Below are 57,671 nucleotides of genomic sequence, written 5' to 3'. Positions count from 1 at the left end.
GCTGGTCAAACTGGTGAATCGCATTATCATGGACGCCTATAAAATGGGGGTTTCAGATATCCATATTGAACCCTTGCCCGGAAAGGGAAAAACCAGTGTCCGCTTCCGCAAGGACGGTGCACTGATGCCTTACATCGAAATTCCCGCCAGTTACCGCAATCCGTTAGTGACACGTCTCAAGATCATGTGTGATCTGGATATCTCAGAAAAACGTAAACCGCAGGATGGCAAGATTAAGTTCCGGAAATTTGCGCCGCTCGATATTGAGCTGCGGGTTGCAACCATTCCTTCAGCCGGTGGCGTGGAAGATGTCGTGATGCGTATTTTGGCGGCGGGTGAGCCGATTCCACTGGAAAAAATGGGATTTACTCCTGCCAATCTGGAGCAATTGAAATCAATTATCAGTAAACCCTACGGATTATTTTTTGTTTGCGGGCCGACTGGTTCTGGTAAAACAACAACACTACATTCCATTCTCAAATATCTGAACCGGCCGGAAACCAAAATCTGGACGGCGGAAGATCCGGTTGAAATCACGCAAAAAGGATTGCGTCAGGTACAAATCAACACCAAGGCCGGTCTGACCTTTGCCACCATCATGAAATCTTTTCTGCGAGCAGATCCGGATATCATCATGGTAGGCGAGATGCGTGATAAGGAAACGACCGGGATCGGTATCGAAGCCTCGCTTACCGGGCATCTGGTATTTGCCACGTTACATACCAACAGTGCGCCGGAATCCATCATCCGCTTGCTGGATATGGGGATGGATCCATTCAATTTTTCAGATGCATTACTGGGGATTCTGGCGCAACGTCTGGCCAGGCGGTTGTGTAAATGCAAAAAAGCACACGCGGCCAGCCGGGAGGAAATTCGTGCGTTACTGACAGAGTATTGTGAGGAACTGAAAAACATTGAGCACTTCAAGGCTGATCCTGATGCAGCCTATCGTGAAATTGAAGCCCGCTGGATCCAACAATATGGGGATGAAAAAGGGCAGATTACGTTGTATCAGCCGGCCGGTTGTGAGCATTGCACGGGAACCGGTTATGCGGGCCGGGTCGGTTTGCACGAGCTACTGACAGCTACTGATGCACTCAAAAAAAATGTACAGGAACACGCGCGTGTTGCTGAAATGCTGGCTACCGCGCTGGGTGACGGCATGCGTACCCTGAAACAGGACGGGATAGAAAAAGTGCTGCAGGGAATTACCGATATTCATCAGGTACGTGCGGTATGTATCAAATAAAGGATATCTCTAATATCCTGCCAGATGTTTATAAAAACATCTGATCGGTTGTATGGTTGAATACCAGCATGGTTTTCCTTTAATTCCTTCTTTTGCTCTAAACAGGTTCTGTTAGCCTTTCTGTTACTAAATGAATGCTTCGGCAAGGTTTTTCTAAATCCCGGTTGGCGCTCTTCTTAGGTGGCTTTCCGGATTTTTCCGGGTGATTACAACGATTGCGGTACCGTTTCAGGAGGATAATTGTGCAGATTTCGGATGAGAAAAAGGTATTGCAGCTGGTCAAATCTTCGACTACAGGCAAAAAAAGAACCAGGGCTGAAGGAAAGAGCCAGAAACTTGTAACCGGTGCAGATGAGTATAGTCAACAGGTTGAACAATACGCTCGTCGAATCCGGGAAACCAGTGATGTAAACGAGATTATCGATATTCTGGATACAGTGCTGGGTGAAACCAAGAGTCTGCGTTACAGCAACGAAATATATAGCGCACAAGAACAGGTGCGGCTTGCTGAGAATCAGATCGAATCACTTAAGCTGGAGCTTGAACAGCTGCGGGAGCTCATCCATTACGATCCAATGACGGGGACATTCAACCGGCGCGGTCTGGATGCTGTTTATTTACGGGAGGCAGCACGTGCCGACCGGAATGAAAATACATTATGTGCAGTTATGATTGATCTGGATAATTTCAAGTGTATTAATGATGCCTATGGCCACCAGTTCGGTGATGATGTCCTGATTCATCTGGTAAAGCTGGCAAAAAAATCGCTACGACCAAGTGATGTGGTCGCCCGCTACGGTGGTGAAGAGTTTGTCATATTGCTGCCGGATACCACCCTGGAATCAGCGGTTTGGGTGATGCAGCGCCTGCAGAATAGTTTCTCCAAAAAAACGCTTCCAGACATGGATGGCAGTTCTGTTCCAATTGCTTTCAGTGGCGGTATTGCTTTTCGGCAGCTTCGCGAAAGCCAGAAATCCTTACTAAAACGAGCGGATGAAGCGCTTTGTCAGGCCAAGAAATCCGGTAAAAATCGCATCATGATTGCCTCTTAATAGCAGATATTTAATGGAAAATGCTTTTTTGGGCAAGCAACCAATTCTGGATCGCAATCAGAAGTTGATCGCTTATGAGCTCCTGTTTCGGACAGCAATGGATATTAACCAGGCAGAAGTTTCAGATGGTTTTCATGCTTCGGCCAACGTGGTGGTGAACGCATACGGTTACCTGGGTATCCAGCAGGTTCTTGGTAATCTGCGCGGGTTTATCAATATCGATCATGGATTGCTTCTGGATGATGTGGTTTTGTTGTTACCCAGTAAACATGTAGTTCTGGAGCTGCTGGAGACTATCCCGGCGACCCCTGAAGTGGTACAGCGTTGCGCCGAATTGAAACGGATGGGGTACAACCTTGCGTTGGATGACGTGACTTGTATTGATGATAGAACCGAAGCATTGCTCCCGTTTGCCAATGTAATTAAGGTCGATGTATTAGCATTGACGGATGCAGAAATTAGTCAATTGATCCAGAAACTGAAAGCATGGCCGGTTATCCTGCTGGCAGAGAAGGTGAATAGTCCGGAGCGGGCGAGGATATGTATGGATTTGGGATTTGAGATGTTCCAGGGCTACTTCTTTGCCAAACCTATCATTGTTTCAGGTAGCAAGATCAAATCCAGCAGATTATTTCTGTTGCGTTTGTTGTCGTTAGTGATGCACGGTGCCGAGATTGATGAGATTGAGCGGTTATTCAAGCACAAACCAGGCCTGAGCTATAGTCTTTTACGTGTGGTTAATTCTGTGGCAGCAGCATTACCTCATAAAATCGGCTCTATACGACAGGCTTTGATAGTGATGGGCTATCGTCCTTTACAAAGATGGATTCAGTTACTGCTCTATGCTGCTGATCCTGCCGGAAAATTAACCAATAACAATGCATTGATGCAAACAGCTGCCATTCGCGGAAGGTTGATGGAGCTGATTGCTACCATTGATCGCCCGCATGATAAGAATTACCAAGATCGAGCTTTCATGACTGGAATAATGTCTTTACTGGATACATTGTTCAGTATGGATATTCAACAGATAGTGAATAAACTGGAAATGCCAGATGAAGTTATTCGTGCGCTGTTGCATCGTGAAGGACGACTTGGCTGCAAATTGAGACTGATTGAAGCCAGAGAAAAAAGGGATATGAAACAAGTAGAGAGCATTATGACTGGGCTTGAATTCCTGGATCAAACCAGCTTGGCAAAAGCAGAGCTTGATGCCCTGGATTGGGCCAATCATATACATTAGTCGCTTCGCATGAGAAACTCGAGGTAGTTTAACCCCTGTATCACGGGGTTGTAGAGCCGAGCCACGTCGGCCACAGCGTCACGTGTGTCTGGCGGTTGAGTCGCCAGAGCGATGCACCGCTCTGGCGCATCTGCTGCAAGGCATCGGCATCGTCACTGGCTCCCGGCAGTGAAGCTCGTGAAGAGTTGGTCTTACTTGCTGTGAGCCTTCCTCGGTTTGAACGTGAAGCCCAGGAAGGCGAAGCTCATATGCGGATGCTGTTCGGCGCGGTTGTTGTCCTTGCAGTAAACGACCTTTGATTTCTCAGAATGCATCGTCAACCGTGATGTGATGGATCACATTACATTACATTACATATTCTGCCTGCTTCCAGCTACGGTAGTGAATCGCCGCGTCATCTGCGTAGCAGGCGAACGGACAGTTGGGGTTGGTGCGCTGCATCCACGTGCCGAAGGCGTAGTGCATCAACAGGTTCACCAGGATGGGACTGACCTCCGCCTTGCGCAGTGCCGCGTTCGTGTGGGACGCGTACATCGCCGTCGGTTCCGAACGGCAGAGCTGGCGCAGGCTGGCAATCTCATAAAGTGTATCTTCCATGAGCGTTTGCTTCCTTGGTCAGGGCTTGTTGCTCTGATCGAACTGTACTACTCAACAAGTGGGTGTCGTGGCGAGCAACCACTGCCACTGAAAAGTAGGTTGTACGTGCATATTGCCCAAATTGTCTACAACTACTCTGATCCAGGAATGCTGTGCAAAAAATTGCTCTCGTCGCGTAACCTTCTTCTTGTTGGCTTGTTCAAGATCACTGAAACTTATCTGGCTGCATGAGGATGACAATAGAAAAAAGATGAATAACAAATTTTACTAAAGGATTCGTGCAGAGATTCCTTAACCGAGTCTCTACTTTTACTTCCATTGTCAAAAAAACTGGGTTAGAATCTTTTTCAGCTTTATGGATTTACAGAAGTAATAGTAGGCACATAAGGTGAGCAGTGCCGGGTGTCTGAACTAATAAAGTCATCATCAGTTTCCCGAGCAAATGGGAGTTTATCTGAGAAGAGATAAAAGTATTTAATTTAATTAGGAGGATAAGGCCATGGGATACAGTGATGTAGCAGTAAGCCAGAGAGAAGCAGAAAAAAATGAACAAGCATGGAAAGTAATTTTAATCGCTTTGGTAGCTTTTATTGCGATTGGTGCAACAATCTGGTTTGGTGGACTTGGCGGTAAATACTAATTTTATAGCACTTAGTGCACCATATTAGGCATCCTGAATTTCAAGAATTCAGGATGCCTAATTTTTTTCAGCTATTAAGCCGGGTTATTATCTGATCGGTAGAGTAGGTGGTACTTCCTCCGTTTTATAGACTTCTTTTATTTCCCACCATTTTTTGTGGATCAACCCACGCATCAAATTGTTCTGCGGTGACATAGCCGAGCTTGATTGCCGCTTCTTTCAACGTTAGTGCCTCATGATGGGCTTTTTTAGCAATTTCGGATGCCTTGTCGTAGCCGATGTAGGGATTAAGCACAGTAACCAGCATCAGTGAATTTTGTAAATGTTGCTGAATACGTGTTGTATTGGCGGTAATGCCCGCGGCGCAATGCGTATTGAAGCTTTTTATGCCATCTGCCAGCAGGCGTGCGCTTTGCAGAAAATTATGGATAATCAGCGGTTTCATAGCGTTGAGTTCAAAATTTCCCATGGCACCACCGAGGTTGATCGCAACATCATTGCCCATGACCTGGCACGCCAGCATGACCACGGCCTCTGCCTGAGTGGGGTTGATTTTGCCGGGCATAATCGAACTACCAGGTTCATTCTCCGGGATAAAAATCTCGCCGATGCCACAACGCGGGCCAGATGCCAGCCAGCGGATATCATTAGCGATCTTGATTAGCGCAGCGGCTAGCGTTTTTAGCACGCCATGCGCATGAACGAATGCATCATGTGCGGCCAGCGCTTCGAATTTATTAGGGGCAGTGATAAAAGGATAGCCGGTGAGGTGTGCAATTTCTGCTGCGACGCGCTGCGCAAATTCCGGATGGGTATTAAGACCTGTTCCCACGGCAGTTCCGCCCAACGCCAGTTCAAGCAAGTGTGGCAGGGCGGATTCAAGATGAGCAAGACCGTGGTCGAGCTGTGATACATAACCTGAAAATTCCTGCCCCAGCGTCAATGGGGTGGCATCCTGCAAATGGGTGCGGCCAATCTTGACAATATCTGAGAACTCGGTTGCCTTGGATGCTAATGTATTATGCAATGCTTCCAGTGCAGGAATCAGTCGGCTGCGGATGGCTCCTACTGCAGCAACGTGCATGGCAGTGGGAAACACATCATTGGAAGATTGTCCTCGGTTGACATGATCATTGGGGTGCACCTTGCGATCTTTGCCGCGCGTACCACCCAGAATTTCCGAGGCACGGTTGGCTAGCACCTCGTTCATGTTCATGTTGGTTTGCGTACCGGAACCGGTTTGCCAGATGACCAGTGGAAACTCGTTGGCATGCTTGCCTGCCAGCACTTCATCAGCAGCGGCGATGATTGCCCGAGCGATGTTTTCCTCCAGCAATCCCAGCTCCTGATTGACACTGGCAGCTGCGCGTTTGACCACTGCCAGCGCATGAATCAGTGCTGGTGGCATGCGTTCTCCGGAAATGGTGAAATTGGTGAGTGATCGCTGGGTCTGTGCGCCCCAAAGTGCGTTGACAGGTACTTGCACCGTACCCATTGCATCATGTTCTTCGCGATACGAATCCATTATGGCTATTTCCCGAGAGAGATTGACGAGTTGTATGAAAGAAAGCGATTAGCTACGGGTATTGAACTGTTCATCGAAGGATTCCAGAAATACCGGAGGCTGAGGGTGCCAGCCTTTCTTGCGATGTTCTGCAACGACATTGGTAAAAATTCCGCCACGGACGTAAAATTTTGAGGTCAGCCGAATAAAGCGGGGTTTCATGGCAATAACCAGATCATCCAGAATCTGGTTGGTGACTGCTTCATGAAAAGTACCCTCATTGCGATACGACCAGATATAGAGCTTGAGACTCTTGAGTTCGATACATTTTTTATCCGGAATGTAATCCAGCGTTAGTCGCGCAAAATCTGGTTGCCCGGTTTTTGGGCACAAGCAGGTAAACTCCGGTATTTCCATGTGAATCCGGTAATCGCGTGTCTGAATAGGGTTTTCAAAGGTTTCCAGTTGCTTTGAAGGCTGTGTGGTCATAGTTTCCTCAGTTCTCCCGATTTTCGGTTCTTCTTTATGACAGGTAAATCATTTAAAATAACCAGGCAACCTGAAATTATAACCTCTTGCCTTCCAAATTGCGCCTGACCGAAATAAAACTAGCTGGTTTTAAAACATTTGTTGATCCTACAGTCGTACCTGTACCGGGAAACCTGGTCGGGATCGTCGGGCCGAATGGCTGCGGCAAATCCAATGTCATTGATGCTGTACGCTGGGTATTGGGTGAATCGCGTGCTTCGGCATTGCGAGGAGAATCATTGCAGGATGTGATTTTCAGTGGATCGGTTACGCGCAAACCGGTTGGGCGCGCTAGTGTGGAGTTGGTCTTCGATAACGGCGCAGGCAAGGCAGCAGGCCAGTGGAAAGCCTACAACGAGATCGCTATCCGACGTGTGCTCCAGCGCGATGGTGAATCCTCCTATTACATTAATAATATCCGTGTACGCCGGCGAGATATTACCGATATGTTTCTGGGGACGGGCGTTAGCGGGCGGGGCTACGCCATTATTGAACAGGGGATGATCTCCCGTATTATCGAAGCCAGGCCGCTGGAATTGCGCGCGTTTCTTGAAGAGGCGGCCGGTATCACTCGTTACCACGAAAAGCGCCATGAAACCGGATTGCGTCTGACGGATGCACGTGGCAACCTCCAGCGCGTAGACGATGTGTTGCAGGAACTGGACAAGCAACAGCAGCATCTTGAGACACAAGCCGAATATGCGACACGTTACCAGGATTTACATAAGCAATTGGCTGCTGCACAACAGGCGTTCTGGACCTTGCGCAAGCAGCAGGCAACGGAATCTCGGCATGCGGCGCAGGAAGAGATTGAACGCCTGACGCAGGAAATGGAAATTATCCGCTCCAGTTTGCAGGAAACAGCTGAGAAACAGGATGAGCTGCGCGTACATCACCGGATCGTGAATGATCGTCAGCATCAGGCCCAGGGAGCACTGTATGCTGCTGAAGGCGAAATTGCACGCATCGAACAAAGTATCCAACATATTCGTATAAACAGAGAGCAACTCGATCGTCAAATTGCCGAGGCAGAGCTGCAATTGCAAAACCATGAGCAGCAACTGGATAAAGCGAATGAAAGCCTGATGTCCTGGCAGAACAAGCTGACACAGGCTGAGGATGATCATCTTTCCTGCAGAGAAGAACATGCACGAGAAGCCGGAGAGTTGCCACAAATAGAATCGGCCGCGCAATCAGATCAGGTACAGCTGGCCGAATTGCGGGAAAAACTGGCATTGGCCAGACAGAATGAAAAATTGCAGCAGAACCAACAGGCGTATGCCGAAAAAACATTGCAGCAGTTGATAATGCGCCATGAGCGTTTGCTGGAAGAGCAGTTGAGCCAGCCGGAGATTGATCCGGTGCAACTGGATGAATTGCAGATGGAATCTGCAGAGTTGGCTGCCCTGTTGGAGCAGCGCCAATGTTTGCTTGGTGAACAGGAAACACAAATACATAGCATGCAACAGGAACGTGATGCTATTCGACAAGTTATCCAATCGTTACAACGTGACCTTGCCCAGGCCAATGCCCGCCGTGATGTTTTGCAGCATCTGCAAAACCAGATCGAAGATAACCAGGAATTGAATGCGTGGATGACCAGGAACCAGCTGGATGTACTGCCAAGGCTGTGGTTACAGATTTCCGTTGAATCCGATTGGGAAACGGCGCTGGAAGCGGTGCTGCGCGAGCGTATCCAGGCAGTGGCTGTAGATCGGCTGGAGCAGGTGCTGGATTGGGAGGTTGGCCAAGGAAAACGGCCATCGGCAAAATGGTCGGTATGCGAACTGGTAGAACCGGATCAGTCAGCCGGTAGCCACAATCTAATAAGGCCGGATCGGTCAACCTGGAAACCACTCAGTATATTGCTGAATTGTCATAGTCCGGCTGTACAAGCGGTGTTGGAGAACTGGCTGCATGGCATATTTGTAATTGACGACCTGAAATCTGGCTTGGCAATCAGGAAACAGCTGGCAGCTGGCGAGATGTTGGTAACAGCGGAAGGGCACAGTATTACCGGGCACGGAGTGAGTTATTTCGCACCGGATTCGGCAGTACACGGCATCCTGCAACGCCAGCGTGAAATTGCGCAGATCAGCGAGGAATGTGAGCAAATCGAACACTCTGTTTTATCCAAACAGCAGACGCTGGCCGAGGTGGAGCAGAATTATCAGCATATTGTGGCCGAGATCGTACAAACCCGCAAGGCGATCGAGACAACCAGAACACAACAACACAGTTGGCAGATACAGATTGTGCAGTTGATGCAGAAAACTGAGCGCGTGGCGCAACAGCAGGCCCAACTTGAAACTGAGTTGGCTGACTTGGCAGTACAGATTGAGGAAGAATTATTCCAGAAGCATCAGGCAGAAATGGAGCTGACTGCCTGTGAAGCAGAAAGAGTGGTGTTGGAAGCGCAAGCAAGTCAGGCGGAATCCACCAGTCAGCTATCCGGGCAGGCGCTGGTATCGCAGCGGTCACTGGTACAGCGTTTATTGGACAAATTGCGTGAAGCTGCTTTCAGCGAGCAGAACTGCCAGAGCAAGGTGGCTGATTGCGAGCAGCGTATCGACATGATTATCCGGAACAAGGTTATGTTAACTGAAAACATGCAAAAGTTGCAGCATACCCGCGCTGATCTGGATGAATCGTCGTTGGCAGCAGATGCGGCGCATTGGCAGATACAACGCCATCAGCACGAACAGGCGTTGATGGCAGTTCGACATGAGCTGGAAAATACAAACAATACATTACGGGAGATGGAACAGGCCCGAATGCAGGCTGAGCAACAGCTGCATAAGTGCGGCGAGGCGGTGGGGCAAGCGCGACTGCGTGAGCAGGAAGCGGGGATGACTGAAGCCCAGTTTGCAGGCAAGCTGGCAGAATCCGGTGAAATTACGTCGGAAATGTTGCAGCAATCCATAAATGAATCGCCGGCTAGGTTGCAAACGCGCATCAATCGACTGGGTGGGGAGATCGCTGCCCTCGGTCCGGTTAATCTGGCAGCGTTGCAGGAGCTGGACGCATTGAAATCACGCCGGATGCATCTTGAAGAACAATCGCTGGATTTACGGGAGGCCATTGACACACTGGAGCAGGCGATTCGGCAGATAGACCGTGAAACTCGGCAGCGTTTGGAGGAGACCTTTAATCAGGTCAATCACAATCTTGGCGAATTGTTTGCTTCCATTTTCGGGGGAGGGTCTGCGGAACTGGTGCTGAGCGGTGAAGATATTCTGGATGCGGGCGTACAGCTGAATGCGCATCCGCCGGGCAAGCGCAACAGCTCCATTCAACTGCTTTCTGGTGGTGAAAAAGCCTTGACAGCGTTGGCGCTGGTGTTTGCGCTGTTCAAACTGAATCCTGCACCATTCTGCCTGCTAGATGAAGTGGATGCCCCGCTGGACGACAGCAACGCGGGGCGTTTTTGCGAGCTGGTCAGGCGTATGTCCGATGAAACTCAATTCCTCTTCATCAGCCATAACAAGATCGCCATGCAGATGGCGCAGCAGCTGATCGGTGTCACCATGCGCGAGCAGGGCGTTTCGCGGGTGGTGACAGTGGATATCGGCAAGGTGATGGCAGATGTGGTGGATTCTGGATCAGAGGAGCCTGCATAAATCTCGTGCTGCTTGCTGCGAAGGAAACCTGATCAGGTTTGGTGCTATGTCTGCAAGGAGGTATGCAGATTATGAATTTTCTTTATTAGGCTGATTGTCGGTGGAATTTTGTTTGGCGATTGAATCCTGGTCATATATTGCTTCGAATATTAATAATTTCTGATTATCTTTTCGCGAGTCAGCCAAACGTCTTCCTCCATAAGAATTATCACGCTCAGATAATTTTCTTCGATCATTCTGCGGGTTTCGCTCTATAAAAGGGCGTAACTGAATATGGCAGCGTTCATTTATATGTTTTTGTGCCGATGCAATGAAGCTTCCAATTTCATTTTTCATCGTTTTGGTATCCGTATCCAGCAATCGTATGTTGACAATTACTGCATATTTTTCTGTGTCGTTGGCAGAGGTTTTATTTTTGATTACATGTATCAATGAATCCAGGCTGGGCCGTAATTCTTGCGAAATCATGTGGACTATATTTTTAGCTTCCTCTGCTGTGTAGCTACCCAGGAAAAAGCCACGACTTTCGGTCGGAATCAGGCCCCGGAAAGTATGCAAATAGCGTAAAGCGGTAATCAGATGCCATGGGTAAAGTGTCAGATAGAAATACCCGAAAAAAAGTGCCAGGAAAGCCAGAAGCATTACCTGTTCGTGGATACCCAGATACAGGCCGGCCAACCCTGTCAGGCCAAACAGTAGTTGCACAGAAGTAATGGTAAATACTGCGTCGTTAACACGATACCCAACATCGAGAAGGATATGGTGAAAATGGTTGCGGTCGGGTTTGAATGGCGACTTGTGCTGCCAAATCCGGCGCAACATGATACTGATGGTATCCATCAGAGGAACAGAAAATAGCCAGAGGGCCGTTACCGGCGTCATGGCACGGCTGCTGCCTTGCGAGAGGTCTATCAGAAGCCAGGTAATCAGAAGTCCCAGCAGCATACTGCCGTTATCGCCCAGAAATACTTTGGCACGAGGTTGTAGAGGGCGACGTAAGTTGAAAAACAGGAACCCCACAACGCCACCGATGAGTGCAATGATAATAATGAGGCTGGATTGGTGGCCGGTAGCGAGAGCAACTATGCCCAGCAGCAGCAAGCTTGTTAGTGACACGGATCCAGATAAACCATCAATTCCATCTATCATGTTGAAAGCATTGATACTTCCAATGATGGCAAAAATGGTGAAAGTTGCTGCAATGCCAGGTAATGCGAGTATCTCGCCAAATGGTAAGTTGCCAATATCAATCAATATCACTTCACTTACCAGTACGATAATTAATGCTGACAGGGCTTGTATGACCAGGCGTGTTTTGAAATGAAGATAAATAATGTCATCGATCAGGCCCATGATAAAGATGATGCTGGAGCTGATCCCTAGTCCTAGCCATTTCACGGATTGTTCCGGATAGAGGTAGCCAAGGAGAGGAAGGGCAGCGAGAAGAGAAACAAAGATTCCTGTGCCCCCCACAAACGGTGTGAGATGTTTGTGTTGTTTATGCTCTCCTGGGCGATCCAGAATGCCGCTGATATGTGCCAGAGGAATTGCCAGTCGGATGGTAAGGCCAGCCAGTATCGTGCTGATAATAAATAGTGCGAGCTGCTTCGGGAGATCGAATTCTGTCATTTCTTGCTGCGATAATCATATTGGTAGCTATACTGTGTATATCTGTGGCGTGATGAAGTTTCGGGAATGCCATTGAATATCACACCCTTCAGATTTACGCCTGCCAGTACAAGTTTCTTTACACTTTGTTCGAGCTCACGCATCGGATGGGTTCCAGCCCTAACCACCATCAATGTCACGCTTGCCAGGCGACCGATAATGGCCGCGTCGGTAGCGGCCAGGATGGGAGGTGAATCGATGATGATCAAATCATACTGCTTGTTGACAGTTTCCAGAATTTGCTCGAATCGCTCGTGTAGTAATAGCTCGGATGGGTTAGGCGGTATTGCTCCGGTTGGAATGAAGTGGAAATTTGCCTGGGGCACAGATCTGGTCGCATCCTTCAGATCGATCGATTGACTGATTAATTCGGACAGGCCTTTCTCTCTTCCTGTGCGCATGGACTTGTTGATGTCACCCCTGCGCAGATCTCCATCGATCAACAAAATATTTTTGCCGGCATCTGCCATGACGGCAGCAAGATTCATCGAAATGAATGTCTTTCCGGCTTCTGGACTCGGGCCGGTGATCATGAGGATGTTGTTACGCGCCTCCAGAAATGCAAAGTGTAAGGTTGTTCGCAAACTGCGCAGGCTCTCTATGGCAAGATCTTCTCTGTTTTCCAGTGCCAGGATGATTGGAGGATGATTGCCTGCTACAGGTTTGCCTTTTAGTTTTTTCTCGATCAGCTTCTGGTGTCTACTGCGCTGAACCGTGGCATAAACTGGAATATTCAGGGATTTTTCAATGATGTCAGGATTTTCTACCCCGCGGCTGAGTGATCGGCGAATAAAGGCGAATATAACTCCCAACATTAATCCTGCCATGAGCGCAATACCCATGATCAGGGTTTTTTTGGGTTTGATCGGTAGATCGGGCGGTATAGCGTAATCAACAATTCTTACATTACCCACCGTACCTGCTTTGGCTACTCGTATCGTCTGAGCGTGATTCAACAAGGTGGTGTAGAGCTCGGCATTGACTTCCACATCCCGAGATAATCTGAGAATGATTTGCTGGGTTTCCGGCAGTTTGCCTATTTTTTTGTCAAGTGCATGGATTTGCGTCTGCAGTCTGCTGATCTGCTTGTCAATTGCAACGACATTAGGATGAGATTCCGTAAATCTCTGTCTCAGTTCATCCCGTTTTTGTTGCAGAAGTGTAATCTGGGTATTTAGCTCGACCGTACCTGTCAGTATATTCTGGGTTTCAAGATCGAGATTAATTGAACCTTCGCGAATTCTGTAATCGTTAAGGGCGTTGGTAGTGGTTTCAAGTTGTTCCTTGAGAGCGGGCAGCTGTTTTTCCAGGAATTCAAGGGTTTTTTGGGATTCTGCTGATTTTTGTTCGACATTCTGCTGAAGATAGGTATTGGCAATTTCGTTAACAATTTGAACAGCTTTCGCTCGGTTGTCTGATTCGATGGTTAATTGAAGAATGCCGGTTCCCTTGCCAATTTCTGCAATCGAGAGAGTTTCCTTTAGTTGTCGGATTGCTTCTCCTTGGGAGCGGCGTATCAGAGTGAAATGAGTGTTGGGACGTGCTTTCAGATGAGTAACAAATAGCTTGATTGGGTGCAGAGAGCCTTCTGGCTGCTTGGCAGCTAATTTGCCGACTTCCCCCTCAAGAATGACTTTATTCTGATAAATAAGCTCGAAGCGGTTTTCGCCGAGTGATTGCAAAATAATTTCTTCATTTTTCCAATTGTCGGGTATTTCAAGCGTATCTACCTGAATGACCTCGCCTCCCCAGGCATAATGTGATAGCCATTCAGATGGTGGATTGGATAGGGTGCCGCTCTCGTGGAAGCGTTGAAACCATCTGGCTGCAGCGGCGCCTATGAACGGAAAAAACCTGGGTGTTGCAATAATATCCAGACTCAAATTCCTAATTGTTTTTCCCAGGATCATTCTGGACTTGATCAATTCAATTTCAGCTTGAACCGGCGTTTTGGTTTCAAAGAATGTTGATAATGAATCCAGTTGTTCAACCATGGATTGTGTATTTTCTCTGACCTGTAACAAGCTGTCCGCCTTATAGATCGGCAAGCTTAAAAGTGATATGGCAGCACCGATCATGCAGGTGATAAAGGTGATGATAAAAATCAGTTGCTTGTTGTCTGCCAGAATATCCAGCAGTTCTCCCAGATCGATTTCGTCACTGTTTTGATCAGATGGCATGTCAGGTAATGAATGAGTCATGTATTCGGGTATGACTATCCTGTCGCAGTAATGTGTGGCATATATCCACGTAACTAGTGTCTCAGAAAGGGTTGAATTCTCAGCGAGCCATCAAATGAATTCAGCAAATTAATTGTCGGCTGAATTTGTCCGATGATCTGGTTCCAGCGTATCCCCTCGGCGCGATCAACATAGATGACATCACGTGGTTGTAGCGGAAAGCGATCTGCAAGCAGTAATGCATCAGGTGATTTGGCGTCCAGATGGTAGATCTCCGGCTTGCCCAGCCCGCCACGGAAAACAAAAATTCTGGCTGGGTCTGAAGTAGTTTGATCAAAGCCACCTGCTTCACTTAATGCTTCAGTAAGTGTCATACGTGCTTTATTCATTACCAAACTACGCGATCGCCCGGTAGCTCCCCCTGCGACAAAGTAATTGGTTTCACCCAGTACGAAAACCTTGTTTAACGCACTATCCGGTACATTCAATACATCTCCATGCTGGAGTAACACATTCTGCGTAATATCGCCGCCTTCATAGAGGCTGAGCAGATTGATACTGTAGGTTTTGTCATTCCGAGTCAGGATGATATTACGTAAATCTGCTTCCTGGCTTGCTCCTCCTGCATTGTTAATCGCTTCCAGGACAGTCAGAGGTATATCTTTCACCAGTTGAACGCCAGGGTTGGCCACCTCGCCTACCACATAAACCCGCTGGCTGCGGTAGGCGGCTACCCGTACATCAAGCTGAACGAACTCGATGTACTTTGATAGCTTCCTGGTCAGTTCTTCGCGGATTTCCTCTACTGTTCTTCCAGCCGCCTGTACGACACCCACGTAGGGATAAAAGAATGTACCATCTTCGCCAACAACATTTCCTGCAGATTCGGCAGAACGAAATTCGCCCGCCGGGATAGTAAGTTCAGGATGATCCCAGACGGTAATATTGAGAATGTCCCGTGGCCCTACACGGTATTGTGTATAGGGTTCATCTTCTATAGGAATACCTTTGATCGTTTTGGCGCCGATACGGTAATCAAAATAATGGTTGGCAACGTTATCAGGAGCGAGGCTGAAGTTTTTATAATTTTTTTCTAACTTAATGATCAGCTCGGCATCAATTGTCTGAATATTGAGTTTCTTTAAAATGGCTTCGTCATTTTCCCGGGTAGGCATTTCTGTGCTGGACTGCCGGGAAAACGGACTCATGTGCTGTCCGGGAATAATGGAGCAGGCAGCAAGTTCGAATAATACCAAGAGAACAAGGGATGCTCTTGTACGCTGTAAATTCATAATTGAATGAAGCTGATGGTTTTCTGTCAAGAAATATTTCTCTGGCAGATTTTTACAATTTTGTTACCCATTGATCCACAGCCTGCTCAATGAGCATTATTGAATGTATGAATACTGATTTATCTTTCTGGTAGGGGTCATCAATATCAATTTTTTTCCATTCGCCCAAGCGAAACACTTTTCCTTTTGCGCTGGGTGTGCGTGTTTCGATTGCTGTTTTCTGCCATGTTTCCATTACCAGGATGAGATCAGCTTTGTGAATCATGCTGTCAGCAAGCTGTCGGGCGCGGTGAGCAGAAATATCCATGCCTTTTTGTGCCATTAACTGACAAGCTATGGGATCTGCTTCATGACCTGTCAATGCTCCCAATCCAGCAGAGCTGACTGAATGATCTGTTTTTCCTGCCAAGGGCAGTGCATGCTGCAGAATTCCCTCTGCCATGGGGCTTCTGCATATATTTCCTGTGCAAACAATCAATATATCGCGGAACAAGGCTGATTTCTGTATTAAATAAGGGGATGAATTTTGTCTAGTTTCTGCTTTTGATCATCCAATACGTGCATTATAGTGTTTAAAATATAAAACAGATATGATGCAGTGCTAAAACAAAAGGGATGTAACAAGTATATTTGGTATTGTACCGAGCTGATAATTCACTGAACTGATCCCGATCTATTTCTTTGGCTGCTACCTCCAGAAAAAAAAATGATTTTCGCAGAGTACTGAGTAATCTGTTATCGCTTGCGGCGGTGCGGGGTCTGGATTATCTGGTGCCATTGATTACCCTGCCATATTTGGTTCGTGTGTTGGGGATAGAAGGTTTCGGCCTGATCAATTATGCCTTGTCTTTCGCTTTGTATTTTTCAGCAGTGATGCAGTATGGATTCTCGATAACAGCGGTTAGAAAAATTGCACAAAATCGTGATAATCCTGAAGAGATTTCTAGTATTTATAGCGAGACTATCACCGCCATCCTGTTGCTCGTTGTAGCAAGCGCACTGATCTATTTTCCGATAGTGCTACTCATAAATGATTTTCATCAGCACTTTTTGCTATACGCATTCTCATTCTGCTTTGTTTCTGCACAAGCATTATTTCCTCTCTGGTTCTTCCAGGGGGTAGAGCAAATGCGACAAAGTGCCATTATCAGCATTACATCAAAGTTCTTGATGTTGGCTGGTATTTTTATATTTATCAGAGACGAGTCAGATTACTACCGGGTTCCGATGTTATATGCAGTAGCCATGGTGGGGTGTGCAGTCTTTTCTGTGCTCTGGATTGAGAGTCGATACAAGATTACATATAAAGTACCCTCACTAATAAAAGTAAAAAATGCATATAGAGAGGGAGCAAATATTTTTGTCACCCAGCTGACACCAAATTTGTATAACAATTCTGCTTTTTTTCTACTGGGGATTTTTGAAGGACCAATAGCGGTAGGATTTTTCAGTGCAGCAGCAAAAATAATCGATGTATTCAATTCCGCAGGAATCATAATTTCTAGCGCATTCTTTCCATATTTAGCAAGAAACAGGAGTGTAATACCAAAGTTTCATAAGTTAATGTTGATAGCGGGCGTTCTTCTATTCGTACTTTGCTTTATTTGTTCTGATTTTCTTGTGGCGATTTTGTTTTCTGATAAGGGGATCGGGGTTGCTTATTACGTCAAGTTGATGAGCTGCGGGATTCTTGCCTATTTCATGATCCTTTCATTTCACAATAATGGCTTGGTGCTAGCGGGAAAAGATAAATACGTTCGTCTGATTGCCACATGGACGTCTGGTCTGTTCTTCTTGTTGGGGCTGGGTATCGTTCCGACCTTTGGTATTTATGGTGCAGTGATCATGTTGGTGGGTGCGCGGGTGATAATGGCAACGTGGGGATTCTTTTTTTATAGAAAATATGCTGCAAACATTCTTTAGATTTGGAAATTTACTATGAAAAAGATAGCCATACATAACCGCCCTGGGAGCTTTAGTGATCGTTGGATGGTGTATTGTCGACAAAAGAATATTCCATACAAAACAGTTGATTGTCATTCGTCCGATATTATTGAAGAACTGGCTGATTGTTCATTCCTGATGTGGAACTGGAGCCAAACCTATGCTGAAGACATGTTGATTGCACCAGGGCTAATAAAAGCTGTGGAATCGATGGGAGTTCAGGTTTTTCCGAGCTTTGAAACCTGCTGGCATTTTGATGATAAGGTGACGCAGAAATACCTGCTGGAAGCTTTAGGTGTTCCTATGGTTAAGAGTTATGTTTTTCTCGACCGGGCCAAAGCGCTGAAATGGGCCAGGAAAACAGAATATCCGAAAGTTTTCAAGCTGAGAAGTGGAGCTGGAAGTACCAATGTTATTTTGGTAAACGATGTTAATAAGGCAGAAAATCTTATTAACAAGGCTTTTTCAATCGGTTTCTCACCGGTTTCGCGTTGGAATGCTTTGAGTGAGCGCTGGTGGCAGTTTAGAAGAGATAAAACTCTTATCTCTTTCTTCAATATCTCCAGGGGAGTCTTTCGTGCGTTGATTAAGAATCCCATCCTTGAACGTCTGCCAGTTCAAAAGAATTATGCCTATTTTCAAGATTTTATTCCAGATAACGATTCCGATATTCGTGTGATAGTTATAGGAGAAAGAGCTTTTGGCATCAAAAGGATGGTGCGCACAGGGGATTTTAGAGCGTCCGGAAGTGGAGAAATCCTGTATGACCCAGAAATGATCCCAGAAGAATGTATCAGGTTGACATTTGATCTTGCAAAAAAAACCGAGTCGCAGTCCCTTGCTCTGGATTTTGTTTTTCTTGAAAGCAAGCCACTGGTTGTAGAGATGAGCTATGCATTCGCATCTCACGGTTATCTACCATGTCCTGGCTATTGGAAAAACGACATGACGTGGGCAGGGGGAAGTTTCTATCTGGAAGATTTCATGATTGATGATTTGATCATGTCTTCAGTAGAGAGGAACTAATGCATATTGCCATATATCTCCCGTCTCTGCGTGGCGGTGGTGCTGAACGGGCTATGGTTACACTGGCCAATGGTTTTGCTGATAAAGGGCTGAAGGTGGATCTTGTGCTGGCCTGTGCCGAGGGTCCTTATCTTTCTGAAGTTTCACCCGGAGTGCGTGTAGTAGACTTGCAATCCAATCGGGTACTGACTAGCCTGCCTGCTCTGGTGCGATATCTGCGCCGGGAGCGACCCCAGGCAATGTTATCTGCCCTTAACCATGCGAATGTGATTGCTGTTGTGGCGCGGATGCTGGCTGGGATACCTGTCCGTTTGGTAGTAAGTGAACGTAACAATATTTCATTATCTGGCAGCTCCTTAAAGAATTTGCGCTCGCGCGTAGTATTTCACATGATGCAGTGGGCCTATCGCAGAGCAGATGGTGTGACGGCAGTCTCCGGAGGCGTGGCGGATGATCTGGCAAAAGCCATCAACTTGCCACGTGATCGGATATCTGTGGTTTTCAACCCCGTGGTAACACCAGAGTTGATCAAAAAATCCAGGATGCCATTGGATCATCCGTGGTTGGGAGAGGGCAAACCACCTGTTATTCTGGGTGTGGGGAGGCTCACACCGCAAAAAGATTTCGCTACCTTGATTCGTGCTTTTACCCAGGTACGCGCTGCGCACGACTGTCGCCTTGTGATCCTGGGAGAAGGTGAGTTACGGGTGGAGCTGGAGATGCTGGCAACATCTCTTGGGATACGGGATAGTATCCAGTTTCCAGGTTTTGCTGAAAATCCCTTTGCATGGATGAGTCGTGTACGGTTGTTTGTGTTGTCTTCCAGGTGGGAGGGGCTGCCGAATGTGCTGATTCAGGCAATGGCTTGTGGTGCGGCAGTAGTGAGTACTGACTGCCCGAGTGGGCCGGATGAAATCTTGGAAGGAGGGAAATGGGGAAAGCTGGTACCGGTGGGGGATGTGAACGCATTGGCGAAAGCGATGACTATCTCACTGGAAGCTCCTGGTGATCAGTTGCCTGATGTACGCCACCGATCTAGTGATTTTAAACAGGGGCTGGCTGTTGGCGCTTATCTGAATGTAATGCGTGAAGATCAAAGTAAAAAATATAATTAGCAAGACTACATTAGATGCCATTCCAGTTATTGGATTTGCCTTGGTTGTGGTTGCCGTACCATGGGAAGAAATTTTTCGTGCTGTTAATGGCTATGGATTCATCGATAAGGGCGTCTATTCGGACTATTTTCTCAATCAGATCAGTGTTCTTGATTACAAAGAATTCAATGGTGTCTTGAGTTATGTTTCGAATGAGTTTCTGTGGCATTACGTAATCGGCTGGCTGGTCAGCAATACCGGCATCCTGATCGATCATGTATTTCTGACAATCTCTTTTATCGTGCTGCTGATTTCCGGATTGTTATTAGCAAAGTGGCAGGGTATTTACGCACTTCCCTTGCTTGTAAATCCGCTAATTATTGATTTTGCCTTTTCGCAGTACCGGCTTGCGCTGGCGATTTCGATTCTGGGTGCGGCTTACCTGTTGCATGGGCAATACAGAACAGTTTCTGTTGTCTTGGTGCTGGCTTCTTTATTCATCCATTCGGGAACAACGTTGTTTATTCTGATCTATGCCGCAGTCTGGCTTGTTCAATGGCTTTCTGTACGTTTCCGGATCGGCAGTTCAGCAGTATTCGCTATACTCTTTGCTACAGGAAGTTTCATCTCGCTTTTGATTGGTCCGTTACGTGAGGTCATTCTGTCAGCAATAGGCGATCGTCGTGCTGAATATCATGATATGTCCAGTTCCCTGCTGTATTCGTTATTCTGGGCGGCCTTGCTGGTCCCTTTTTATTTAAGCCGACGGCATTTGGTGACGTTGGATTATGCACATTACGCACTAGTAATTGTTGCCATTGTTTTCGTGAATCTGTTTCATGGCGGGTATTCGACAAGATTTCTGGCTGCCACATTTCCGGGACTTGTTGCTGCGATTTTAAGCTTGCCGGGTACGATGAAAATATTGGTTACAATTTTGTTCATCGTTTATGCCATGCTTCAGTGGCTGTATTGGCTGCGCATACTGGGGGGGTAATTGAAGATTGTCCATGTCGTCTCCGGCCTTGATGACGGTGGTGCTGAAGCTGTCTTATATCGCTTGTGTAGTAGTGATACGTCAGTACAGCATTATGTCATTTCCTTGATGGATGAAGGTAAGTATGGGCCTTTACTGCGCGAAGCCGGAGTGTCAGTGTCTTGTTTGTATATGCCGCGTGGCCGAGTTACGCCTGGTGGGCTGTGGCGACTATGGCAGTTGCTGCGCCAGGCCCGCCCACAAGTGGTGCAAACGTGGATGTACCATGCCGATCTAATCGGTGGTGTGGTTGCCCGTCTGGCCGGAATAAGGCAGGTGTGCTGGGGTATTCACCATTCTACTTTGGATGTTGAAAAATCCAGGCGTTCTACCATCCGGGTGGCTGGATTGTGTGCCCGCATTAGCTCCTGGGTGCCATCAGTTATCGTCTGTTGCGCGCAGGAGGCACTGGAAGTACATCGTGATCTAGGCTATGCGGCAAACAAGTTGCAGGTGATTCCCAATGGTTACGATCTGGTTCGTTTCAATATTGATGCGGTTTCTCGTACGCAACTGCGTGTAGAGCTGGATACAGAGAATCGCTGGCTGATTGGTATGGTAGGGCGGTTTGATCCACTGAAAGATCATAAAAACCTACTGGATGCATTGGCAACAATTAAATACCGAGAGGTAGATTTTTGTTGTGTACTGGTGGGGCGTGGATTGGATCAGAACAATACGCAACTGACTGCTTGGTTGTCGGAACTGGATCTAACTGGAAAAGTGAAACTGCTGGGGCAACGCGTGGATATACCTGATGTAATGAACGCGCTAGATGTGCATGTTCTTTCCAGTTCCAGTGAAGCGTTTCCCAATGTAGTAGCGGAAGCCATGGCCTGCGGCACACCCGCAGTGGTGACGGATGTTGGGGATGCAGCGATAATAGTTGGTGAGACTGGCTGGGTCGTGCCGTCAAAAGATCCGGAAGCACTAGCTGATGCCTTGTTGCAGGCGCATATAGCCATGCAGGATGAGGTTGCCTGGCAGGCGCGCTGTGCTGCTGCCCGGCAGCAGGTAGAAGCTCATTTTAGTCTGGAGCGCATGGTCGAGAGCTACCACCTCGCGTGGAAGAATGTGGTTCTGGAATAAAAATTTTACCGGTATCAGGTATAGCGCAGGAAATGCAATCGCATTGAACAAAAAAATCATTATTACACTCAATACTGCGTGGAATCTGGTGAATTTCCGTGCTGGTCTCATTCGTGCCATGGTTGCTGCGGGGTATGAGGTGGTGGCAGTTGCACCACCGGATAATTATGCACCACGTCTGGCAGAATTGGGTTGTCGTTATGTACCTTTGTCGATGGATAACAAGGGTACGCATCCCGGGCGGGATCTGTTGCTGTTCTGGCGTTTTCTGCGGCTAATGCACAAGGAAAGGCCAGCTGCTTATCTGGGGTATACGGTCAAGCCGAACATTTATGGTTCGCTGGCTGCGCACTTGTTGGCTGTTCCGGTTATCAACAATATCGCCGGTCTGGGGTCGGTATTCATCCGGGAAGGCTGGTTGACCCGACTGGTACGGGGATTATATCGTCTGGCGTTATCGCGTTCGGTAAAGATATTTTTCCAAAACGATGAGGACAGGGCGTTGTTTGTTTCAGGAAAATTGGTATCTGATGCAATTACTGATCGTCTACCAGGTTCTGGGATCGATCTCGACCACTTTGTACCCATATCCTTACCCAATAAAAAAACCTTACGTTTTCTGTTGATTGCGCGCATGCTGTGGGACAAGGGCGTAGGAGAGTTTGTTGAGGCAGCACGCGTATTGAAGGGACAGGGATTGAATGCAGAATTTTGTCTGCTGGGCTTTCTGGATGTACAGAATCCGGCTGCTATTTCCCGTTCGCAGATGGATGAATGGGTGGAGGAGGGTGTCATCCGCTATCTGGGGGCGAGTGATAACGTGGCGGAAGAAATTGCGCTGGCTGATTGTGTTGTCCTGCCCTCCTACCGTGAGGGTGTTCCACGCACCTTGCTGGAAGCGGCTGCAATGGCGCGACCGCTTGTGACAACAGATTCTGTTGGTTGCCGTGATGTCGTGGATGATGGCATCAATGGTTATTTATGCCAGCCGCGAGATGCAGCGGATCTTGCTAATAAAATCTCTAAAATAGTTGCTTTATCTCACGCTGAGCGTACAGCCATGGGGTTGCGGGGCAGAAAAAAAATGGAACAGGAATTTGATGAGCGGATTGTGATTGACAAATATCTGTTAGCGATTAAGAAAGTATTGCGCTAGGGATAGTGTAATCAGAAGATATTTACCCAAAGAGCAATACATCTAATTTGCACAGTTGCGAGAAAAAAAGAAGTATTTTTAGCATATTTTGTGGCAATCCCATGCTACCTTTTGAGATGAAGGAAAGCTTTTTCGACGAGATACCTCAGCTCATACAGCGCTTTATCATAAGAACCCATTCAAAGTCTTTTTAGCAGGATTGCCAGAAATGCCAAGTGAATGAACTGTAAGCTGGTATTGGGTAATTGCTCACAGTTTTTCCACAGCCACACGAAGCTATGTTTCAAAATCTAACGCCTGGGCATAACGTGAAAGTCCCCATCTTTAGATGGGGACTTTCACGTTAAATATATTGATTTATACGTATTTAGCTTGGTGCGGATATAGGCGACTAAAGTCGTCTGCATCCAAGCTGCGCCAACCAGCCTGCTTTGAGCAAGCGGTAGTTTAGTTTCTGTTGTCGGGAAAATGGCAGGAGTAGGTTCCGTCCGCGGAAAGTCTGTCTACTTGATTTCTTCTTCGTCAGGCAGTCTTCTTGCTTCGTCCTCCAGCATAACGGGAATGCCGTCCCGAATGGGGTAAGCTAACCGATCCGCCTTGCAGATTAGCTCCAGTCGGTCTTTTTTGTAGATAAGAGGGCCTTTGCATAGTGGACAAGCTAAAATGTCCAGAAGTTTTGGATCCATGAATTTTTCTCTCAGCTTCTTAAGTATGATTGTGCGTAACCCGAGGTCAACACGATATTCCTGTTGTAAAACCCAGATGCGCTCGTCGTGCAGATTAAAGCATTTTACTGCATCTTCTTCCGGTATCAGAATGATTTCAGCTTCATCAAACGGAAAATCCTCTGCAACAAAATGATGATCTTCAGAAAAGATGTATGGGGTGACCGTCAATCTCAGAAATTTGAGGTTATCCAGAAAATTTTGTATATCCGGATCACAGGTAACCGCATGGATACGTTTGTTTGCAAGCTCTGCTGCACTGGCCGTTAATTCAGGCCGTGACAGGTTGAAAAAATGCTCTTTCAGCGGTGTGATATAAAACGTTCGGATTTCTTCCCCGATATCTGGAATTTGTCTGTGATGGCCTGCCTGCACGACGACATTCGAATGCTTTAAGCGAGCAAAGCTGTCTCGCAGTGGCCCGGCAGGCATGATCAGACCATTCCCGGAATTGATAACACTGGTATCAACAATAACGACCTCAAAGTCACGCTGCAGCCGAAGATCCTGCAGGCCGTCATTACATATCAGTACGTTACATTCCTTATGTGTTTCCAGCAGCGCTTTTGCCACTTCGATCCGATCGTGGCCGATCCATACAGGGCAGGTTTCACGCAAATAATAGGCGAGTAACAGTGATTTCTTACCAGCGAGCTGCAGAGGACTATCAATGGTCACGCTCATTGGCGAGTGATAGTTATCGGTGTAGCCGTGGCCAATGATCCCAGGCCGTAATCCACTTGCTCTCAGCATATTGACTATCTGGATGATGAGTGGTGTTTTAACCGGGCTTGTGGCAGTGATGCTGTCAACAACAATCACCGGCACAGGAAGGTGAACCGAGGTTAATATCGCACGCCGATATAGATGGCGCCGGATAGACTGAAACAGGACAAATAGCAAGCTGACTGGCCATAAAAGGAGATGTAGCGGAGTGATACGTTGCCAATACAGTTCTGACCAGTTCATGATGTGTGGTTGGGATGATTAGGCTTTGAGAATCGTTTGTCGTCAACTGTAACACCATCCGATTCAGAGGCTCAATATTAAATAAATAGTTTTACAGCAGGGCTGTGGGAGCGATCAATCCGGCATATTTTAAGAAACTGTCTTAAAATGCCGCTGATATCGAGTAATTGCCTTTTGTGGAGTAATTATGCAGCATCTTGAAGCAGTCAGAAATATTTTGGGTGATGTATTGAATCTTGGGGAAAGAAAACACGCGCTGACAGCTGATTCTGTGCTGCTCGGTAATATCCCCGAACTGGATTCGATGGCAGTAGTCAACGTGATTACTGCACTGGAAGAGTACTTTGATTTTTCGGTGGATGACGATGAAATCAGTGCGCAGACTTTTGAAACGCTCGGTAGCCTGGCACTTTTTGTTGAGTATAAATTGTCGCACTGAATTTGTATGAATAATCAACCGGCCGAACCTTTCTTTCTGGATGCTTCGCCAGGAAAGCGTTTCTGCCTCTACCATCCGCCCGGTAAGGGGGTGCCATTAAGTCAGGCTTTTATCTATATCCATCCGTTTGCTGAGGAAATGAATAAATCCCGGCGCATGGCTGCTTTACAAGCCAGGGTGTTTGCAGCAATGGGGTTTGGTGTACTGCAGATCGACTTGTATGGCTGTGGGGACAGTGAAGGAGATTTTGGGGATGCAACATGGGAAATCTGGAAGGGTGATATTGCACACGCCAGGCTATGGTTGATACAGCAAGGATTTGCATCGATTCATTTTTGGGGACTGCGGTTGGGAGCTTTGCTAGCATTGGATTATGCAAAAAATGAAGAAGCGGAAGATGACCCAGTGAAATTTGTGCTCTGGCAGCCTGTTGGCAATGGCAAATCATTTCTGACTCAGTTCTTGCGCTTGAAACTGGTGAGTAAACTTATGTCGGATGATACGGATAAGGCTACAAATGTTCAGGATTTTCGTGAAAAACTGGGAGTGGGTGAAGCACTTGAAATAGCGGGCTATACCCTCTCATCTGCTATGGCTGCTGCTATCGATGCATTGAAATTAGGGCAATTGATTGTCAAAAATAGTGAAGTATATTGGTTTGAAATTACGCCTGATACCGGGCGCGGGCTTTCTCCAGCGAGTACTTCGATCGTGGAGACATGGAGTCAGTCCGGTATCTGTCCAAAAGTGCTGCTCATGCCTGGGTTGCCGTTCTGGGCAACCCAGGAAATCAGTGAGTGCCATGAGCTGCTAGCAGCGACTACCAAGGCGGTTGAATCATCTTTCGGAGTCCAGCCATGAGCTTTCAAGAGCGCGCGCTGCGCTTCCGTTGTGAGCATGAATGGCTGTATGGGATTATGAGTGTGCCGCAACAACCGGTGGCGCGTGGTGTGTTAATCGTTGTCGGCGGGCCGCAGTATCGTGTCGGTAGCCATCGACAGTTTGTATTACTTGCGCGCTATTTGGCAAAGCGTGGTATTTCCGTTATGCGATTTGATTGCCGGGGGATGGGTGATAGTGACGGTAATATCAGGACGTTCGAGCATGTTGGCGAGGACTTGCGTAGTGCTACTGATTTTTTCTTCAGCGAGTGCCCTTTTCTGGAGGATGTCGTGATTTGGGGGTTGTGTGACGCAGCCTCGGCTGCTTTGTTCTATGCGTATCAGGATCGGCGAGTGAGCGGATTGGTGCTATTGAATCCATGGGTCAGAACAGAGCAGGGTATCGCCAAGGCGTATCTGAGGCACTATTATCTGCAGCGTCTGTTTGAGCCGGAGTTCTGGAAAAAACTGCTCGGTGGGAAATTCAATCCGCTGGCTTCCATCCAGTCTTTATATGCATTCGGCAGGAATAGTTTGCCAGGTGGTAAAAAATCGGCTGCTTCAGAAGATAGTGCCGGTGCATCATGTGACCTGACAGCCCCTTTGCCGGAGCGTATGCTGGACGGCCTGAAACGTTTCCAAGGAAAAATACTGATTATTACCAGTGGAAATGATCTGACAGCACGTGAATTTCTGGATCTGGCTGATTCGTCGGCGGATTGGCAGGAAGCTATGAAAACAAGGCAAACAGAAGTTTTTCATATAGACAGTGCTAATCATACTTTCTCCACTCGCGAATGGCGTGATCAAGTAGCAGAACAAACCGGAAATCGCGTATTGTCATGGTAAAGCGGGTATTGATGATTGCTTACCACTTTCCACCTTTGCACGGCAGTAGCGGTATGCAGCGCACATTGCGTTTTGCACGATACTTACCGGACCATGGCTGGGAGCCGATTGTTCTGACTCCTTCACCGCGAGCTTACCAGCAAACTGATTCTGGTCAGCTGGCGGATATTCCGCAGGAGGTACGTGTCTATCGCGCCTTTGCGCTGGATACGGCAAGACATTTGACTCTGAAAGGGCGATATCCACGGCTGCTGGCCCTGCCGGATCGCTGGATAAGCTGGTGGCTGGGTGCGGTACCTACAGGGTGGTATCTGATCAAAAAATATAAGCCGGATGTGATCTGGTCAACTTATCCCATTGCAACAGCGCATTTGATAGGATTAACCTTACATCGTTTGACAGGCATCCCCTGGGTGGCTGATTTCAGGGATCCGATGGTACAGCCGGATTATCCACCCGATCCGTTAACCTATCGTGCTTATGAACGGGTGGAAAATAAAACGATCGCGCAGTGCGCCAGTGCGGTTTTTACAACACCTGGTACATTGAGGGATTATCAAACACGGTTTTCGCATGTCCCGGCATCTCGATTTCATTTGATAGAAAACGGGTATGATGAATCCAGTTTTGCTGCTATCACACGTTCTGTGAATCAGATTACCAAAGCTGGCGGGATTACTCTGCTACACAGTGGAGTTATTTATCCATCGGAGCGTGACCCAACTTGTTTATTTGAAGCTTTAGCTACTTTGCTGAAGAAACATGTAATTGGTGCTGAAAGTTTGCACATTATTCTGCGTGCTTCACACCACGAAGCGTATCTGCAATCCCTGATTGATCATTTTGAAATCGGAGCTGTCGTTTCGCTCGCACCTCCCATTTCCTACAATGATGCGCTTGCTGAAATGCTGACGGTTGATGGGCTGCTGATTTTACAAGCAGCGAATTGCAATAATCAAATTCCTGCCAAGCTATACGAATACCTGCGTGCACAACGACCCATTCTGGCATTGACCGATCTGGTGGGCGATACGGCAGAAAAGCTTCGCAGTATGGGGGTCGACACGATTGCACCGCTGGATTCGAAGGAAGCTATTATGACCGGATTGCGGCGATTTCTTGCGTTATTGAGAGAAGATAAGGCACCGATTGCACCAATGGATAAAATATTGTCCAATTCGAGAGAGGCCAGGACTAAAGAGCTGGCCAGACTACTGGGTGCTGCTTGTAAAGGGTGATCATTTAATTTTATGGGAAATCAGGAAGCTATGAAAATTTTGGCAGCTTTTATCGCCATGATGTTTTTTATTGCTTTACCCGTAGCGGTAGTAGCTAAAGGAAAAGTTTACTGTGGCGAATTAGAGATTGCCGGTGGCTATGGTCCGTTTGATTATATGAATCGGTTTCATCTTAAGGAAAAGTTGGATATTGTTGAAGCTTTTCACTTCACTTCTGATATGGAAAACCTAGTTCTTAATGGGAGAGGTATCAGGTGGCTTGGAGGAAGTCTAAATTATACGCTTCGTGCCTGGCCTAATCATCATCGTGCATTGGTGAGCCTAGTTAAACTTTCTATTAGGGAGAAGTCTACTCAAATTCCGGGTTTAACATGGCCGGTTGAGTGTTATTTTGATCGAGCGATTCGTATGAATACGAAGGATGCACAGGTTCGCTCGATTTACAGCGCATTTTTATCCCATCACAACAGAAATAGAGAAGCACTCGAACAGCTACAGGTGGCAGCCAGTCTGGAGCCAAACAATGCCACAATTCTTTATAACCTCGGGCTGATGTATTTTAAGCAAAAGAACTATGAAAAGGCCGGCCATTATGCTGAGCAGGCTTATGCACTTGATTATCCATTGCCGGGCCTTAGAAATAAATTGATTCACGTAGGAAAATGGCGGGGATCGACTGCCAAAGATTCCAGTAAATAATGATTCTGGAAAATTCCTGCCGATTCACCAGATTACCCTTGATAACCGATTGACTGACATTTCTCATGGAAAAAAACGAAAAAATACACGCTGATATGCAGGCTCTCGGGCGTGCGGCGTGTGCGGCAGCGCGGATAGTTGCAAAAGCAGATACCGCTACTAAAAATCATGCACTTGCTATGATGGCTCGTGCTATTCGTCGTGATGAGGCATTATTGCTAGCGGCTAATGCCAAAGATGTAGCGCAGGCCAGAAATAAAGGTTTGGAATCAGCCATGATTGATCGCCTGACATTGACTTCGAGAGGGGTTGTCAGTATGGCCACCGGTCTAGAACAGATTGCCACACTACCTGATCCGATTGGAGCGATGACAGATCTGGATTATCGTCCATCCGGTATTCAGGTAGGTAAAATGCGGGTGCCACTGGGGGTAATCGGTATTATTTATGAGGCACGCCCGAACGTGACGGCGGATGCTGCCGGTCTATGCTTGAAAGCGGGTAATGCAGCAATTTTGCGTGGGGGATCTGAGGCGATACAAAGTAATCAGGCCATTGCCATTTGCGTAAGAGAGGGACTTAGATCGGCGGGCCTGCCTGAACAGACTATGCAGGTGGTGGAGACGACAGATCGTGCGGCGGTGAGCGCGCTGATTACCATGAGTGAATATGTGGATGTGATTGTTCCACGAGGTGGTAAGGGGTTGATCGAACGGATTACTAATGAAGCGCGTGTTCCGGTTATCAAGCATCTGGATGGCGTGTGTCATGTATACGTTGATTTGTCAGCAGATCTGGAAAAAGCGGTGCGTGTTGCAGATAATGCTAAAACTCAGCGTTACGGCACATGCAACACCATGGAGACGTTACTGGTGCATACTGGGATTGCTGAACAATTTTTACCACGCATCTGCCAAATATTTTTGGAAAAAGAGGTGGAATTACGGGGGGATGAGGCAGCATGTGCACTTGTTTCCCGAATGAAACCGGCTGTGGAGGAAGACTGGTATGCTGAATATCTCGCGCCGATTCTGAGTGTTCGTATTGTGGCTGATATTGATGAGGCCATTACGCATATTGCCACCTATGGATCACAACATACCGATACTATCGTGACAGAAAATTATTCGCGTGCGCGACAATTTCTGCGTGAAGTAGATTCCAGTTCGGTCATGGTGAATGCTTCAACCCGTTTTGCTGACGGATTTGAATATGGTCTGGGAGCGGAAATTGGTATTTCTACAGATAAGTTGCACGCACGTGGCCCAGTGGGGCTGGAAGGACTGACCAGCCAGAAGTTTATCGTGCTGGGTGATGGCCATATCAGGGAATAAGAAGATGACACAATTTACAACAATAGTTTTGCCTGATATTGGCGATTTTAAGGATGTTCCAGTCATAGAAACTCTGGTTAAACCGGGGGATCGGGTAGAACAGGAAATGCCGCTGTTGGTACTCGAGACCGATAAAGCTTCGATAGAAGTTCCGGCGCCTCAGTCGGGCATCGTGAAAGAAATGCACGTCAAAGCCGGTGATAAGATTTCACAAGGATCGCTCATTGCCACGCTGGAAGTCAAGGACGCGGAGGCTGTGCCTTCAGCATCATCCTATGATGAGACTAAAGTTACCGATCAACCCGTTGTTGCAGGTGCAGGCAAAGTACCTTCCAGGATAGTGGTGCCGTCACCTGAAACTGCGCGTGGCAAGTTACGTGCTGAAGTGGTTGTGCTGGGTGCCGGTCCGGGAGGGTATACGGCAGCGTTTCGTGCGGCCGATTTGGGTAAACAAGTGGTGTTGATTGAGCGTTATTCCACATTGGGAGGGGTTTGTCTGAATGTGGGTTGCATTCCCTCCAAGGCACTGTTGCATGCTGCAAAAACGCTTACCGAAGCAAAAGAGGCGGATCAGTACGGTATTCATTTCGGAAGGCCGGAAATTGATATTGGCAAACTGTGTTCCTGGAAAGAATCGGTTGTGGGCAAGCTGACCAAGGGATTATCGATGCTGGCTAAGCAACGCAAGGTGACCGTTATTCATGGCGCCGGGAAGTTTGCCAATTCGCATCTAATTGAAGTTGAAACATCGGATGGGATCGAAACAGTTTCATTTGAGCATTGCATTATTGCGGCCGGATCCAGCGCTGCACGCATCCCGATATTACCGGATAACGAATGCATTATTGATTCGACCGGCGCACTGGCATTGACGGAGATCCCGCCGCGCATGCTTATTGTGGGAGGTGGAGTCATCGGGTTGGAGATGGCTACGGTCTATCATGCACTGGGTAGCAAAATCAGTATTGTGGAACAGATGGTGCAGCTTATTCCAGGCGCCGATGCTGATCTGGTTAAACCGCTTCATAAGAGACTGAAAGCTGGATGTGAGGCGATTTACCTCAATACCAGTGTCAGTCGGATTGAAGTGGACGGTAAGGAGGTGCAGGTGTTTTTTGAAGGCGAGCAGGCACCGGAGCCACAACGCTATGATCGAGTGTTGGTTGCGGTTGGGCGTCGACCTAACGGAAAGCTGATCAATGCTGAGGCAGCGGGTGTGAGCGTGGATGAGCACGGTTTCATCACGGTGGATAAGCAGATGCGAACCAATATTGCTCATATTTTTGCAATTGGCGATATTGTTGGAGATCCTATGCTGGCACACAAGGCCTCACATGAAGGCAAAATAGCAGCAGAAGTTATTGCCGGGCACAAGGTGGCATTCGATGCGCGCACCATTCCTTCGGTGGCCTATACCGATCCTGAAGTTGCCTGGATGGGACTGACAGAGACCGAAGCCGAAAAACAGGGTATTGCTTATGAGAAAGCAGTATTTCCCTGGGCAGCTAGTGGTCGTGCCATCACCCTGGCGCGTGATGAAGGCATGACCAAATTACTCTTTGACAAGACTACCCGAAGAATTCTTGGTGCAGGAATTGTGGGTGCTCATGCAGGGGAGTTGATCTCGGAAACAGTGCTGGCGCTGGAAATGGGGGCGGATATGCAGGATATCGGGCTGACTATCCATCCCCATCCCACTTTATCCGAAACCGTCCTTTTTTCCGCAGAACTGGCTGAGGGTACGATCACGGATCTCTACGTGCCGAAGAAGTGAATGTAGAGCAGTAACTGGCTGGCTGTTTTTTCTGTTTGGCCAGCCAGATAGAAAATATCCAGAGAATCAGAAATGCAGGATAGCACTGGCCGAGAGCAGTATCTGGTCGTTGTCTCTGCCATCCCTGAATACATGATGGCGAGTAGCCAAGTCGTAGCGAATTTCCGGGCGCAAAGTGATTCCGGGAACAGGTTTGTAGTTTAATCCTGCTGTAATACCGATGAAATCCTCATTATTGCCATCTCCCATTACGCGCGTTCCATTCTTGTCGTAAAACCATTCCACACGCAATCCTGCGCCGAGTTGCTTTGAAATGTCATACAAAAGATACTGGTTAATACCGTACCATGCAGCAGAGGGAGTTTCAGTCGCCCTGGTCTCGATTGCAAAATCGTGCTGAAATACATAACGCAATTTTTCTAGGAGACGATGTTCCATCACTACACTGTACATGGTGCGATTGTGATTCTCATGCAAGCTACCGGTTCTTGTATCTCCGGTAATCAGTGAAACTGCAAGTGTGGTTCTTCCATCGTCGGTAGCATAATTTAATCCACCCATATAATTGGGGGTGTGTCGAGAAAGACTATCCCAGCCGGTAACGATCCCATTTTTGACGGTAAGATTAGAGTTGACCGGGTAGGAGAACAATATTCCCATGTGCGTAAAAGGTTCGCCATAACGCATGGCGTAGGCATGTGAGAAGAAAAAGTTACTGGATGACATCACGGATTCATAGCCGATAAGTGTATAAAAGTGGCCAATTGACAGCGTGACGCCATTCCCGATCGGAGCGAATAGGTTTGCGTACAACTGGGGAAATACCAATTGATGTTTAGGACTATCTCCAAAAATACTGGTGTCGAAGTTGGTGGTGGCCGAAAACTTTGCATCCGTACCATACAGAAGATCGGCACGCATACCGATATCCCAGGTATTTTTACTGGGATCAACTTCTTTTTCGATATAGGCATACAGCTGATGAAGCTTGAACTGGTTGGCGCCATCATTGAACGACACCGGATAGTTAGATTTATTACGCGGACCACGCGGATTACCACTGAAGCCGGTTTCCACCCATCCGCCAAATTTCAGTTTGATGGATGGAGTCGGTGTGATTTCATTGATGTTGTAACCAGTCAATGTTTTGATCAAACCATCTTCATTTGCATGAGCAAGGGAAATCGAGAGCAGGCTTGATGCGATGAATAATGAAGCGCCAATTCTTTTTAATTGCGATGAGGACATTTGGTTATTTCCGCTTGTTATTTTGCCGGATGTGAAGAGCCACTGTTGCTTATTCGCGTTGTGAATGAAGCTGAAAAATTATAACGCTGCTGTTTGGGGCCAGTGTGGCTATCGCGATCGCGATTCTTTTGTGCCGGTTATTTTGAAACGACAATGTTTACCGCCTCTCACAATACATTCCGTATGCTCGATATCAGCCTTCAATAGATGCTTCAAAAAACTAATATCAAGTTGGCAAAATTCACTGTGCTGCTGAGCGAGTTCCTGGTAAACACAGTTGTTCGCAACGATTTCTGCCTGATTTTCAGATAGCTGATGTAGCTTGGTGTCGTAACCAAGTTCACTCATGATGGTAACGGCTTCCTGCAGTCTGTCATTGTATGAGGAGTATTGCGTGATGCGATGCTCAAGCCCATTTGCCATTTCTTTTCCGAGCTCGGTCAGACACGTATCAAGCTCGCGTTCTCCCATGTTCTTATCTATCCAGGAAAGTAGCAGTTTTGCCAGAAATGAGTACCGTCGCTGGAAAAGTTCCAGGCCATTGGGTGTCAGCGTGTATACCTTGCCGGGTCTGCCGCCGGTACTTTCCTGCAAGGAACTTTGAATGAAACCACTGCCGCTTAGGTGAGTAAGGTGCTGATTGACGGCATTCCGGGAAATGGCCAGCAGACCGGATAATTCCTCTACGGTTAACCCTTTGCGATGATGCAGCAAGGTAGTGAGCAAAGACTGCTGGCGTTCTCCCAGCAACGATAAAGCAGATTTCATGATCAATTAAACATCATTTCAAGTTTTGACATATTTAAATTGCAAAAGTATTCTAGCGTGTAATATAGTAAAAACCCATTATTAAAAAGAGGAGGGAGTAAAGATGTCAATGACTATGATTGCAATTATAATTTTTGCGATTGCTGCTGTCGGAGGTTTGTTTCTGGCTTCAAAAGTGCTTTCCGGGCAGCTTGCGCCGTGGGCTGTTTCAATCGTGCATGCGCTGCTGGGTGCAGCCGGTCTGGTGACGCTGATACTGGTGGTGCTGGAGGGGTCGGGTGATAATCGTCTGACCGCTGCATTAGGTCTGCTGGTTGTGGCAGCATTGGGCGGGTTTTATCTTGCCTCAATTCACATGAAAGGTAATGTGGCATCTAAAAATATTGTTTTTATTCATGCGGGGATAGCCGTAGCAGGCTTTCTCACATTGTTGAGCGTATTGTTTTAACGTAACCCTGAAAAAGGAAACCTTGCTATGAGACACCCCGTTCATCCAATGTTGGTTCATTTTCCGATTGCAACCTGGTTTATATCAACGTTGTGTGATATTGCTAGTTTGTTTACGACAAATGAGCTGGTCAGCCGGATGGCCGGGGTGCTGCTCATTATTGGAACGATTAGTGCATTGTTTGCCATGGTGGCAGGATTGATGGAGCTTGCAAAAATTGATCAGCAAAGCCCTGCCATGAAAATTGCCAATCAGCATATGCTGTTGATGATGGCCAGCTGGTCGTTGTACACAGTTAGCCTGTTTCTGCGGTTGGACGGCACCCGGTTGGGACAACCAGGCCTGGCTGCTGTTGCCTTGTCGGTCTTAGGGTTGATCGTTCTCTGTATTGCTGGTTGGCTGGGAGGCAAGCTTGTTTACGAATACGGGGTAGGTACTCGTTCCAATCCGTCTTGAAGTAAAATTTCTTTGCCAGCAGGTAAGAGAATATTCAGGTAATTGCACTGTCCAGTCCGTTTTCGGCAATCTCTGCTGCGCGTAATAATGCTTTGGCCTTGTTGCATGTTTCAATCCACTCATTCTGCGGAATGGAATCGGCGACAATGCCTGCACCTGCCTGCACATGTAACATACCATCCTTGATGATTCCGGTACGGATAGTGATAGCCAGATCCATATCACCGTTGAATCCGAGATAACCAACTGCACCGGCATAGATTCCACGTTTTGAGATTTCCAGCTCGTCGATGATTTCCATTGCTCTGACCTTAGGTGCCCCACTAACAGTGCCTGCCGGGAAAGTGGCGCGTAATACATCAATGGCGTTCAGATCCGGTTTGAGTTTCCCTTCGACATTGGAAACAATATGCATAACGTGCGAATAATATTCTATTTGCATGTTTTCAGTGACCTTGACACTGCCTGTCCGTGCAACCCGGCCGATATCGTTGCGCCCCAGATCCATCAGCATGATGTGTTCGGCTCGTTCTTTGGGGTCTGCCAGTAAATCTACTGCCAGCGCCTGATCTGCCTGAATATTCAATCCACGTGGCCGAGTGCCGGCAATCGGGCGGACGGTAACCGTATCCTTTTCCAGTCTGACCAGAATTTCTGGTGAGGCCCCCACGACGTGAAAGTCACCTAAATGATAATTGAACATGTAGGGTGATGGATTAAGGCTACGCAAGGCACGATACAATGCGAGTGGTGAAGCGGAATAGGGTTTACTAGTGCGTTGTGAGAGGACAACCTGCATGATGTCGCCTTCGACAATATAGCGTTTAGCCTTTTCCACAACGGCAATAAAGTCAGCTTCGGAAAACTCATTAACAGCTATTCCGGAAGAGGTTGGTTTTTCGACTGGTACTGGCAGAGGCTCCCGCAGTTTATGTAATAATTTCTTGAGATGATCTTTCCCGGTCTGATAAGCATTTTCCAATGTTGGATTGATGTAGATAATCAGATAAAGTTTGCCGGAAAGATTGTCCATAACGATCAGTTCTTCCGAGAGCAGTAGCAAAATATCCGGTGTCTGTAACGTATCTGGACGGGCACGACCAGACAGCCTGGGTTCAATGTAACGAACGGTGTCATAGGAAAAATAGCCAGCCAGACCTCCGCCAAAACGAGGTAACTTGGCGTAAGGAGCAACTTTGAACCGATTTAGGAAAGAGTCAATAAAACCAAGTACATCGGTTGTGTCGATTTTTTCTTCTATAGTATCGTTACTGATTATACGAATATGGTTGGAGCAAGCTTCTAGCCTGGTTGTTGCGGGTAATCCAATAATCGAATAGCGTCCGAACCGTTCTCCTCCCAGTATCGATTCCAGCAGGTAAGAATAGGGCTGATTGGCCAGTTTGAGATAAATGGAAAGGGGAGTGTCGAGATCGGCGAATGTCTCCAGCACCAAAGGTATGCGGTTATACCCTTGTGCTTTCAGATCGTTGAATTCACTTTCAGATATGCAATGATCCATGGAAGGCAGAGTGTTACTAAAATGGTAAAGTGATGGAATGAGGTTATACCGGCTGTTGCATGTTTATCACGGTGACAAGCCGGTATAGCTTTATGTGTTTCATTGCCAGTCAGGCATCGCGCTGGCAGGTAATCAGACTGTTTGCTTCAACGATCGAATTAACAACCGCGTCACAATCGAGTTTGTGCACATCATGCCCTTCATTGTATCCATAGGGTACACAGAAGATATGGCAGCCTGCCGCGCGTGCGGCAATAGCATCGTTGGATGAATCACCGATCAGCAGCGCTGCGTTGGGTAAAACACTAAAATGTTTGCAGGCATGCAGTAGTGGCAGCGGATCCGGCTTTCTTTTCGGGAGGCTGTCACCGGACAGTACCAGTTCAAAGTAATCCCGCAGCCCGGTTTTGTGTAACAGCGGGAGTGTAAAGATTTCTGTTTTATTGGTAATGCAAATCAGGCGAAATCCACTCTGCTTGAGCTGTTCGAGTCCCTCGATGACGCCAGGATAGGGGCGTGTATACACATGCAAGTTCTCTGCGTAGCAACGTTCGTATATCGGCAATGCCTGCTCGAACAGTGCGGGATCCGGCTCATCATCCGGGCTGTTGGTAAGCGTGCGTTTAACCAGCTTGGGGACTCCTTTGCCAATAAAACTTTGTATGGTGGATAGCGGCAGTTCTGCCATGTGTAGCTCGCGCAGCATCGCATTGGCCGCTAGCGCGAGATCCTGGGCAGTGTCAAGCAGAGTGCCATCCAGATCAATGATGACAGCTTTAAGTGGAATCGGAAACGAGGTTCGATTGGACGGTTGTATGTTAGATTGGGTCATATGTTGGTTCCTGGTCAGGTAACTTTTGCTAATTCGGCCCGCATGGCAGCGATAACGCTATCGTAGCGATGAGGATCGCTGTCTTTACCTGCACTGTAAATGGCGGAGCCCGCAACAAACGTATCCGCACCAGCGCGAGCAATTTCTGCAATATTACTCACCTTCACGCCACCGTCAATTTCCAGCAGAATATCGCGACCGCTTGCATTGATGCGTTCTCTTGTCAGACGCAGTTTGTTCAGTGCCTCGGGAATAAAGGCCTGCCCGCCAAACCCGGGATTGACCGACATAATTAGGATCAGATCAAGTTTATCCAGAACATGATCAAGATACGAAAGCGGTGTGGCCGGATTGAAAACCATGCCTGCTTTGCATCCTTGCTCTTTGATGAGCCCGATGGTACGGTCAATATGCCGCGAAGCTTCCGGATGAAAGGAGATAATGTTGGCGCCCGCCTTGGCAAAATCCGGAATAATGCGATCAACTGGTTCAACCATCAGATGCACGTCGATAATTGCTTTGGTCAGAGGGCGGATCGCTTCGCATACCAGTGGCCCGATCGTCAGATTGGGAACGTAATGATTATCCATGACATCGAAGTGAATGATGTCCGCACCAGAATCCAGGACTTGTGTGACTTCTTCGCCTAGTCTGGCAAAATTGGCAGAAAGAATGCTAGGGGCAATGCGATACATGATTTGGCCTCATAAGGAAATGTTACATTTTAACCATAAAAAGAAACCGGGAGTTAATAATGCTTTTGTATCCATACGGGTTTTTCATATTATCGATGTCTGGAAGATACATGGTCGGTGGTCTGGCAAATTCCCGACTGTTTTCTGAAACTATTACTGGAATCCGGTGACATGATTCCAGTCCAGACGTATATCGATCGCAGAAAACAACTGCTGTCACACATTCAGCAAGGTGTTGCTGTAATTGCTACTTCACCGGAGAAATACCGTAACCGTGATACAAATTATCCCTATCGTTACGATAGCTACTTCTACTATTTAACCGGTTTCCAGGAGCCTGAAGCGGTTTTGTTATTGGTTGCTACCGGGGATGAAAACACATCGCAACAGATTTTATTCTGTCGGGACAAGGATAGTGAACATGAAATATGGAATGGGTTTCGTTATGGGCCGGATGCGGCACGAGAAGCATTTTGTTTTGACGCAGCTTATCCCATTACCCGGCTGGATGAGCTTGTCGGTGAGCTGCTAGCGAATCAACCTGTGGTATTTCATGCATTCGGTCATGATGTTTCCTGGGATCAGCGTGTGATCGGGTGGATCAGCCGTGTGCGAGAACAGATCAGGAAAGGCATATCAGCACCGGCAGAAATACGAGATATCCGCCATTTACTCGATGAAATGCGCTTGGTCAAGGATGATCATGAACTGGCGGTGATGCGGGAAGCAGCCAGGATTTCAGCTGATGCACACAAGCGCGCCATGCAGGCGACTCGTCCCGGTAAGCATGAATATGAAATAGAAGCTGAACTGCTCTATGAATTTCGTCAGCAAGGTGCTCAGTCTCCCGCTTATACATCTATTGTGGCGGGCGGTGCGAATGCATGTGTATTGCACTATGTTCAGAATGACGCACGGCTGAAAGCAGGTGATTTGTTGTTGATTGACGCTGCCTGTGAATTGCATGGTTATGCAGCGGATATTACACGTACTTTTCCGATAAATGGTAGCTTTTCGGCTGCACAGAAAGATGTTTATCAGTTGGTACTTGCTGCCCAGCTGACTGCCATTGATGCAGTTCGGCCGGGTAATAATTGGGATATGCCGCATCAGGCAGCTTTGCGGGTACTGGTACAAGGATTGATTGACTTGCGCTTATGCGAAGGTAGCCCGGATGCAGTGATGGAAACGGAATCCTACAAACGATTCTATATGCACCGGACCGGTCACTGGTTAGGGTTGGATGTACATGATGCGGGAGAATACAAGCAGGCCGGACAGTGGCGTACACTGGTTTCTGGGATGACGCTGACTGTAGAGCCAGGTTGTTATATTCGCCCCGCCGAAGATATCCCGGAGCATTTCTGGAATATTGGTATAAGAATCGAGGATGATGTAGCTGTTACATCGACCGGGCATGAAGTGCTTACCCGGTCAGTGCCTAAAAGTGTGGTTGAGATAGAGGAGTGGATGCAATGCATGACGACTACAGAAAAATAATTATTAGAAGGATTATTCATCAGGGGCAAGCTGATCCGACAGGTGAATCACTGAATACATCGCCGATTAACCGGTGGGCATTTTATCTGACGCTGATACCAGTAGTGATTGTGGTGGTAGTGTTGGGTGCGTTCTTCTTTTCGATTGTACTGGCGTTGTTTGCGGCTGTGGCAGCAGTAGTTAGTGCGCGATTGTGGTGGCTGCGGCGCAAACTCCGGCAATCAATGGCTGCTTCGGCTGAGCAGAGTAACGGGATAATCGAGGATGCTGAAATTATTGAAATCAGGGAAGATAATAAAAAGAACCGTGGACATCATTGACTGATACCGCTATGTACAAGACTACATTCAAGGTTATATTGATTGTCCTGCTGTTAATGGTTAGCACGCTTGGTCGGGCTGAAACTGCCATCCGGGCCGGGTTATGGGAAGTGACAACCCGATCGGATTTACTCGGGCTGGTTCAACATGTTCCATCCGAGCAGATGCAGCAAATTACCATGCTGGCCAAACAGTACGGAGTGAAAATTCCGCGGATCAAGGATGGTGCGGCTACTTCTCGGGTTTGTATCACGCCGGAGATGGCACAACAGGATATTCCCTCTAATTTTTATGAGAATCAGTCCGGATGCACGGTTGTCAATGCCAGTCGATCCGGGAATCGCTATCAAGTGGAACTCGTTTGCGATAATCCGCGCTTTAAAGGGAATGGCCATGCTGAAGGTGTTTTTTCTACACCTGAAAGTTTTACTGGGAGAACAGAATTCAATAGTACAGTGCAGGACATGCCGGTTTATGTATCTGCTGACACAACCGGTCGCTGGATTGGTGAGCAGTGTGAAGCTGTACAACCTGTACGATAGATTTGAAATTTTTGTTTTCACCAGTTGAACCGTATGCCACCGTAAATTGCCCGACCATAGCCGGAATTGAAGAGTGCGGAGGTGGCATCAGCCGTGCCGGAGGTGATCGTGGTTGAGATGTAGCGGGTATCAAGTAGATTACGTCCTTCGAGGTAACCGGACCATTTTTTACCTGGGTCATAGCTGATTCTGAAGTTTAGGAGCGCGTATGAGCCAATGGAGAGATTATTAGCATTATCAGCGTAGTAGGCTCGTGGCATCCATTCCACATTTGGACCGGCGTGGAATCCATTCGGATATTTGTAGAGCACTTCTGCGCGCAGGTAGTGGGGTGGTACGCCGGGCAGCTTGTTGTTTCCATAAAGGGTGTCATTGTCAAAAAAGAAATCGTTGTAGGTGTAGGCTATGTCGAGCCAGAGAAGATCTTTCCGGGCGGCGATTCCTTTGAGAAATGCGGCACCGAATCCCAGTTCGATCCCCTGATGTACGGTACGATCTGCATTGACTACCGTACATGGGCTGAACGGCGACGTTCTCAGGCATTGCAGCTCATTTCTGATATGGGCGCGATAGAAGGCGATATCCCATTTGAAATCGGCTCTGTGCCCGCGTGTTCCGATTTCATAGGTGGTAGCAGTCTGGGCATCGAGTTCCGAACTAGCGGGTGTCATAAAGGTGTTCGTGTCGAAAGTCGGTACTTCGGCACTGCGTGAGATATTGGCAAAGATCTGTACATCGGGAGCAATGTCCCACAACAATCCTCCTCTGGGGCTGAAGATGCTGTAAGCACGGCGGCCCGACTGATCGCCATCCGCCAGGAAACGGTCATTCCGGTCGCGAATCGCATGCAGGAACTGCCCGCCAGCAACCAGCGCGACATTCTGCAGGAAGTAGAAACTGTTTTCCACATAGATTGAATAGTTCTGTGATTTATCTACCGTGGACATGGCGAGTGCACTTTTCACCGCATCTCCCGGGTTGATATATTCTTTGTAGTTGATTTTGCCGTTATGAACGTTTGCACCCGCGACGAAGCGGTTGCGGAAGCCGGCGATCAGACGGTCATCGGTTGCACGCGCGAAGCCGCCGTAGTCATGGACATAGTAGTCCAGGTACCGGTAGATAGGATGATCCACATGGCGATGGTGGCCAAAGAGACCAAAGTCGACCGTGGTGGGGCCGAAGCGTAGCGTAGTCTTGTTGGCGAGCCGCACTGAGTCGATGTTGCGTTGCTGATCCTGCCGTACGAACTCGGGATCGGCGCTGCGTGGTGAATCCAGCACCATGCGCTTGGTCAGCTCGCCTGGTAAACGCTGGCGCCATGTATTTGCGTTCAGGTAAAAGCGTGTCTCGGCATCCGGTAAGAATCGATAACCGAAGTTGGCACTACCGAGTACCATATGGCCATTGCTGTGATCACGATAGCCATCCTCGCGCTGTGCCGATGCAGTGATGAAATAATCATGCGGGCCGTGGATTCCGCTCGTGCTCACCTGTCCTTTCATATAGCCGAAACTGCCTGTATCCACTCGCCCGCTGAACCGGGAAGCATCATACCCTGTCGGTGTGACGAGGTTGATTGCGCCACCGAGAGAGTTGGCTCCGTAACGCAGTGCATTGGCACCCTTGAACACTTCGACGTAGCGGTAAGCACCTGGATCGATTTCGAAGACATCGAACAGGCCGTCAGCAGTGTTGATCGGGATGCCGTCCATATACATATTGATGCCACGGTTGCCATAGTTGCGCGTTAATCCGGAGCCGCGGATCGATATCCGGTTATCGATATTCGATTTGGGTTGGGCGATGACACCGGGTATCCAGCCGACGATGTCCTTGATGGTTTGTGCCGGTGTACTTTTGAATCGGGCATCGGATATGACTTCGACGGCACCGGGTGTGTACTGGATATTGGCCGTTGCCTGTGCGGTATTCGGAACGGTTAGTGAGGCTTCGTTACCGGCCGCGGATGAATCAGTGGTGATGGTGATTTCAGGTAAAACCGTATTGGCAGCAGCCTGGCTGATGACGACCATGCTGTTATCGACCATCTCGTACTTCAACCGGTTTTTATTCAGTACCTGGTTCAATGCTTCTGCCAGTGTGAAGTTGCCGTGTAGAGGTGGAGAAAGATGATTTCGGGTGATTTCATCCGCATAAATCAGCTTGATGCCAGTGATATTGGCCAGGTGATTCAGTGTGGAAGAAAGAGGCTGTGCAGGAAGATTGAAGGAATAGGGGATGTCATTTTGCGCATTGGCCGTATTCGCCCATAGCAGAAGCAGTAACGAAAATAATCCGGCAATAGATTTCATGGTGTTTTTCTCCAGTCAGGAAGGTATAAAGGTTTCTGATGTCCTGTCTGGTAAGACGTGAAAAACACGATGAACTGGTCACATTTTTTTATTTATCCGGTCGATCAGCAGGGTTTGCCCGTCCGGCAGTTTTTTTACCCTGACTGGTAAAGCCTTTTCCAGGCTGCTGAGGAAAAGTGGCAGATCACGGGTGCCGAATGTTCCGCTCAGCGTCTCATGTGCAATGGCGGGGTCAGTAAAAATGAAGTGTACCGGGTGATAGCGTTCCAGCTCGGTTGTGACTGCTGCCAGAGGAGTCTGGCGGAATATCAGCCGCCCGTGCTGCCAGGCTGCGATCTGTTCGGTATCGACCGGGCGGAGGACCGCATGATCACTGCGAGAGGAGTAGTATTGCTGATATCCTTCATCCAGACGTACGCCATCGATTTCCACCGCGCCTTCCAATACCGTGACTGAGATCTCATCCTGCTGTCTGTGTACGTTGAATTGGGTACCGATATCCTGGATTTGCAATTTGTCTGTATGCACGACAAAAGGACGCCAGGTTTCGTGTGCAACGTCAAAAACGGCTTCTCCCGCATCCAGCGTAATTTTGCGTTGCAGGTAAGAAATGCGGACGTGCAGACGGGTAGCCGTATTCATGTTGATACGGCTGCCATCCGCTAGGGAGATGAGACGCTGCTCTCCCAATCGGGTGGAATAAGTGACGGTTTCAGCGTTGTATTCCAGCCAGCTGATACTCATCAAAGCAGATGAAATCAGGAAGAACAGTGCCCAGCCGAATATGCCGGCCGGCTGGTGTTTGGGCCGGCGTCGTCTGGCTTCATGCAAACCGGGAATATCGGGTGTTTCTTTCAGTTTGTCTGTTTCAGACCATAAGCGCTCAGCATGCGTATAGGCTGCCTGATGAGCTTCATTTTTACAGAACCAGCGGTTGAATTTCCGCTTGTCTTCATCCGTACAGTGTTCAGACTGTAATAGAAAAAACCACTTCAGTGCCTGTTTGAGCAGCTGTTCGTCAGGAGGGCCGGAAGCGGACATATAGTATTACCGGTCGGTCATACGGTTCATGCTGCGGTGGCAACGCAACATAGCCTGTACCAGACGTCGTTGCACGGTTTTCTCGGAAATATTGAGATGGATGGAGATTTCACTGTAACTGAGCTCATCGATTTTACGCAGCAGAAAAACATCACGGCAACCTTGCGGCATAGAGGCGATCGTATCCAGTAATAGTCTGCATTGCTGCCGGAGACTCACGATTTCATGCGGCTGGAGCAGCGGGCAGGGCAGGGTTTCGTCGAGCAGCAGGTATTCTATTTTATTTAAGGGGTCACGCTGGTGATCCATCGCCAGGTTATGGCCGATCCGGAACAGATAAGCGGACAAACTCAATATATTCGATAAATCGCGGTGGCCCAGTAACCGGATATAGGCTTCCTGGGCGAGATCAGCTGCTGTTTCACGGCAACCGACCAGACAGGTGATGCGACTGATCAATTGTGACTGGTATTGTTTATAAAGTGCTGTAAATACGGGGGAATCCGATGAAGACATGATGCAGTAGCGAAAAGAGTCATAATAACCATTGTTTGTCCGGATCAAATTATCCGGACAAAAGCAGGAAATGAGAATGCGACAAATTGTCGCAGGAAGAGGTAGCCGAGCGATTGTTGGCGCCGGGTTGCCGATGCGGCAACATCATTCAAAGGTCGTCAGCCATAGCGATTTTATCTGATGCACGTATACTGGGTATTGCCGGCGCGCAGTTATCGGTCCGGCGATTTTCCAAGGAGCAGAATTATGAAAGCGACACAACTTTTGCATAATCTCGGCCAGAGTCTCTGGCTCGATAACATTACACGTGATTTATTAATTAATGGCACACTCAAACGTTATATTAATGAGCTGTCAGTAACAGGGTTAACCTCGAACCCGACAATTTTTAACCATGCGATCAAGCATAGCGATGCTTATGATGCTTCCATCCGTGCTGATCTGGCACAAGGAAAATCGGGTGAGGTAATTTTTTTCGATCTGGCGCTAGAGGATCTTACTCAGGCTGCTGATTTATTTCGTCCGATTTATGACCGTACCAATGGCATTGATGGTTGGGTATCGTTAGAAGTATCTCCTCTATTGGCATACGATACCGCCAGTACCATTGCAGCTGTAAAGAATTTGCATAGTCAGGTGGAGCGGCCGAATCTTCTGATCAAGATTCCAGGAACCAGGGAAGGTTTGCCTGCCATTGAAGAAGCAATTTTTTCCGGAATTCCGATCAATGTGACTTTATTATTCAGCCGTGAGCAGTATGTGGCGGCAGCCGAGGCTTATCTGCGTGGAATTGAGCGGCGTATCGAAGCTGGACTGAATCCTGATGTGATCTCCGTTGCATCCCTGTTTATCAGCCGGTGGGATGCGGCAGTGGCTGGCAAGGTTCCAGAAGCATTACAGAACAAACTAGGTATTGCCATTGCTCATCGCACCTATAAAGCGGTATGCGAACAGCTTGGCTCCGCCCGCTGGTTGCGTATCTACAATGCGGGTGCACGGCCGCAGCGTTTATTGTGGGCTAGTACAGGTACCAAGGATCCCAAGGCTTCTGATGTGCTTTACGTGACAGCGCTTGTTGCACCTTTTACAATTAACACCATGCCTGAGAAGACTTTGAGTGCGCTGGTAGATCATGGTGATTTGAGTGGTGGAACTATGCCTGTTGATGGCGGTGACAGTGAAGCCGTTCTGCAACAATTTGCTGGAGCAGGGATTGATATTGATGCTCTTGCTGCCAGGCTGCAGGAAGAGGGAGCCAAAAAATTTGTAGATTCCTGGCGTGATCTGATGGAGGTAATTGCCTCGAAGTGCATGATGATACAGAAGGAAAAAGCAGATTAGGGCGACGGGAAGCAAGAAGACAGTTACTGCATCAGCGAACGGCTACAGGATATTTGTTGACATGAGAATAACCAGTCAGATCAGGATCCCCGTATTCTGACAGGCAACGGCAAGTCATTTACTGATGGACTGTTTGCCAGCCATGAACGCAACCCCAGTGACAATCATCAGTTTGACCAACTATGCCAGGAACTCGGTATCGAACATCACCTGATCCGGGGGTCACGTACTGCGCAAACCAATGGAATGGTCGAACGTTTCAACAGACGTATTGCTGATGTACTCAAAACACATCGATTCAATAGCGCTGAAGATCTGAAACAGACTCTGATACGTTATGCCAGTCTGTATAATTAGTAACTGCCGCAGTCTGCCCTCAAGAGTAAAACTCCAATACAGGCCATGAAAGAATGGTATAAAACGCATTCCCACCTCTTTCATAAAAAACGATACAATCATCTGGGACGCGATATTTAGTCCCACGAATGCTGGTGTAAGATATCCTCGCTTATCGTGGGACTAAACAGTAAACAGCTACAGACAATATAAAACAATCCAGTTGATGGTTATATTATTGATATCACGGTAGTGTCGTCCATTTCCAATCTCTGATTTCCGGCATATCTTCACCGTGGCGGTTGATATATTCGCGGTGCTCGATCAGTTTGTCACGCATGATTTGTCTGAGATAGGCTGCGTTATAACCCAGATGGGAAACGCGGTCGATGACGTCATCAACCAGATGGAAGCGATCCATGTCGTTAAGTACCACCATATCGAATGGTGTGGTAGTAGTGCCTTCTTCCTTATAGCCGCGCACATGCAAATTATGGTGGTTGGTACGACGGTAGGTTAGGCGGTGAATTAGCCAAGGGTAGCCGTGATAGGCAAAAATGATAGGTTTGTCTGTGGTGAACAAGGTGTCGAATTCCCGGTCAGATAGACCTTGCGGATGTTCCAGGTGATGCTGCAGAGTCATCAGATCAACGACATTGATCACCCGGATACGCAGGTCGGGCAGGTGTTCACGTAGAATGCTCACAGCAGCTAGGGCTTCAATAGTTGGAACATCTCCGGCGCAGGCAATGACGACATCAGGCTCGCCGTCCTGGTCGTTACTGGCCCATCCCCATATGCCGATACCGGCCGTGCAATGCTTGATCGCGGCATCCATATCCAGCCACTGCAGTTGTGGCTGCTTCCCGGCAACGATGACATTAACGAAATTACTGCTGCGCAGACATTTGTCTGTGACATACAATAGACAGTTAGCATCAGGCGGTAGATAAATACGGATGGTATCGGCTTTTTTGTTGATCACATGATCAATGAAACCAGGATCTTGATGGGAAAATCCGTTATGATCCTGACGCCAGACGTGGGAAGTCAGCAAATAATTGAGTGAGGCGATAGGTCTGCGCCATGGGATTTCCTTGCTGATTTTTAGCCATTTGGCATGCTGGTTGAACATCGAATCGATGATGTGAATGAATGCTTCATAGCAGGAAAAAAGACCATGCCGCCCAGTCAGTAGATAGCCTTCCAGCCATCCTTGACAAAGGTGTTCACTGAGAATTTCCATTACTCGGCCATCTGGCGCCAAGTGTTCATCCTCAGCTAAAGTTTCGGCCAACCATGTTTTGGGTGTGACCTCATACAGGTTTCCCAATCGGTTGGAAGCTGTTTCATCCGGCCCAAATACCCGAAAGTTACAGCTTCTTAGATTCAGGCGCATGATGTCTCTCAGGAAGCTGCCCATGACCCGGGTCGCTTCAGCTTCAATCTGGCCGGGTTGTGCAACCTCAACCGCGTATTCCCGGAAATCTGGCATATGCAGTGGTTCTTTCAGTAATCCACCATTAGCATGCGGGTTGGCACCCATTCTCCGATTACCAAGCGGTGCCAATGCCTGGAGTGGTTCAATCAGCCGTCCGTGAGTATCGAACAGCTCCTCTGGACGGTAGCTTTTGAGCCAAGCTTCAAGTTGCTGGAGATGTTCCGGTTTTTTTGCCAGCTCTGAGAGGGGTACTTGATGGGAACGCCAGGAGCCTTCTATTTTCAGGCCATCGACTGTTTTGGGTCCAGTCCATCCCTTCGGGGTGCGCAGGATGATCATGGGCCAGCGGGGATACCGGGTTACGCCCTCGAGTCGGGCTTGGGCCTGGATCGATCTGATTTCAGTCAATACCTGATCTAGTGTACTGGCCATGAGCTGATGCATGGCCAGTGGATCTTCTCCTTCAACGATGTATGGCCGATAGCCGTGGCCATAGAACAGCTGATTCAGTTCTTCACGGCTAATACGTGCCAGAATGGTGGGGTTAGCAATTTTATAGCCGTTCAGATGTAAGATCGGCAGCACTACACCATCTTGAGCTGGGTTAAGAAATTTGTTGGAATGCCAGGCAGCTGCCAATGGCCCGGTTTCTGCTTCTCCATCACCTACGACACAGGCTGCGATCAGACCCGGATTGTCGAACACCGCACCGAAGGCATGGGAAAGTGAATAACCGAGCTCCCCCCCTTCATTGATGGAACCAGGGATTTCTGGCGTGGCATGACTGCCAATTCCGCCTGGAAAGGAAAATTGGCGGAACAGATGCTTTATCCCCTGGATATCCTGCGAAATATCAGGATAATATTCAGAGTAAGTGCCTTCCAAATAAGTGTTGGCAGCCAGCGCAGGCCCGCCGTGGCCGGGACCAGCTATGTAGATCATATTCAGATCATCACGTAGGATAACGCGATTGAGATGAGCATAGATGAAATTGAGTCCAGGTGTCGTTCCCCAATGTCCTAGCAAACGGGGCTTGATGTTTTGCAATGTCAGCGGAGCTTGCAGCAAGGGGTTGTCGAGCAAGTAGATCTGGCCGACTGAAAGGTAGTTGGCGGCACGCCAATAAGCGTCTATTTTTTGCAGTTCATCCGGCGTGAGAGATTGTGGAGTCTGAGTCATGTTGAATACCTCATTAAGGTCAGGTTATCTGGAATCGCCCCAAGTTACGCCATGATGAGTCGTAATGTATGGTGAGCGATGATGCTCTCTTCATCGGTTGGTAAAACGAGGACCGGGATATGGCTTTCAGCAGTGCTGATACGAATGGCATTGGCTTGATTGGCAGACTCGTCAAGCTTGATCGACAGCCATTTGAGGCGAGCACAGATCCCTGCTCGGATCTGTGGTGCATGTTCGCCGATGCCAGCAGTGAAAATCAAACCATCGATACCTTCCAGTACGGCTATCATTGCACCCAGTTGGCGGCATACCTGCCAGATGAACAGGTCAACGGCATGTTTGGCGCGGGGGGCATCGCTGGCTAATAACGTACGCATATCGGCGCTGATGCCGGAAACACCTAGTAAGCCAGCGTGACGATACAATAAGTCTGTCAGCATGTCGTGATTCATTTGTTGCTCCCGCATCAGATAGAGCAATACTGCCGGATCGAGGTTGCCGCAACGTGTACCCATCGGCAAACCTTCTAATGGTGTGAATCCCATCGTAGTAGCGATACTTTTGCCCTGCCGCAAAGCGCACAGGCTGGCACCATTGCCAAGATGCGCTACTACGATGCGTCCTGCTGCACGATCGCCTAGATGATCGTGCAGAATATGGGCAATATACTCGTAGGAAAGGCCATGAAAACCATAACGCTGGATTCCCTGATCTGTTAAATGGCTAGGTAGTGCATAAATCCGTTCTTCATCAGGCATGGTACGATGAAAACTGGTGTCGAAACAAGCAATCTGTGGCAAATCTGGCTTGAGTCGTTTTAATGTTTCAATTCCCGCCAGGCTGTCAAGCTGATGCAGAGGCGCCAGTGGAACCAGTTGGAACAGTTGGGTGATGACTTGCTCATTGATGATGACTGGCTGGTCAAATAATATACCGCCGTGAACGACGCGATGGCCTGCTACCGTTGGCCGTTGTTTATCTGTTTGTGTCTCCAGCCATTGTAAAATCACTTCTATCGCACTTTCATGATGAGGAACGTGAAGGTGCTGCTGCCAGAGTAATTCTCCTCGGGAATCCCTGACTTGAAACTGGGATGAAGTATTGCTGCCGATCTCGATTTTTCCCCGGCAGATTATCGATATACTTTCGTATGTTGTTCGATAGAGTGCGTATTTGATACTGGATGAACCGGCATTGAGGACAAGAATGGTTTCGTTCATGGTAATTTCCTAAAAATATTTGCCGGGACCGATTTGGCACGGTGTATGCGCTAACTTGTGAATTATTGAAATCCAGAGTGATGTGGGTGAAACACACAAATAAATGACTGATGCATAGGGCTATATAGCGCAATCTGATCAACCTGGAATTCGAACATTTATAATTTATATGCAGGCTGTCTATTGTTTTATGGTCTGTTGACTGTAATTCGGTGTTTCCCCGGCTGGCACCAGATTACATATTGCTGTCAATTCTGTGTGATTTTATTTTTTAACCTGATACATTATTAACCTTGCCAAACAGGTTTCGTATAATCACGTAGAGTAAAATAACCACGTTGCGGAAGAATATGTATCAGGAGTGTGTTTACTTGATCTGGCGATGATTCAATTAGGGAGATAGAGTTTTCAGGCTTGGTTTTAGTACCAGGAGTATCTAAAAAATGCATCGATTTTTTACGGGGAAATTCAGAAATGAAAAGAATAAATTCTGATCGTTTTGCAAAGAGTATTTTGGTTCTGTTTCTTGTTGGAGTTATTTCCGGTTGCGGTGACCAACCTGAAGAAACCGCCAGGAAAAATCAGCCAGAGATAACTTCGAAAGCTGCTCAGAGTAATGAGAGTGCAGTTGAACCGGGACTATCTGAAGCTGGAGAAGCGACAGAAGAATCATTGGAATCCATACTGGCAAGAGCAGATGAAATTATTCAACGAACCGGATCGGCAGTCAATGCTGCGGGTGATGATGTAAAACACGAATTGGAAGAAACTGCTGGGAATTTTGCTGAAAAAGCTGATTCTGTTCTGGCAGAGACTCCAAAAGTAAATGAGGCAATAAAAGAAACTGTCAATGATGGGTTGGAAGTTGTCAAAGCTACACCGGATCTGATTCGTAAAATTCAGAAGGCGTTGAAGGATGCGGGTCTAAATCCCGGGGCGGCAGATGGCATGATGGGCCCTCGTACTCAAAATGCATTGGTGGATTTCCAGAAACAGCATGGTTTGGCTGAAGGAAAAATAACCAAAGAAACGTTGCGAGAACTGGGAATTACTTTCTAATTTTCTGCGGTAAATAGTGGTTTTGCCGGGGAATAATAAATCTATTCCGGCTATGGAATCTGACTGGGTGTGATGTAATGAGTGTGCGTCAGTCGGCAAAACCGTTTTTTGCAGAATAATGATGACGCTACGGTAAGGTTTTGATGCAGAGAAGCCTGGTATTTTTGTTCAGAATCCTGAAATAGAATTATTCCAAAGAACTGTGTAGAATTCCCGACCGTTTAATTATTTATTTCTGAGAGATATCTTTCGTGGCGTTCCTTGTTCAAAAGTATGGCGGCACTTCGGTAGGCAGCGTTGAGCGCATTAAGCAGGTTGCGCGCCGAGTGGCTGAATTCTGGGCGCAGGGACACAAACTGGTGATTGTTGTGTCTGCCATGAGTGGGGAGACAAATCGCCTTATCTCTTTGGCAAAGGAAATTCAAACCAATCCAAATCCTCGTGAACTGGATGTTGTTCTGGCAACGGGTGAGCAGGTTACGATCGGGCTGCTGGCAATGGCTTTGCGTGAACTGGGTATCAAGGCAAAAAGTTATACCGGCTCCCAGGTCAGTATTACAACTGATAGTGCTCATACCAAGGCGCGTATCCTGAAGATTGATGAAGATCATATTCGTGCTGATTTGACTGCTGGCAATGTGATTATCGTTGCCGGATTCCAGGGTAGGGACGAAGCAGGTGATATCACTACACTCGGGCGAGGTGGCTCAGATACGACTGCAGTGGCACTTGCTGCAGCACTCAAAGCTGATGAATGCCAAATCTATACGGACGTCAATGGTATTTACACAACAGATCCACGAGTAGTGCCGGAAGCTCGAAAACTGAATACTATTACCTTTGAAGAAATGCTTGAGATGGCCAGTTTAGGCTCCAAGGTGCTGCAGATACGTTCGGTAGAATTTGCCGGGAAATACAAGGTCAAGCTAAGGGTTCTTTCCAGTTTTGAAGAGGGTGAAGGTACGCTGATCACGTTTGAGGAAGATAACAAGATGGAACAGCCTATAATCTCAGGGATTGCATTTAATCGTGACGAATCGAAGATCACGGTTGTTGGTGTGCCAGATCATCCGGGTATTGCTTATCAGATACTGGGTCCGGTTGCAGATGCCAATATCGACGTGGATATGATCATTCAAAATATAGGGCGTGACGGTACCACTGATTTTTCATTCACGGTTAACCGCAATGAATACACCCGGACAATGGATATCCTGAAAGAACAGGTGTTGCCGCATATTGGTGCTCGTGATGTGATTGGTGGAGAAAAGATAGCCAAGATTTCGGTGATTGGTGTAGGGATGCGTTCTTATGCTGGCATAGCCAGTAAAATGTTTCGTGTTCTGGCTGAGGAAGGGATTAATATTCGAATGATCGCAACTTCAGAAATCAAGATTTCTGTCGTAGTAGATGAGAAATATATGGAGCTGGCTGTCCGGGTTTTGCATAAGGCCTTTGATCTGGATCAGGCGAACAACATTGATGTGAAATCGTGTTAATATTGTTAACTTTTTAAATTATAAGCCGTCGTAAGAAGCTGCAAGAAATATCATTTACGGAGAGATGGCCGAGAGGTCGAAGGCGCTCCCCTGCTAAGGGAGTATAGGCTCAAAAAGCTTATCGAGGGTTCGAATCCCTCTCTCTCCGCCAGTTATTAGTATACAACCGTATACAACAATATAGATAACCCGCATGTTTACTTGCATTGCGGGTTTTTTATTGTCTACAATTATAGATGGCAATTGCTTGACATAGATGGTAATTATGACGGTAGTTCAAATACCATCATGAAGCTATCAGATGTAGCCGTGAGGTAGTCCAAGCCCAAAGAAAAGCCGCACAAGCGGACCAATGGTACTGGCCTGTATCTGCTGGCGAATCGGCCTGGCCGGTATTGGCGGCGCTATGACTACCGCTTCGAAGATAAGCACAAGACTATTTCCTGCGGCATCTATCCCGTTATGACGCTTTCAGCAGCGCGTCATGTGCGTTTGGCGATCAAACGGGAGTTGGCTGAAGAACGCAGCCTCATGGCCGTACGCAAAGCGGAAAACAAGCGGATGCCATGACGTTTAAGGCCATAGCTGAAAATAAGGCTGAACTGGTTCTCGCCGGGTACTCTGGAAAACCAGATCTGAAGCGGAATTGGCAACCCTGGAATGGGCGCCTGGTATAACTATCAACACCTGCTCGAGCCTATTGGGTATATCTCTCCGGCACAAGCCAAAGAAAACTGCCTACCAACTTAGGACAACAAGACCACATGAATATTTTACTTTAACCAAGCAGCTTCCTCTATTCTCGGGGCATATCACAGATACTGAAATGGAGCGTGGCAGCCGGGCTGGCGCACAGGAAAATCTATATATACTATGCGCACGATGGACGTGCTGCGACTAACACAGTAAAAAATGCTATATGAAGGCGTGTCCTTTGGCTGAAAATGGACGGATGCTGACATGGGAGAAAAACAGGCTTCTATCTGGATACGGGTGATTGATAGTGACCTTGAATGCAGTGATCTCTTGAACGGTTAGCATGATGTCAAAGACCGGGTACGGCTGATCACCACAGGATGTAGCTACTAGCTAGGCGGCGGGGTGGCCTAGTTTGCTTGCCCGTGCTGTCTTGTATCTGAGCTAGCGCGTGGCCTGTCGGGAGTGCTGCCGGCTACGTGCCCCTGCCAATCCGAGGATGTAATTGGTGCTACTTGGCGTAAAAAGTGCAAGTTGGCCGCAAGGATCGGCAGTGATGTACTCTATCAGCTCTCTCATGACAGCTCGCGCCATGAACAGCGGATAACGAGTTTTATCTATACAATCATCTGGGACTGAACAAGTATGTACAAATTATTAATCCAAAAACTGTTTATTTATGCGGCATTACAAATCAATATGACTCCCTCTCTCCCAGAGTTTCACAAGCAGCCTCCTCCAGGATGGCCTTGATAATCTCCTCGCATCCTGAAAATATTATATGGCCATGCGCCAGGCGTATCCCGCATGGCTATATTGTCAACAAAACAAGTTTTCAGGAAGTCATTGCTATGTCATCATTGCCTTGCATAATTCGTGCTGTTAGCCATATCCCCTCAGTGAGATGAAAGATGTCTGCAACGGTTTTGGTGGTAGAAGATGAGCCAGCAATTCAGGAGTTGATTGCCTATAATCTGCGCAATGCGAACTATATTGTTGTATGTGTAAATAGTGCCGAACAAGCGGTAGTAAAGATTAATGAGATATTGCCGGACCTGATATTACTGGACTGGATGCTCCTGGGTAAAAGTGGCATCGAATTTGCGCGATCACTGCGCCGAGATCCGCGTACCAGGTCGATTCCTGTCATTATGCTGACTGCCCGGGTAGAGGAAGGTGACAAGGTGTCTGGGCTGGAAGCAGGAGCGGATGATTACATTACCAAACCATTTTCACCACGCGAGCTGATCGCCCGGATAAAGGCAGTTTTGCGTAGGAGTCTGCCCGAAGCTTCTGATGAAATTCTCAATGCTGAGGGAGTGAGGCTGAACCCGATGACGCATCGGGTAACAGTCATTAATCAGGAAGATGGATTTCGAGAAAAGGAATTACTGGTCAGTCCCACTGAATTTCGATTGCTGCATTTTCTGATGGCTCATGCTGAGCGTGTGCATACTCGCGCCCAGTTATTAGATCGGGTATGGGGTGATCATGTTTTTGTCGAAGATCGGACGGTTGACGTTCACATACGCCGGTTGCGCAAGGTGCTGGAGGTTGCTGGAAAAGCTGATTTGATCCAGACAGTAAGAGGGGCCGGGTATCGTTTTTCCACGCGAAATGAAGATGCTTTCTGAAATTGGGATGCGCTGGCCAATGAGATATCGGTAAGTTATACTGCCTTGACAAGCGCCATAGGTGGATGAGCCATATTAATGGCAATTGCAGGGCGCTTTTTGTCTTTTCAAGCACGAATACTTGATGCTGCTGTTTCTTCATAACAAGGTGTGGCTGTAACCAGTTGCTCCTGCCAATCAGTTATTCCCATTGACAGTGCTGTTCCGGAAGAGTTGTTTTTTTTCAGGCAGTGAGGCTGTTTTCCGCAGTGATTCACGTGAACGACCAAATTAGAGGAATGTAAAAATGAGTGTGAAACCAAAAATAATGATTTCTTCGCTTGATGCGGAGAGATTAGAAATGTTGCTGGATTCTCTTCCGCAGAGTGTATTTCCAGGAAGAGATGATCTGGAAGCCGAGCTTGCGCGCGCTGACGTGGTGGACCCAGAGGAAATTCCGCCCACTGTGGTCACAATGAACTCAACTGTCAGATTTAGGGTTGAGTCTTCGGCCGAGGAGTTTTGTCTGACGCTGGTCTATCCAAAGGATGTCGATACTAGTGGCGAGAAGATCTCGATCCTTGCACCAGTAGGAAGTGCCCTGCTGGGACTTTCACAGGGAGATGAAATTGAATGGCCAAAACCAGGCGGAGGGGTATTGCGTGTGCGTATTGTAGAAGTAACCTATCAGCCTGAGCGTTCCGGTGAATATTATCGGTAAGTGAACATGCTGTTTTCTGGAATTCTTTTGTTCTTTGTATAAAACCAGTTATGAATAACCAGCCAGTGATTCTGGCAATCGATCAGGGAACAACCAGCACTCGTGCCATTCTATTTTCGGCAACATTGGAAATTCTCGCGGTGCAACAGAAAGAGCTGAAGCTACATTATCCACACAAGGGGTGGGTCGAACAGAATCCAGAAGCTATCTGGCAGGATACGCTCGAAGTTTGTCATGCGGTACTGGAACACAATGTCAGTATGGTAGGGTCGGTTGCTGCTATCGGCATTACTAATCAGCGTGAAACAACTATTTTGTGGGATCGTAAAACCGGTAAACCTGTTTATCCTGCCATTGTCTGGCAGGATCGTCGCACCGATATTGGTTGTGAGCAATTAAAAGCTCAAGGGTATGAGCCAATGGTAACAGCCCGGACTGGCTTGTTGTTTGATCCTTATTTTTCTGCAACTAAAATTGCCTGGATATTGGATAACGTCGAAGGAGTGCGTTCTCGGGCAATGCGTGGCGAGCTGGCATTTGGAACAGTGGATTGTTATTTGCTCTGGCACCTGACCGGCGGGAAGGTGCATGCTACGGATGTGACGAATGCTGCGCGGACACTGTTATTTAATATCGTTGAGCAAAAATGGGATGCAGATTTGCTGACATTGTTCAATATCCCGGAAACGATTCTGCCGGAAGTTCGCGATAACGCAGCCAGGTTTGGGATGACTGATCGGATCTTGTTCGGACGGGGAATTCCCATCGGTGGTATGGCAGGGGATCAGCATGCGGCACTGATCGGGCAAAGATGCTTCCGGCCAGGTATGGTCAAGTCTACCTACGGTACAGGTTGTTTTGCTCTCATGAATATCGGCTCGGATTTTAAGCCTTCGCAGCATCGTTTGCTGACCACGCCAGCGTATCGTCTGAACGGTAAGATGGTTTATGCTATCGAGGGGTCTATTTTTATTGCCGGAGCAGCGATTCAATGGTTGCGAGACGAGCTGGAGTTTTTTCAGGAGGTTGCGGCGAGCGATGCATTGGCGCTCAGTGTGCCAGACAGCAATGAAGTGTATTTTGTGCCTGCCTTTACTGGTCTCGGTGCGCCATATTGGCGGCCGGATGTACGAGGCATGATCAGCGGATTATCGCGTGATACAACGCGGGTGCATATTGTACGTGCCGCACTGGAAGCGCAAGGCTACCAAACCCGGGATCTAATGGCGGCGATAGAAGAGGATGGCGGTCATCATGCCGAGATTATCCGTGTAGATGGAGGGCTGGTAGCAAACAAATTCATGTGTCAGTTTCTTGCTGATATATTGAACAAGCCGGTGGAAGTGCCAAAAATAACGGAAGCAACAGCACTGGGTGCAGCGATCCTGGCCGGTCTGACGGTGGATTTGTTTGCTGATCTGGAAGTAACTGGATGTTATTGGCAGCGGGATAAAATCTATACTCCTACGATAACAGAAACCGAAAGAGAACGATTGTATGCAGGCTGGAAAGCTGCAGTTCAATCGCTTCTGCACGCCTCCAGAAATTAGCTTGTTGAGCTCATTAAAGTGAAGCCCGGTGTAAGTCGTGATTACTCTGGGTAGAGAGAACGTCTGTAGTAAATTATAAATATCTGCCTACTAATGTGATGGGCTGAAACAGATTGGAGTGCTTTTGGTTATGCTGATGAATCTTCCCAATTCTTTGACGTGGCTGCGCATAATGGCTATTCCTCTGTTTGTTGGTATTTTTTACCTGCCATCAGAATGGTTGTCTCCAGCCGCGCAAAACTTGGTTGCAGCTATTGTATTTGGGGGGGCCGCATTGACTGATTGGCTGGATGGCTACTTGGCCCGAGCACTCAATCAAACTTCCGCATTTGGTGCTTTTCTTGATCCGGTGGCTGACAAGTTGATGGTAGCTGCTGCGCTGATTGTTTTGGTACATTTGGATCGGCTTGATGTATCGATCGCATTGATTATCATTGGCCGCGAAATTACTATTTCTGCTCTGCGTGAATGGATGGCGCAAATTGGCAAATCTAAAAGTGTGGCGGTTTCCTTTTTGGGCAAGATCAAGACAGCTGCGCAAATGGTGGCAATTCCTCTATTGCTTTACCATGATAGGGTTCATGATTCATTCGATTCACAAATGATTGGCACCTGGTTGATTTATATTGCCGCCATTTTGACATTGTGGTCCATGGTCTACTATTTGAGAGCTGCTATTCCACACGCTACTCATCGTCATTGAAGAAATTTTCATCAATAATAAGGTATCCCGCCATGTAAACGGGGGTAGTTGATTAAGATTTCAGAAAAAATAAAACAAAAGAGAATCTGCTTGCCGCCAATTTGGCGCCTATAAGCTTCTAGTACGAGCTTACCTACCTGTTTTTACAGAAAAAATAAAACCCAACGAGCTGGAAATCTTGTTGCATACAAACCTATATCCACAAAGTTTTCATGGTTTATTTTATTTTGAGGGATGATCTGGTTTTTGTGAGGGGTGCTGTGAAGATTGTTGTAATCAATTGA

At 47.6% G+C, this 57,671-nt stretch carries 48 protein-coding genes, 1 tRNA gene and 6 pseudogenes (1 of these 55 running past the window's edge); 34 read left to right on the top strand and 21 right to left on the bottom strand.

All coding sequences use genetic code 11. The features are described 5' to 3' along the window. From C8R14_RS01955 to C8R14_RS01945, 3 genes are all read left to right on the top strand, one after another. A protein-coding gene (locus tag C8R14_RS01955) for a GspE/PulE family protein (protein ID WP_011635147.1) crosses the window boundary here: on the top strand, positions 1–1,249 show its 3' portion. 1,133 nt of this gene lie to the left of the window's left edge; 1,249 of the gene's 2,382 nt are visible here — the last part of the coding sequence; its start codon lies beyond the left edge, outside the window; its stop codon occupies positions 1,247–1,249. A 242-nt stretch (positions 1,250–1,491) separates the two neighbouring features. Then, on the top strand, positions 1,492–2,301 hold the full coding sequence (locus C8R14_RS01950; RefSeq protein ID WP_011635146.1) for a GGDEF domain-containing protein: 810 nt from the start codon (positions 1,492–1,494) through the stop codon (positions 2,299–2,301). 13 nt (positions 2,302–2,314) lie between these two features. After that, positions 2,315–3,544 carry an EAL and HDOD domain-containing protein gene (locus tag C8R14_RS01945; protein ID WP_011635145.1) on the top strand — a complete coding sequence of 410 codons (1,230 nt, stop codon included), beginning with the start codon at positions 2,315–2,317 and terminating at the stop codon, positions 3,542–3,544. A 345-nt stretch (positions 3,545–3,889) separates the two neighbouring features. On the opposite strand, the gene C8R14_RS13680 is transcribed toward C8R14_RS01945, so the two are convergent. Next, positions 3,890–4,141 carry an RNA-dependent RNA polymerase family protein gene (locus tag C8R14_RS13680; protein WP_204987575.1) on the bottom strand — a complete coding sequence of 84 codons (252 nt, stop codon included), beginning with the start codon at positions 4,139–4,141 and terminating at the stop codon, positions 3,890–3,892. A 499-nt stretch (positions 4,142–4,640) separates the two neighbouring features. Here C8R14_RS13680 and C8R14_RS13440 point away from each other — a divergent pair, with 499 nt between their 5' ends. After that, a complete protein-coding gene (locus tag C8R14_RS13440; RefSeq protein ID WP_160803500.1) occupies positions 4,641–4,781 on the top strand; it encodes a hypothetical protein in 141 nt (46 codons plus the stop codon). Between the two features lie 124 nt (positions 4,782–4,905). Here C8R14_RS13440 and fumC read toward each other — a convergent pair whose 3' ends face one another. Both fumC and queF read right to left on the bottom strand, forming a co-directional pair. After that, positions 4,906–6,306: a class II fumarate hydratase gene (gene fumC, locus C8R14_RS01930; protein WP_011635143.1), complete on the bottom strand. Its 1,401-nt coding sequence runs from the start codon at positions 6,304–6,306 to the stop codon at positions 4,906–4,908. Positions 6,307–6,354: 48 nt separating this feature from the next. Beyond that, complete coding sequence (queF, locus tag C8R14_RS01925) at positions 6,355–6,774, bottom strand: preQ(1) synthase (protein ID WP_011635142.1); 420 nt, start codon at positions 6,772–6,774, stop codon at positions 6,355–6,357. Positions 6,775–6,872: 98 nt separating this feature from the next. Between queF and smc the strand changes: the two genes are divergently transcribed. Then, positions 6,873–10,433: a chromosome segregation protein SMC gene (gene smc, locus C8R14_RS01920; RefSeq protein ID WP_041353844.1), complete on the top strand. Its 3,561-nt coding sequence runs from the start codon at positions 6,873–6,875 to the stop codon at positions 10,431–10,433. A gap of 69 nt (positions 10,434–10,502) precedes the next feature. Here the strand turns inward: smc and C8R14_RS01915 are convergent, their stop codons facing one another. The 4 genes from C8R14_RS01915 to C8R14_RS01900 form a co-directional block, all read right to left on the bottom strand. Next, a complete protein-coding gene (locus C8R14_RS01915; protein ID WP_110332544.1) occupies positions 10,503–12,062 on the bottom strand; it encodes an MraY family glycosyltransferase in 1,560 nt (519 codons plus the stop codon). Continuing rightward, positions 12,059–14,281, bottom strand: a complete 2,223-nt coding sequence (locus tag C8R14_RS01910; RefSeq protein WP_041353843.1) for a polysaccharide biosynthesis tyrosine autokinase — start codon at positions 14,279–14,281, stop codon at positions 12,059–12,061. The genes C8R14_RS01915 and C8R14_RS01910 overlap by 4 nt, the downstream gene beginning before the upstream one ends. Before the next feature lie 74 nt (positions 14,282–14,355). Next, positions 14,356–15,573 carry a polysaccharide export protein gene (locus tag C8R14_RS01905; protein WP_011635138.1) on the bottom strand — a complete coding sequence of 406 codons (1,218 nt, stop codon included), beginning with the start codon at positions 15,571–15,573 and terminating at the stop codon, positions 14,356–14,358. 52 nt (positions 15,574–15,625) lie between these two features. Then, positions 15,626–16,051 carry a low molecular weight protein-tyrosine-phosphatase gene (locus tag C8R14_RS01900; protein WP_256201564.1) on the bottom strand — a complete coding sequence of 142 codons (426 nt, stop codon included), beginning with the start codon at positions 16,049–16,051 and terminating at the stop codon, positions 15,626–15,628. A gap of 203 nt (positions 16,052–16,254) precedes the next feature. Here C8R14_RS01900 and C8R14_RS01895 point away from each other — a divergent pair, with 203 nt between their 5' ends. Genes C8R14_RS01895 through C8R14_RS01870 form a run of 6 tightly spaced genes read left to right on the top strand, consistent with a single transcriptional unit; the run spans position 16,255 to position 22,918 of the window. Then, positions 16,255–17,496: an oligosaccharide flippase family protein gene (locus C8R14_RS01895; protein WP_011635136.1), complete on the top strand. Its 1,242-nt coding sequence runs from the start codon at positions 16,255–16,257 to the stop codon at positions 17,494–17,496. A gap of 15 nt (positions 17,497–17,511) precedes the next feature. Further along, a complete protein-coding gene (locus C8R14_RS01890) occupies positions 17,512–18,543 on the top strand; it encodes an ATP-grasp domain-containing protein (RefSeq protein WP_041353566.1) in 1,032 nt (343 codons plus the stop codon). Then, positions 18,543–19,658 (top strand): glycosyltransferase, encoded by a 1,116-nt coding sequence (locus tag C8R14_RS01885; RefSeq protein WP_011635134.1) that lies wholly within the window; start codon positions 18,543–18,545, stop codon positions 19,656–19,658. Before C8R14_RS01890 ends, C8R14_RS01885 begins: the two co-directional genes overlap by 1 nt. Next, positions 19,630–20,634, top strand: a complete 1,005-nt coding sequence (locus C8R14_RS01880; protein WP_011635133.1) for a hypothetical protein — start codon at positions 19,630–19,632, stop codon at positions 20,632–20,634. Before C8R14_RS01885 ends, C8R14_RS01880 begins: the two co-directional genes overlap by 29 nt. After that, the gene (locus tag C8R14_RS01875; protein ID WP_011635132.1) at positions 20,635–21,762 is read left to right on the top strand and encodes a glycosyltransferase family 4 protein; all 1,128 of its coding nucleotides are present in this window, start codon (positions 20,635–20,637) and stop codon (positions 21,760–21,762) included. A 43-nt stretch (positions 21,763–21,805) separates the two neighbouring features. After that, complete coding sequence (locus C8R14_RS01870; RefSeq protein WP_041353842.1) at positions 21,806–22,918, top strand: glycosyltransferase family 4 protein; 1,113 nt, start codon at positions 21,806–21,808, stop codon at positions 22,916–22,918. 11 nt (positions 22,919–22,929) lie between these two features. On the opposite strand, the pseudogene C8R14_RS01865 reads toward C8R14_RS01870, so the two are convergent. From C8R14_RS01865 to lpxK, 4 genes and pseudogenes are all read right to left on the bottom strand, one after another. Next, a pseudogene (locus tag C8R14_RS01865) lies at positions 22,930–23,088 on the bottom strand (IS5/IS1182 family transposase); the annotation flags it as partial. A gap of 9 nt (positions 23,089–23,097) precedes the next feature. Continuing rightward, positions 23,098–23,232 (bottom strand): annotated as a pseudogene (locus C8R14_RS01860) (IS5/IS1182 family transposase); the annotation flags it as partial. A gap of 189 nt (positions 23,233–23,421) precedes the next feature. Then, complete coding sequence (locus tag C8R14_RS13980) at positions 23,422–23,604, bottom strand: Trm112 family protein (protein ID WP_240142258.1); 183 nt, start codon at positions 23,602–23,604, stop codon at positions 23,422–23,424. A gap of 24 nt (positions 23,605–23,628) precedes the next feature. Further along, positions 23,629–24,612: pseudogene (lpxK, locus tag C8R14_RS01855) on the bottom strand (tetraacyldisaccharide 4'-kinase); the annotation flags it as partial. A gap of 187 nt (positions 24,613–24,799) precedes the next feature. Between lpxK and C8R14_RS01850 the strand changes: the two are divergent. The 7 genes from C8R14_RS01850 (at position 24,800) to lpdA (ending at position 31,826) form a co-directional block, all read left to right on the top strand. Next, a complete protein-coding gene (locus tag C8R14_RS01850; protein ID WP_011635128.1) occupies positions 24,800–25,051 on the top strand; it encodes an acyl carrier protein in 252 nt (83 codons plus the stop codon). A gap of 6 nt (positions 25,052–25,057) precedes the next feature. After that, positions 25,058–25,912, top strand: a complete 855-nt coding sequence (locus C8R14_RS01845) for a hydrolase 2, exosortase A system-associated (RefSeq protein ID WP_011635127.1) — start codon at positions 25,058–25,060, stop codon at positions 25,910–25,912. After that, positions 25,909–26,781 (top strand): hydrolase 1, exosortase A system-associated, encoded by an 873-nt coding sequence (locus tag C8R14_RS01840; RefSeq protein ID WP_011635126.1) that lies wholly within the window; start codon positions 25,909–25,911, stop codon positions 26,779–26,781. The genes C8R14_RS01845 and C8R14_RS01840 overlap by 4 nt, the downstream gene beginning before the upstream one ends. After that, positions 26,775–28,019 (top strand): glycosyltransferase, encoded by a 1,245-nt coding sequence (locus C8R14_RS01835; protein ID WP_041353565.1) that lies wholly within the window; start codon positions 26,775–26,777, stop codon positions 28,017–28,019. The genes C8R14_RS01840 and C8R14_RS01835 overlap by 7 nt, the downstream gene beginning before the upstream one ends. Before the next feature lie 12 nt (positions 28,020–28,031). Continuing rightward, positions 28,032–28,718, top strand: coding sequence for a tetratricopeptide repeat protein (locus C8R14_RS01830; protein ID WP_011635124.1), 687 nt, complete (start codon positions 28,032–28,034; stop codon positions 28,716–28,718). 65 nt (positions 28,719–28,783) lie between these two features. Then, positions 28,784–30,052: a glutamate-5-semialdehyde dehydrogenase gene (locus tag C8R14_RS01825; RefSeq protein WP_011635123.1), complete on the top strand. Its 1,269-nt coding sequence runs from the start codon at positions 28,784–28,786 to the stop codon at positions 30,050–30,052. Positions 30,053–30,056: 4 nt separating this feature from the next. Next, entirely contained in the window at positions 30,057–31,826 is a 1,770-nt protein-coding gene (gene lpdA, locus C8R14_RS01820; protein ID WP_011635122.1) for a dihydrolipoyl dehydrogenase, read from the top strand. A 66-nt stretch (positions 31,827–31,892) separates the two neighbouring features. On the opposite strand, the gene C8R14_RS01815 is transcribed toward lpdA, so the two are convergent. Together C8R14_RS01815 and C8R14_RS01810 are read right to left on the bottom strand one after the other, a co-directional pair. Beyond that, positions 31,893–33,074, bottom strand: coding sequence for a porin (locus tag C8R14_RS01815; protein ID WP_011635121.1), 1,182 nt, complete (start codon positions 33,072–33,074; stop codon positions 31,893–31,895). Positions 33,075–33,182: 108 nt separating this feature from the next. Continuing rightward, on the bottom strand, positions 33,183–33,842 hold the full coding sequence (locus C8R14_RS01810; protein ID WP_011635120.1) for a helix-turn-helix transcriptional regulator: 660 nt from the start codon (positions 33,840–33,842) through the stop codon (positions 33,183–33,185). A gap of 115 nt (positions 33,843–33,957) precedes the next feature. Between C8R14_RS01810 and C8R14_RS01805 the strand changes: the two genes are divergently transcribed. Then, positions 33,958–34,290 carry a hypothetical protein gene (locus C8R14_RS01805; protein ID WP_240142255.1) on the top strand — a complete coding sequence of 111 codons (333 nt, stop codon included), beginning with the start codon at positions 33,958–33,960 and terminating at the stop codon, positions 34,288–34,290. A 27-nt stretch (positions 34,291–34,317) separates the two neighbouring features. Then, positions 34,318–34,746, top strand: a complete 429-nt coding sequence (locus C8R14_RS01800; RefSeq protein WP_011635118.1) for a DUF2231 domain-containing protein — start codon at positions 34,318–34,320, stop codon at positions 34,744–34,746. Positions 34,747–34,780: 34 nt separating this feature from the next. Here the strand turns inward: C8R14_RS01800 and trpE are convergent, their stop codons facing one another. The 3 genes from trpE to rpe form a co-directional block, all read right to left on the bottom strand. Further along, positions 34,781–36,268 carry an anthranilate synthase component I gene (trpE, locus tag C8R14_RS01795; RefSeq protein ID WP_011635117.1) on the bottom strand — a complete coding sequence of 496 codons (1,488 nt, stop codon included), beginning with the start codon at positions 36,266–36,268 and terminating at the stop codon, positions 34,781–34,783. 109 nt (positions 36,269–36,377) lie between these two features. Then, positions 36,378–37,100, bottom strand: coding sequence for a phosphoglycolate phosphatase (locus tag C8R14_RS01790; RefSeq protein ID WP_011635116.1), 723 nt, complete (start codon positions 37,098–37,100; stop codon positions 36,378–36,380). Between the two features lie 14 nt (positions 37,101–37,114). Next, positions 37,115–37,795: a ribulose-phosphate 3-epimerase gene (gene rpe, locus C8R14_RS01785; protein WP_011635115.1), complete on the bottom strand. Its 681-nt coding sequence runs from the start codon at positions 37,793–37,795 to the stop codon at positions 37,115–37,117. Between the two features lie 171 nt (positions 37,796–37,966). On the opposite strand from rpe, the gene C8R14_RS01780 reads away from it, so the two are divergent. From C8R14_RS01780 to C8R14_RS01770, 3 genes are read left to right on the top strand one after another with little or no spacing between them, the layout of a single operon-like run. Then, positions 37,967–39,295, top strand: coding sequence for an aminopeptidase P N-terminal domain-containing protein (locus C8R14_RS01780; protein WP_041353840.1), 1,329 nt, complete (start codon positions 37,967–37,969; stop codon positions 39,293–39,295). Next, positions 39,271–39,615: a hypothetical protein gene (locus tag C8R14_RS01775; RefSeq protein WP_011635113.1), complete on the top strand. Its 345-nt coding sequence runs from the start codon at positions 39,271–39,273 to the stop codon at positions 39,613–39,615. Before C8R14_RS01780 ends, C8R14_RS01775 begins: the two co-directional genes overlap by 25 nt. 11 nt (positions 39,616–39,626) lie before the next feature. Next, on the top strand, positions 39,627–40,157 hold the full coding sequence (locus tag C8R14_RS01770; protein WP_011635112.1) for a DUF3617 domain-containing protein: 531 nt from the start codon (positions 39,627–39,629) through the stop codon (positions 40,155–40,157). Positions 40,158–40,174: 17 nt separating this feature from the next. On the opposite strand, the gene C8R14_RS01765 is transcribed toward C8R14_RS01770, so the two are convergent. The 3 genes from C8R14_RS01765 to C8R14_RS01755 all read right to left on the bottom strand — a co-directional run bounded on the left by C8R14_RS01765 (position 40,175) and on the right by C8R14_RS01755 (position 44,029). Next, positions 40,175–42,472, bottom strand: coding sequence for a TonB-dependent receptor domain-containing protein (locus C8R14_RS01765; RefSeq protein ID WP_011635111.1), 2,298 nt, complete (start codon positions 42,470–42,472; stop codon positions 40,175–40,177). A gap of 78 nt (positions 42,473–42,550) precedes the next feature. Continuing rightward, positions 42,551–43,513: a FecR family protein gene (locus tag C8R14_RS01760; protein ID WP_011635110.1), complete on the bottom strand. Its 963-nt coding sequence runs from the start codon at positions 43,511–43,513 to the stop codon at positions 42,551–42,553. Positions 43,514–43,519: 6 nt separating this feature from the next. Next, a complete protein-coding gene (locus C8R14_RS01755; protein ID WP_011635109.1) occupies positions 43,520–44,029 on the bottom strand; it encodes an RNA polymerase sigma factor in 510 nt (169 codons plus the stop codon). A gap of 246 nt (positions 44,030–44,275) precedes the next feature. On the opposite strand from C8R14_RS01755, the gene tal reads away from it, so the two are divergent. After that, the gene (tal, locus tag C8R14_RS01750) at positions 44,276–45,370 is read left to right on the top strand and encodes a transaldolase (protein ID WP_011635108.1); all 1,095 of its coding nucleotides are present in this window, start codon (positions 44,276–44,278) and stop codon (positions 45,368–45,370) included. A 90-nt stretch (positions 45,371–45,460) separates the two neighbouring features. Further along, positions 45,461–45,847 (top strand): annotated as a pseudogene (locus C8R14_RS01745) (integrase core domain-containing protein); the annotation flags it as partial. A 103-nt stretch (positions 45,848–45,950) separates the two neighbouring features. Here the strand turns inward: C8R14_RS01745 and C8R14_RS01740 are convergent. Together C8R14_RS01740 and C8R14_RS01735 are read right to left on the bottom strand one after the other, a co-directional pair. Beyond that, positions 45,951–48,326 (bottom strand): phosphoketolase family protein, encoded by a 2,376-nt coding sequence (locus C8R14_RS01740; RefSeq protein WP_011635106.1) that lies wholly within the window; start codon positions 48,324–48,326, stop codon positions 45,951–45,953. Positions 48,327–48,370: 44 nt separating this feature from the next. Continuing rightward, complete coding sequence (locus tag C8R14_RS01735) at positions 48,371–49,546, bottom strand: acetate/propionate family kinase (protein WP_011635105.1); 1,176 nt, start codon at positions 49,544–49,546, stop codon at positions 48,371–48,373. Between the two features lie 474 nt (positions 49,547–50,020). Between C8R14_RS01735 and C8R14_RS01730 the strand changes: the two genes are divergently transcribed. The 9 genes and pseudogenes from C8R14_RS01730 (at position 50,021) to pgsA (ending at position 57,387) form a co-directional block, all read left to right on the top strand. After that, entirely contained in the window at positions 50,021–50,605 is a 585-nt protein-coding gene (locus tag C8R14_RS01730; protein WP_011635104.1) for a peptidoglycan-binding domain-containing protein, read from the top strand. A 251-nt stretch (positions 50,606–50,856) separates the two neighbouring features. Beyond that, positions 50,857–52,104 (top strand): aspartate kinase, encoded by a 1,248-nt coding sequence (locus C8R14_RS01725; RefSeq protein WP_011635103.1) that lies wholly within the window; start codon positions 50,857–50,859, stop codon positions 52,102–52,104. A 58-nt stretch (positions 52,105–52,162) separates the two neighbouring features. Continuing rightward, positions 52,163–52,255: transfer RNA gene (locus C8R14_RS01720), tRNA-Ser, on the top strand. Between the two features lie 185 nt (positions 52,256–52,440). Further along, positions 52,441–52,674: pseudogene (locus C8R14_RS01715) on the top strand (Arm DNA-binding domain-containing protein); the annotation flags it as partial. Between the two features lie 40 nt (positions 52,675–52,714). Beyond that, positions 52,715–52,854 (top strand): annotated as a pseudogene (locus C8R14_RS13975) (IS3 family transposase); the annotation flags it as partial. 857 nt (positions 52,855–53,711) lie between these two features. Next, positions 53,712–54,434, top strand: a complete 723-nt coding sequence (phoB, locus tag C8R14_RS01710) for a phosphate regulon transcriptional regulator PhoB (protein ID WP_011635102.1) — start codon at positions 53,712–53,714, stop codon at positions 54,432–54,434. Between the two features lie 286 nt (positions 54,435–54,720). Next, complete coding sequence (gene rnk / locus C8R14_RS01705) at positions 54,721–55,134, top strand: nucleoside diphosphate kinase regulator (RefSeq protein ID WP_011635101.1); 414 nt, start codon at positions 54,721–54,723, stop codon at positions 55,132–55,134. Positions 55,135–55,184: 50 nt separating this feature from the next. Next, entirely contained in the window at positions 55,185–56,684 is a 1,500-nt protein-coding gene (glpK, locus tag C8R14_RS01700) for a glycerol kinase GlpK (protein WP_011635100.1), read from the top strand. 130 nt (positions 56,685–56,814) lie between these two features. Continuing rightward, entirely contained in the window at positions 56,815–57,387 is a 573-nt protein-coding gene (pgsA, locus tag C8R14_RS01695; RefSeq protein ID WP_011635099.1) for a CDP-diacylglycerol--glycerol-3-phosphate 3-phosphatidyltransferase, read from the top strand. The last annotated feature ends 284 nt before the right edge of the window (positions 57,388–57,671 follow it).

It is taken from the genome of Nitrosomonas eutropha (assembly GCF_003201195.1).
Classification (GTDB): domain Bacteria; phylum Pseudomonadota; class Gammaproteobacteria; order Burkholderiales; family Nitrosomonadaceae; genus Nitrosomonas; species Nitrosomonas eutropha.
Note: the sequence above shows the minus strand (reverse complement) of the source record. Positions and strands in the feature narration are given on the sequence as shown.

What these genes read in the sequence shown, in the direction of transcription:
- tal (WP_011635108.1), top strand. Translation starts at nt 44,276, where the DNA reads ATGAAAGCGACACAACTTTTGCATAATCTCGGCCAGAGTCTCTGGCTC.
- C8R14_RS01760 (WP_011635110.1), bottom strand. Translation starts at nt 43,513, where the DNA reads ATGTCCGCTTCCGGCCCTCCTGACGAACAGCTGCTCAAACAGGCACTG.
- C8R14_RS01765 (WP_011635111.1), bottom strand. Translation starts at nt 42,472, where the DNA reads ATGAAATCTATTGCCGGATTATTTTCGTTACTGCTTCTGCTATGGGCG.
- queF (WP_011635142.1), bottom strand. Translation starts at nt 6,774, where the DNA reads ATGACCACACAGCCTTCAAAGCAACTGGAAACCTTTGAAAACCCTATT.
- C8R14_RS01845 (WP_011635127.1), top strand. Translation starts at nt 25,058, where the DNA reads ATGAATAATCAACCGGCCGAACCTTTCTTTCTGGATGCTTCGCCAGGA.
- C8R14_RS01810 (WP_011635120.1), bottom strand. Translation starts at nt 33,842, where the DNA reads ATGAAATCTGCTTTATCGTTGCTGGGAGAACGCCAGCAGTCTTTGCTC.
- C8R14_RS01840 (WP_011635126.1), top strand. Translation starts at nt 25,909, where the DNA reads ATGAGCTTTCAAGAGCGCGCGCTGCGCTTCCGTTGTGAGCATGAATGG.
- rpe (WP_011635115.1), bottom strand. Translation starts at nt 37,795, where the DNA reads ATGTATCGCATTGCCCCTAGCATTCTTTCTGCCAATTTTGCCAGACTA.
- C8R14_RS01800 (WP_011635118.1), top strand. Translation starts at nt 34,318, where the DNA reads ATGAGACACCCCGTTCATCCAATGTTGGTTCATTTTCCGATTGCAACC.
- C8R14_RS01850 (WP_011635128.1), top strand. Translation starts at nt 24,800, where the DNA reads ATGCAGCATCTTGAAGCAGTCAGAAATATTTTGGGTGATGTATTGAAT.
- glpK (WP_011635100.1), top strand. Translation starts at nt 55,185, where the DNA reads ATGAATAACCAGCCAGTGATTCTGGCAATCGATCAGGGAACAACCAGC.
- C8R14_RS01780 (WP_041353840.1), top strand. Translation starts at nt 37,967, where the DNA reads ATGATTCCAGTCCAGACGTATATCGATCGCAGAAAACAACTGCTGTCA.
- C8R14_RS01915 (WP_110332544.1), bottom strand. Translation starts at nt 12,062, where the DNA reads ATGACAGAATTCGATCTCCCGAAGCAGCTCGCACTATTTATTATCAGC.
- C8R14_RS01755 (WP_011635109.1), bottom strand. Translation starts at nt 44,029, where the DNA reads ATGTCTTCATCGGATTCCCCCGTATTTACAGCACTTTATAAACAATAC.
- C8R14_RS01890 (WP_041353566.1), top strand. Translation starts at nt 17,512, where the DNA reads ATGAAAAAGATAGCCATACATAACCGCCCTGGGAGCTTTAGTGATCGT.
- C8R14_RS01910 (WP_041353843.1), bottom strand. Translation starts at nt 14,281, where the DNA reads ATGCCATCTGATCAAAACAGTGACGAAATCGATCTGGGAGAACTGCTG.
- C8R14_RS01790 (WP_011635116.1), bottom strand. Translation starts at nt 37,100, where the DNA reads ATGACCCAATCTAACATACAACCGTCCAATCGAACCTCGTTTCCGATT.
- C8R14_RS01775 (WP_011635113.1), top strand. Translation starts at nt 39,271, where the DNA reads ATGCATGACGACTACAGAAAAATAATTATTAGAAGGATTATTCATCAG.
- C8R14_RS01945 (WP_011635145.1), top strand. Translation starts at nt 2,315, where the DNA reads ATGGAAAATGCTTTTTTGGGCAAGCAACCAATTCTGGATCGCAATCAG.
- C8R14_RS01905 (WP_011635138.1), bottom strand. Translation starts at nt 15,573, where the DNA reads ATGAATTTACAGCGTACAAGAGCATCCCTTGTTCTCTTGGTATTATTC.
- C8R14_RS01735 (WP_011635105.1), bottom strand. Translation starts at nt 49,546, where the DNA reads ATGAACGAAACCATTCTTGTCCTCAATGCCGGTTCATCCAGTATCAAA.
- C8R14_RS01805 (WP_240142255.1), top strand. Translation starts at nt 33,958, where the DNA reads ATGATTGCAATTATAATTTTTGCGATTGCTGCTGTCGGAGGTTTGTTT.
- C8R14_RS01730 (WP_011635104.1), top strand. Translation starts at nt 50,021, where the DNA reads ATGAAAAGAATAAATTCTGATCGTTTTGCAAAGAGTATTTTGGTTCTG.
- C8R14_RS01885 (WP_011635134.1), top strand. Translation starts at nt 18,543, where the DNA reads ATGCATATTGCCATATATCTCCCGTCTCTGCGTGGCGGTGGTGCTGAA.
- C8R14_RS01830 (WP_011635124.1), top strand. Translation starts at nt 28,032, where the DNA reads ATGGGAAATCAGGAAGCTATGAAAATTTTGGCAGCTTTTATCGCCATG.
- phoB (WP_011635102.1), top strand. Translation starts at nt 53,712, where the DNA reads ATGTCTGCAACGGTTTTGGTGGTAGAAGATGAGCCAGCAATTCAGGAG.
- pgsA (WP_011635099.1), top strand. Translation starts at nt 56,815, where the DNA reads ATGCTGATGAATCTTCCCAATTCTTTGACGTGGCTGCGCATAATGGCT.
- fumC (WP_011635143.1), bottom strand. Translation starts at nt 6,306, where the DNA reads ATGGATTCGTATCGCGAAGAACATGATGCAATGGGTACGGTGCAAGTA.
- trpE (WP_011635117.1), bottom strand. Translation starts at nt 36,268, where the DNA reads ATGGATCATTGCATATCTGAAAGTGAATTCAACGATCTGAAAGCACAA.
- C8R14_RS01770 (WP_011635112.1), top strand. Translation starts at nt 39,627, where the DNA reads ATGTACAAGACTACATTCAAGGTTATATTGATTGTCCTGCTGTTAATG.
- C8R14_RS01815 (WP_011635121.1), bottom strand. Translation starts at nt 33,074, where the DNA reads ATGTCCTCATCGCAATTAAAAAGAATTGGCGCTTCATTATTCATCGCA.
- C8R14_RS13680 (WP_204987575.1), bottom strand. Translation starts at nt 4,141, where the DNA reads ATGGAAGATACACTTTATGAGATTGCCAGCCTGCGCCAGCTCTGCCGT.
- C8R14_RS13980 (WP_240142258.1), bottom strand. Translation starts at nt 23,604, where the DNA reads ATGGATCCAAAACTTCTGGACATTTTAGCTTGTCCACTATGCAAAGGC.
- C8R14_RS01740 (WP_011635106.1), bottom strand. Translation starts at nt 48,326, where the DNA reads ATGACTCAGACTCCACAATCTCTCACGCCGGATGAACTGCAAAAAATA.
- C8R14_RS13440 (WP_160803500.1), top strand. Translation starts at nt 4,641, where the DNA reads ATGGGATACAGTGATGTAGCAGTAAGCCAGAGAGAAGCAGAAAAAAAT.
- C8R14_RS01835 (WP_041353565.1), top strand. Translation starts at nt 26,775, where the DNA reads ATGGTAAAGCGGGTATTGATGATTGCTTACCACTTTCCACCTTTGCAC.
- rnk (WP_011635101.1), top strand. Translation starts at nt 54,721, where the DNA reads ATGAGTGTGAAACCAAAAATAATGATTTCTTCGCTTGATGCGGAGAGA.
- lpdA (WP_011635122.1), top strand. Translation starts at nt 30,057, where the DNA reads ATGACACAATTTACAACAATAGTTTTGCCTGATATTGGCGATTTTAAG.
- C8R14_RS01825 (WP_011635123.1), top strand. Translation starts at nt 28,784, where the DNA reads ATGGAAAAAAACGAAAAAATACACGCTGATATGCAGGCTCTCGGGCGT.